This is a genomic window from Arthrobacter sp. Soil_C_60, assembly GCF_057656375.1.
In genome coordinates this window covers 112,482-169,476 of record NZ_JBDGKM010000005.1, presented here as the reverse complement: position 1 = coordinate 169,476, position 56,995 = coordinate 112,482, and the positions used below count along the sequence as shown (strand labels likewise).

At 65.3% G+C, this 56,995-nt stretch carries 50 protein-coding genes (2 of these 50 only partly in view); 28 read left to right on the top strand and 22 right to left on the bottom strand.

Going from position 1 to position 56,995, the window contains the following annotated elements:
• From allB to AC3A4M_RS12885, 5 genes are all read right to left on the bottom strand, one after another.
• A protein-coding gene (gene allB / locus AC3A4M_RS12905) for an allantoinase AllB (protein WP_498736113.1) crosses the window boundary here: on the bottom strand, positions 1-776 show its 5' portion. It extends 580 nt beyond the left edge of the window; 776 of the gene's 1,356 nt are visible here — the first part of the coding sequence; the start codon lies at positions 774-776; its stop codon lies beyond the left edge, outside the window.
• The gene (locus tag AC3A4M_RS12900) at positions 777-1,949 is read right to left on the bottom strand and encodes a glycerate kinase (RefSeq protein WP_498736112.1); all 1,173 of its coding nucleotides are present in this window, start codon (positions 1,947-1,949) and stop codon (positions 777-779) included.
• A gap of 7 nt (positions 1,950-1,956) precedes the next feature.
• The gene (gene gcl / locus AC3A4M_RS12895; protein ID WP_498736111.1) at positions 1,957-3,735 is read right to left on the bottom strand and encodes a glyoxylate carboligase; all 1,779 of its coding nucleotides are present in this window, start codon (positions 3,733-3,735) and stop codon (positions 1,957-1,959) included.
• A 135-nt stretch (positions 3,736-3,870) separates the two neighbouring features.
• Positions 3,871-4,749 (bottom strand): 2-hydroxy-3-oxopropionate reductase, encoded by an 879-nt coding sequence (locus tag AC3A4M_RS12890; protein ID WP_498736110.1) that lies wholly within the window; start codon positions 4,747-4,749, stop codon positions 3,871-3,873.
• A gap of 64 nt (positions 4,750-4,813) precedes the next feature.
• Positions 4,814-5,596 (bottom strand): hydroxypyruvate isomerase family protein, encoded by a 783-nt coding sequence (locus AC3A4M_RS12885; RefSeq protein ID WP_498736109.1) that lies wholly within the window; start codon positions 5,594-5,596, stop codon positions 4,814-4,816.
• A 197-nt stretch (positions 5,597-5,793) separates the two neighbouring features.
• On the opposite strand from AC3A4M_RS12885, the gene AC3A4M_RS12880 reads away from it, so the two are divergent.
• Entirely contained in the window at positions 5,794-6,285 is a 492-nt protein-coding gene (locus AC3A4M_RS12880) for a DUF2975 domain-containing protein (RefSeq protein WP_498729760.1), read from the top strand.
• Complete coding sequence (locus tag AC3A4M_RS12875; RefSeq protein WP_498729761.1) at positions 6,285-6,512, top strand: helix-turn-helix domain-containing protein; 228 nt, start codon at positions 6,285-6,287, stop codon at positions 6,510-6,512. Before AC3A4M_RS12880 ends, AC3A4M_RS12875 begins: the two co-directional genes overlap by 1 nt.
• 77 nt (positions 6,513-6,589) lie before the next feature.
• Here AC3A4M_RS12875 and AC3A4M_RS12870 read toward each other — a convergent pair whose 3' ends face one another.
• From AC3A4M_RS12870 to AC3A4M_RS12855, 4 genes are read right to left on the bottom strand one after another with little or no spacing between them, the layout of a single operon-like run.
• Positions 6,590-7,411 carry a bifunctional allantoicase/(S)-ureidoglycine aminohydrolase gene (locus AC3A4M_RS12870; protein ID WP_074700539.1) on the bottom strand — a complete coding sequence of 274 codons (822 nt, stop codon included), beginning with the start codon at positions 7,409-7,411 and terminating at the stop codon, positions 6,590-6,592.
• Positions 7,404-8,693, bottom strand: coding sequence for a DUF6986 family protein (locus tag AC3A4M_RS12865; RefSeq protein WP_498736108.1), 1,290 nt, complete (start codon positions 8,691-8,693; stop codon positions 7,404-7,406). Before AC3A4M_RS12865 ends, AC3A4M_RS12870 begins: the two co-directional genes overlap by 8 nt.
• Positions 8,693-10,297, bottom strand: coding sequence for a malate synthase A (aceB, locus tag AC3A4M_RS12860; protein WP_498736107.1), 1,605 nt, complete (start codon positions 10,295-10,297; stop codon positions 8,693-8,695). The genes AC3A4M_RS12865 and aceB overlap by 1 nt, the downstream gene beginning before the upstream one ends.
• 14 nt (positions 10,298-10,311) lie before the next feature.
• Entirely contained in the window at positions 10,312-11,697 is a 1,386-nt protein-coding gene (locus tag AC3A4M_RS12855) for an NAD-dependent malic enzyme (RefSeq protein ID WP_498736106.1), read from the bottom strand.
• 197 nt (positions 11,698-11,894) lie between these two features.
• Between AC3A4M_RS12855 and AC3A4M_RS12850 the strand changes: the two genes are divergently transcribed.
• From AC3A4M_RS12850 to AC3A4M_RS12825, 6 genes are all read left to right on the top strand, one after another.
• The gene (locus AC3A4M_RS12850) at positions 11,895-12,659 is read left to right on the top strand and encodes an IclR family transcriptional regulator (protein WP_498736105.1); all 765 of its coding nucleotides are present in this window, start codon (positions 11,895-11,897) and stop codon (positions 12,657-12,659) included.
• A 223-nt stretch (positions 12,660-12,882) separates the two neighbouring features.
• Positions 12,883-13,377, top strand: coding sequence for a nucleoside deaminase (locus tag AC3A4M_RS12845; RefSeq protein ID WP_498736104.1), 495 nt, complete (start codon positions 12,883-12,885; stop codon positions 13,375-13,377).
• A 12-nt stretch (positions 13,378-13,389) separates the two neighbouring features.
• A complete protein-coding gene (locus AC3A4M_RS12840) occupies positions 13,390-14,913 on the top strand; it encodes an NCS2 family permease (RefSeq protein ID WP_498736103.1) in 1,524 nt (507 codons plus the stop codon).
• A gap of 59 nt (positions 14,914-14,972) precedes the next feature.
• Positions 14,973-16,271: an XdhC family protein gene (locus AC3A4M_RS12835; protein ID WP_498736102.1), complete on the top strand. Its 1,299-nt coding sequence runs from the start codon at positions 14,973-14,975 to the stop codon at positions 16,269-16,271.
• A 25-nt stretch (positions 16,272-16,296) separates the two neighbouring features.
• Positions 16,297-17,169 carry an FAD binding domain-containing protein gene (locus tag AC3A4M_RS12830; RefSeq protein ID WP_498736101.1) on the top strand — a complete coding sequence of 291 codons (873 nt, stop codon included), beginning with the start codon at positions 16,297-16,299 and terminating at the stop codon, positions 17,167-17,169.
• A 1-nt stretch (position 17,170) separates the two neighbouring features.
• The gene (locus AC3A4M_RS12825; protein ID WP_498736100.1) at positions 17,171-20,059 is read left to right on the top strand and encodes a molybdopterin-dependent oxidoreductase; all 2,889 of its coding nucleotides are present in this window, start codon (positions 17,171-17,173) and stop codon (positions 20,057-20,059) included.
• 177 nt (positions 20,060-20,236) lie between these two features.
• On the opposite strand, the gene AC3A4M_RS12820 is transcribed toward AC3A4M_RS12825, so the two are convergent.
• Positions 20,237-21,361 (bottom strand): YkvI family membrane protein, encoded by a 1,125-nt coding sequence (locus AC3A4M_RS12820; protein ID WP_498736099.1) that lies wholly within the window; start codon positions 21,359-21,361, stop codon positions 20,237-20,239.
• Between the two features lie 240 nt (positions 21,362-21,601).
• Between AC3A4M_RS12820 and AC3A4M_RS12815 the strand changes: the two genes are divergently transcribed.
• From AC3A4M_RS12815 to AC3A4M_RS12790, 6 genes are all read left to right on the top strand, one after another.
• Positions 21,602-22,378, top strand: a complete 777-nt coding sequence (locus tag AC3A4M_RS12815; RefSeq protein WP_498736098.1) for a FadR/GntR family transcriptional regulator — start codon at positions 21,602-21,604, stop codon at positions 22,376-22,378.
• A gap of 1 nt (position 22,379) precedes the next feature.
• Positions 22,380-23,108: a PDC sensor domain-containing protein gene (locus AC3A4M_RS12810; RefSeq protein WP_498736097.1), complete on the top strand. Its 729-nt coding sequence runs from the start codon at positions 22,380-22,382 to the stop codon at positions 23,106-23,108.
• Between the two features lie 361 nt (positions 23,109-23,469).
• On the top strand, positions 23,470-24,855 hold the full coding sequence (locus AC3A4M_RS12805) for a protoporphyrinogen/coproporphyrinogen oxidase (protein WP_498736096.1): 1,386 nt from the start codon (positions 23,470-23,472) through the stop codon (positions 24,853-24,855).
• Between the two features lie 44 nt (positions 24,856-24,899).
• On the top strand, positions 24,900-25,793 hold the full coding sequence (gene dapA / locus AC3A4M_RS12800; RefSeq protein WP_498736095.1) for a 4-hydroxy-tetrahydrodipicolinate synthase: 894 nt from the start codon (positions 24,900-24,902) through the stop codon (positions 25,791-25,793).
• A gap of 3 nt (positions 25,794-25,796) precedes the next feature.
• Complete coding sequence (locus AC3A4M_RS12795; RefSeq protein ID WP_498736094.1) at positions 25,797-27,287, top strand: alanine/glycine:cation symporter family protein; 1,491 nt, start codon at positions 25,797-25,799, stop codon at positions 27,285-27,287.
• 120 nt (positions 27,288-27,407) lie between these two features.
• Positions 27,408-28,901, top strand: a complete 1,494-nt coding sequence (locus AC3A4M_RS12790; protein WP_498736093.1) for an aldehyde dehydrogenase family protein — start codon at positions 27,408-27,410, stop codon at positions 28,899-28,901.
• A gap of 229 nt (positions 28,902-29,130) precedes the next feature.
• On the opposite strand, the gene AC3A4M_RS12785 is transcribed toward AC3A4M_RS12790, so the two are convergent.
• Entirely contained in the window at positions 29,131-30,108 is a 978-nt protein-coding gene (locus AC3A4M_RS12785; RefSeq protein WP_498736092.1) for a LysR family transcriptional regulator, read from the bottom strand.
• A 74-nt stretch (positions 30,109-30,182) separates the two neighbouring features.
• Here AC3A4M_RS12785 and AC3A4M_RS12780 point away from each other — a divergent pair, with 74 nt between their 5' ends.
• Entirely contained in the window at positions 30,183-31,931 is a 1,749-nt protein-coding gene (locus tag AC3A4M_RS12780) for an FAD-binding protein (protein ID WP_498736091.1), read from the top strand.
• 187 nt (positions 31,932-32,118) lie between these two features.
• Positions 32,119-33,729 (top strand): benzoylformate decarboxylase, encoded by a 1,611-nt coding sequence (mdlC, locus tag AC3A4M_RS12775; protein WP_498736090.1) that lies wholly within the window; start codon positions 32,119-32,121, stop codon positions 33,727-33,729.
• A 530-nt stretch (positions 33,730-34,259) separates the two neighbouring features.
• Here the strand turns inward: mdlC and AC3A4M_RS12770 are convergent.
• Positions 34,260-35,498 (bottom strand): heparan-alpha-glucosaminide N-acetyltransferase domain-containing protein, encoded by a 1,239-nt coding sequence (locus tag AC3A4M_RS12770; RefSeq protein WP_498736089.1) that lies wholly within the window; start codon positions 35,496-35,498, stop codon positions 34,260-34,262.
• A 388-nt stretch (positions 35,499-35,886) separates the two neighbouring features.
• On the opposite strand from AC3A4M_RS12770, the gene ggt reads away from it, so the two are divergent.
• Complete coding sequence (gene ggt, locus AC3A4M_RS12765) at positions 35,887-37,713, top strand: gamma-glutamyltransferase (protein ID WP_498736088.1); 1,827 nt, start codon at positions 35,887-35,889, stop codon at positions 37,711-37,713.
• An 8-nt stretch (positions 37,714-37,721) separates the two neighbouring features.
• Here ggt and AC3A4M_RS12760 read toward each other — a convergent pair whose 3' ends face one another.
• Both AC3A4M_RS12760 and AC3A4M_RS12755 read right to left on the bottom strand, forming a co-directional pair.
• Positions 37,722-37,994, bottom strand: a complete 273-nt coding sequence (locus AC3A4M_RS12760) for a hypothetical protein (RefSeq protein ID WP_498736087.1) — start codon at positions 37,992-37,994, stop codon at positions 37,722-37,724.
• The gene (locus AC3A4M_RS12755) at positions 37,982-38,932 is read right to left on the bottom strand and encodes a LysR family transcriptional regulator (RefSeq protein ID WP_498736086.1); all 951 of its coding nucleotides are present in this window, start codon (positions 38,930-38,932) and stop codon (positions 37,982-37,984) included. The genes AC3A4M_RS12760 and AC3A4M_RS12755 overlap by 13 nt, the downstream gene beginning before the upstream one ends.
• Positions 38,933-39,043: 111 nt before the next feature.
• Here AC3A4M_RS12755 and AC3A4M_RS12750 point away from each other — a divergent pair, with 111 nt between their 5' ends.
• From AC3A4M_RS12750 to AC3A4M_RS12740, 3 genes are all read left to right on the top strand, one after another.
• Positions 39,044-40,321 carry an MFS transporter gene (locus tag AC3A4M_RS12750; protein WP_498736085.1) on the top strand — a complete coding sequence of 426 codons (1,278 nt, stop codon included), beginning with the start codon at positions 39,044-39,046 and terminating at the stop codon, positions 40,319-40,321.
• Between the two features lie 162 nt (positions 40,322-40,483).
• On the top strand, positions 40,484-41,074 hold the full coding sequence (locus AC3A4M_RS12745) for a CGNR zinc finger domain-containing protein (protein ID WP_498736084.1): 591 nt from the start codon (positions 40,484-40,486) through the stop codon (positions 41,072-41,074).
• A 183-nt stretch (positions 41,075-41,257) separates the two neighbouring features.
• On the top strand, positions 41,258-41,731 hold the full coding sequence (locus AC3A4M_RS12740; protein ID WP_498736083.1) for a hypothetical protein: 474 nt from the start codon (positions 41,258-41,260) through the stop codon (positions 41,729-41,731).
• Here AC3A4M_RS12740 and AC3A4M_RS12735 read toward each other — a convergent pair.
• A complete protein-coding gene (locus AC3A4M_RS12735) occupies positions 41,728-42,171 on the bottom strand; it encodes a QcrA and Rieske domain-containing protein (RefSeq protein WP_498736082.1) in 444 nt (147 codons plus the stop codon). The two genes, AC3A4M_RS12740 and AC3A4M_RS12735, sit on opposite strands and share 4 nt — an antisense overlap.
• A gap of 200 nt (positions 42,172-42,371) precedes the next feature.
• Here AC3A4M_RS12735 and AC3A4M_RS12730 point away from each other — a divergent pair, with 200 nt between their 5' ends.
• Positions 42,372-42,743: a VOC family protein gene (locus AC3A4M_RS12730; protein ID WP_498736081.1), complete on the top strand. Its 372-nt coding sequence runs from the start codon at positions 42,372-42,374 to the stop codon at positions 42,741-42,743.
• Positions 42,744-42,758: 15 nt separating this feature from the next.
• Here the strand turns inward: AC3A4M_RS12730 and AC3A4M_RS12725 are convergent, their stop codons facing one another.
• The 5 genes from AC3A4M_RS12725 to uraD form a co-directional block, all read right to left on the bottom strand.
• Complete coding sequence (locus tag AC3A4M_RS12725) at positions 42,759-44,111, bottom strand: 8-oxoguanine deaminase (protein ID WP_498736080.1); 1,353 nt, start codon at positions 44,109-44,111, stop codon at positions 42,759-42,761.
• A 159-nt stretch (positions 44,112-44,270) separates the two neighbouring features.
• Complete coding sequence (locus AC3A4M_RS12720; protein ID WP_498736079.1) at positions 44,271-45,842, bottom strand: nucleobase:cation symporter-2 family protein; 1,572 nt, start codon at positions 45,840-45,842, stop codon at positions 44,271-44,273.
• A gap of 66 nt (positions 45,843-45,908) precedes the next feature.
• Positions 45,909-46,817: a factor-independent urate hydroxylase gene (gene pucL, locus AC3A4M_RS12715; RefSeq protein ID WP_498736078.1), complete on the bottom strand. Its 909-nt coding sequence runs from the start codon at positions 46,815-46,817 to the stop codon at positions 45,909-45,911.
• A 2-nt stretch (positions 46,818-46,819) separates the two neighbouring features.
• Positions 46,820-47,161, bottom strand: coding sequence for a hydroxyisourate hydrolase (gene uraH, locus AC3A4M_RS12710; RefSeq protein ID WP_074700515.1), 342 nt, complete (start codon positions 47,159-47,161; stop codon positions 46,820-46,822).
• Positions 47,158-47,652, bottom strand: coding sequence for a 2-oxo-4-hydroxy-4-carboxy-5-ureidoimidazoline decarboxylase (gene uraD, locus AC3A4M_RS12705; protein WP_498736077.1), 495 nt, complete (start codon positions 47,650-47,652; stop codon positions 47,158-47,160). Before uraD ends, uraH begins: the two co-directional genes overlap by 4 nt.
• 578 nt (positions 47,653-48,230) lie before the next feature.
• On the opposite strand from uraD, the gene AC3A4M_RS12700 reads away from it, so the two are divergent.
• Positions 48,231-48,410 (top strand): hypothetical protein, encoded by a 180-nt coding sequence (locus tag AC3A4M_RS12700; protein ID WP_498736076.1) that lies wholly within the window; start codon positions 48,231-48,233, stop codon positions 48,408-48,410.
• A gap of 90 nt (positions 48,411-48,500) precedes the next feature.
• Here the strand turns inward: AC3A4M_RS12700 and aceE are convergent, their stop codons facing one another.
• On the bottom strand, positions 48,501-51,242 hold the full coding sequence (gene aceE, locus AC3A4M_RS12695; RefSeq protein ID WP_498736075.1) for a pyruvate dehydrogenase (acetyl-transferring), homodimeric type: 2,742 nt from the start codon (positions 51,240-51,242) through the stop codon (positions 48,501-48,503).
• Positions 51,243-51,393: 151 nt separating this feature from the next.
• Between aceE and AC3A4M_RS12690 the strand changes: the two genes are divergently transcribed.
• Together AC3A4M_RS12690 and pyk are read left to right on the top strand one after the other, a co-directional pair.
• Positions 51,394-52,161: an SDR family oxidoreductase gene (locus AC3A4M_RS12690; protein ID WP_498736074.1), complete on the top strand. Its 768-nt coding sequence runs from the start codon at positions 51,394-51,396 to the stop codon at positions 52,159-52,161.
• Positions 52,162-52,171: 10 nt separating this feature from the next.
• On the top strand, positions 52,172-53,623 hold the full coding sequence (pyk, locus tag AC3A4M_RS12685; RefSeq protein WP_498736073.1) for a pyruvate kinase: 1,452 nt from the start codon (positions 52,172-52,174) through the stop codon (positions 53,621-53,623).
• Positions 53,624-53,628: 5 nt separating this feature from the next.
• Here the strand turns inward: pyk and AC3A4M_RS12680 are convergent, their stop codons facing one another.
• Positions 53,629-54,840, bottom strand: coding sequence for an MFS transporter (locus AC3A4M_RS12680; protein WP_498736072.1), 1,212 nt, complete (start codon positions 54,838-54,840; stop codon positions 53,629-53,631).
• A gap of 94 nt (positions 54,841-54,934) precedes the next feature.
• Here AC3A4M_RS12680 and AC3A4M_RS12675 point away from each other — a divergent pair, with 94 nt between their 5' ends.
• From AC3A4M_RS12675 to AC3A4M_RS12660, 4 genes are all read left to right on the top strand, one after another.
• Positions 54,935-56,050 (top strand): WD40/YVTN/BNR-like repeat-containing protein, encoded by a 1,116-nt coding sequence (locus tag AC3A4M_RS12675; protein WP_498736191.1) that lies wholly within the window; start codon positions 54,935-54,937, stop codon positions 56,048-56,050.
• Positions 56,051-56,053: 3 nt separating this feature from the next.
• Positions 56,054-56,353 carry a MoaD/ThiS family protein gene (locus AC3A4M_RS12670; protein ID WP_498736071.1) on the top strand — a complete coding sequence of 100 codons (300 nt, stop codon included), beginning with the start codon at positions 56,054-56,056 and terminating at the stop codon, positions 56,351-56,353.
• Between the two features lie 65 nt (positions 56,354-56,418).
• Positions 56,419-56,634 (top strand): Rv3202a family protein, encoded by a 216-nt coding sequence (locus AC3A4M_RS12665; protein ID WP_498729822.1) that lies wholly within the window; start codon positions 56,419-56,421, stop codon positions 56,632-56,634.
• 18 nt (positions 56,635-56,652) lie between these two features.
• Positions 56,653-56,995: the 5' end (the start) of an IclR family transcriptional regulator gene (locus tag AC3A4M_RS12660; RefSeq protein WP_498736070.1), read on the top strand. The gene runs 452 nt beyond the window's last position; the window shows 343 of its 795 coding nt (coding positions 1-343); its start codon is at positions 56,653-56,655; the stop codon falls past the right edge of the window.

The following is a 56,995-nucleotide window of genomic DNA, read 5'->3' as shown; positions in this document are numbered from 1 at the left end:
CGCTTGGCACTGGCGATCATCGGCAGCGCGTCCGAGGAGGACAGGTGCAGGATGTGGGCGCGGGCACCGGTCCAGCGGGCCCGCTCGATCACCTCGGCAATGGCCACATTCTCCGCGCCGCGCGGGCGGGAGGCCAGGAAACGCTGGTACTGGTCGCCCTCGGCATGCGGCGCACGCTCAATGGCCCGCGAATCCTCGGCGTGGACGATCATCAGCGAGTCGAAGTTCTTCAGCTCCGCCATGTCCTTTTCCATCTCGTCCGCGTCCAGCGGCGGGAACTCGTCCACGCCGGAGTGCAGCAGGAAGCACTTGAAGCCGAAGACGCCCTCGTCGTGCAGCGGCCGCAGGTCCCCGGTGTTGCCGGGCACGGCCCCGCCCCAGAAGCCCACGTCCACAAAGGCCTGGTCCCGGGCGGCGTTGCGCTTTTCCTCCAGCGCGGCGGCGTTGACCGTGGGCGGGATGCTGTTCAGCGGCATGTCGATAATGGTGGTCACGCCGCCGGCGGCAGCGGCCCGGGTGGCGGAGGCGAAACCCTCCCACTCGGTGCGGCCCGGCTCGTTGACGTGCACATGCGTATCCACGAGCCCGGGGATCAGCGTCTCGTCGGCGGCGAGCTCAAGAATCTCGCGGCCGCGCAGCCCATGGCCCAGCGGTTCGATGGCCACAATCGAGCCATCCCGCACGCCGACCTCGCGTGCGGCGACCCCCGCCGTCGTCAGGATCCGCTCGCCCCGAATGACCAGGTCGTATTCCCGTGAAGTTCCTTCGCCGCCCACTTATGCTCCCCTCTGAGCTTCCAGTTCCCTGCCGCCCGCGGTATCACCCGCCAGCAGCCGCAGTCCGATCTCCGCGCCGATGCGTTCGAGCAGCCTGCCCGCCTCGGTCATGCAGATGGAGACGTCACTTTCAAGATCCGTCAGGGCGTACGTTTGCGCAAGCCCTGCCGATTCCAACTGAGTGTCCGACAAAAGTGTACGGCCGCAGACCGCGAAAACGGGCACGCCGGCCGCCGCGGCTTCGGTGGCCACACCTATAGGCGTCTTGCCCTCCAGGCTCTGGGTATCCAGGCTGCCCTCGCCCGTGATCACCAGGTCCGCCCCGGCGAGTTTGTCCCGCAGGCCGGTCAAATCAATAACGACGTCGATGCCGCGCCTCCGCTGCGCCTCCAGCACTGCCAGTGCCGCGAAACCAACGCCGCCGGCGGCACCGGAGCCGGGCAGGTGCGCCATGGCGGCCGTGCCCGCTCCCAGTTCGGGCCCGAGGACCCGCACAAACTGGGCCAGGGCGGCGTCCAGCGTTGCCACGTCCTCCGCCGAGGCGCCCTTCTGCGGGCCGAAGACCGCGGCGGCCCCGTTTTCGCCCAGCAGCGGGTTGTCCACGTCCGAGGCCAGCACGAAGGAAACCCCGGCCAGTCGCGGGTCCAGGCCGGACAGGTCCACCTCGGCGAGCCGCGCCAAAGCCGCGCCGCCGCGCGGAAGGAAGCGTCCGCCGTCGTCTTTCAGGATGGCACCCAGGCCTTGGAGCAGCCCGGCGCCGCCGTCGGTGCAGGCGCTGCCGCCCACCCCGAGGATGATGCTGGTGCAGCCCAGGTCAAGGGCCGCGCTGATCAGTTCCCCGGTGCCGCGGCTGGTGGCGGTGAGTGCCTGCAGCCGGCCGCCGGGCAGCACATCCAGCCCGGAGGCCGCGGCCATCTCGATCACGGCCTGTTGGCCCTTGACCGCGATGGCCGCCTCCAGCGGCATGCCGGTCGGTCCGGCAACGGTGGCGAGATGCCGCGTGTACCCGGCGCCGACGGCGGCCTGAAGGGTGCCTTCTCCGCCGTCGGCCACGGGAACGTTGGTGACCTGGATGTCCGGGGCGACCGCCCGCAGGCCCCGCTCCACCGCCGCGGCCACGTCCGGGGCGGTGAGCGAGCCCTTGAACTTATCCGGTGCAATCACCACTTTCATGGCAGGTTCAGCCCTGCAGGGCCATGATGGCGGTGGGAGCGTCGGCAGCGGTCTCGGCCACGCCTTCGAACTCGTTCACGTTGTCCAATTCGGTGCCCATGGAGATGTTGGTGACGCGTTCCAGGATGACCTCCACGATCACCGGCACCTTGTACTCGGCCATCAGCGCGCGGGCCTTGTCGAAAGCGGCGGAGAGGTCTTCCGGGTTCTCCACCCGCACGGCCTTGCAGCCCAGGCCCTCGGCCACCTTGACGTGGTCCACGCCGTAGCCGTTCAGCTCCGGGGAGTTCACGTTCTCGAAGGCCAGCGAGACGTGGTAATCCATTTCGAAGCCGCGCTGGGACTGGCGGATCAGGCCCAGGTAGGAGTTGTTAACCACCACGTGGATGTACGGCAGCTGGAACTGCGCGCCCACGGCCAGCTCTTCGATCATGAACTGGAAGTCGTAGTCGCCGGACAGGGCCACCACGGTCTCGTCCGGCTTGCCGCGCACCACGCCGAGGGCGGCCGGAGCGGTCCAGCCCAGCGGGCCGGCCTGGCCGGCGTTGATCCAGCGGCGCGGGCCGAACACGTGCAGCAGCTGTGCGCCGGCGATCTGCGACAGGCCGATCGTGGACACGTAGGTGGTGTCCTCGCCGAAGGCCTTGTTCATCTCTTCGTACACGCGCTGCGGCTTGATCGGCACGTTCTCGAAGTGGGTCTTGCGCTGCAGCTTGCCCTTGCGCTCGGCGCATTCGCCCGCCCAGCCGGAGTAGTCCGGCAGCTTGCCGGCGGCCTTGCGTTCCTTGGCAACCTCGAGCAGGATTTCCAGTGCGGCGCCGGCGTCCGAGGTGATGCCCAGGTCCGGCGCGAAGACGCGGCCGATCTGGGTGGGCTCGATGTCGATGTGCACAAACTTGCGGCCCTTGGTGTAGGTGTCCAGACCGCCGGTGTGGCGGTTGGCCCACCGGTTGCCGATGCCGATCACAAAGTCGGAAGCCAGCATGTTCTCGTTGCCGTAGCGGTGCGAGGTCTGCAGGCCCGCCATGCCGGCCATCAGGCGGTGGTTGTCCGGAATCGTGCCCCAGCCCATCAGGGTGGGGATGACCGGGATGTTGAGCAGTTCGGCCAGTTCCACCAGTTGCGCGGAGGCGCCGGCGTTGATGATGCCGCCGCCGGCCACGATCAGCGGGCGCTCCGCTGCGGTGAGCATGTCCAGCGCCTTTTCGGCCTGCTTGCGCGAGGCCTTCGGCTTCTCCACCGACAGCGGCTCGTACGTGTCGATGTCGAACTCGATCTCGGCCATCTGCACGTCGATGGGCAGGTCCAGCAGCACCGGTCCGGGACGGCCGGAGCGCATCAGTTGGAAGGCCTTCTGGAACGCACCGGGAACCTGCGCCGGCTCCAGGATGGTCATGGCCATCTTCGTCACGGGCTTCGCGATGGTCTCGATGTCCACCGCCTGGAAGTCTTCCTTGTGCAGCTTTGCCACCGGCGCCTGGCCGGTGATGCACAGGATCGGCACGGAGTCGGCCCAGGCCGCGTACAGCCCGGTGATCATGTCGGTGCCGGCGGGGCCGGAGGTGCCCACGCAGATGCCGATGTTGCCGTCCGCGGCGCGGGAGTAGCCGTCGGCCATGTGCGAGGCGCCCTCAACGTGGCGGGCCAGCGTGTGGCGGATGCCGCCGTGGGCGCGCATGGCGGAGTAGAACGGGTTGATGGCCGCCCCGGGCAGGCCGAACGCCTCGGTGGCGCCCTCCTTTTCCAGGATGGCGATGGCAGCGTCTACGGTGCGCATCTTGGTCATGGGAATCTCCTTGAAAGCCTGTGGTGGAGCCCTTGGGCGGGCTGTTTTTGGGTGTGTTCGGTGGAGCCGGCGTCGCCAAATTACGACGCCGGCTGCTTAGCTTGGGTGCGGTTCCGGCCTGCCGCCGGGGTGCTTTTACTTCCGGCCGGAGAGCTGCAGGACCTGCTTGAACAGGCCCGAGTGGTCCAGTCCGCCGTCGCCCTGGTTGACGGTGGCGGCGACCAGCTGTGCAACAGCGGCGCCAAGCGGGATGGCCACGTTGGCTTCGCGGGCGGCGGAGGTGACGATGCCCAGGTCCTTGTGGTGCAGGGCGAGCCGGAAGCCCGGGTCGAAGTTGCGGTCCAGCATCTTCTGGCCTTTCTGCTCCAGCACCTTCGAGCCGGCCAAACCGCCGCCGAGCACCTTGAGCGCGGCGTCGGTGTCCACCCCGTAGGCCTCGAGGAAGGCGATGGCCTCGCCGAGGACTTCAATGTTCACGGCGACAATCAGCTGGTTGGCAGCCTTGACCGTCTGGCCGGAACCGGAGGGACCCACGTGCACAATCGTCTTGCCCACGGCGTCGAAAACATCCTGCGCGGCTTCGAAGTCGGCCGCCTCGCCGCCGACCATGATGGAGAGCACGCCGTCGATGGCGCCCTGCTCGCCGCCGGAAACCGGGGCGTCCAGAGGACGGATGCCTGCGGCGCGGGCCTCTTCGGCGAGGCGGACGGCGACGTCGGGGCGGATGCTGCTGGCGTCGATCCAGAGTGCGCCCTGCTTGGCGTTGGCGAAGACGCCTTCCTCGCCGGTGACCACGGCTTCAACGTCCGGCGAATCCGGCACCATGGTGATAACGACGTCGGCGTCCTTCACTGCGTCGGAGATGCTGTTGGCACCTGTGCCGCCTTCGGCTGCGAGCTTGTCGATCTTGTCCTGGCTGCGGTTGAAGCCGGTAACGCTGTGGCCGGCCTTGACGAGGTTGATGGCCATGGGCAGGCCCATGATGCCGAGTCCGATAACTGCAACGTTGGTCATGATGAAAGTCCTTTGCTTCGTGCTGGTCGGTAAGAGTCTGTGGTGAGAGTCGGTCAGGCGGCGGTTAGCGGATGAGCCAGCCGAAGGCCTGCTCGGCCGGCGCCTTGTACTCGAGTCCGATGGGGCCCTGGTAGCCGAGCTGGCGGCTGCGGGAGATCCATTCGCCGAGCGGCAGTTCGCCGGTTCCGGGGGCGCCGCGGCCGGGGTTGTCCGCGATCTGGATGTGGCCAAAGTCCTTGGCATGGTTTTCGATGACTGCCGCCACGTCGTCGCCGTTGACGGCCAGGTGGTAGAAATCGGCGAGGAGCTTGATGTTCTGCGGGCCCTCTGCGTGGACCTTGCCGATCACATCGAGTGCGTCCTGCGCGGTCTTCAGCGGGTAGCGCTCCGCGCCGGAAACGGGCTCGAGCAGGACGGTCCCGCCGATCGCGGCGACGCCCTCGGCCGCGGCGACGAGGTTGGCCAGCGCCACCTCATCCTGCGCCTCCGGGGTGTGCTCGTCCAGGCGGTTGCCGTAGAGCGCGTTGAAGGCCTTGCAGCCCAGGCGCTCACCGATACCGGCGACGACGGCGATGTTGTCCCGGAATTCGGCGTCGCGCCCCTTCCAGGACACCAGGCCGCGGTCCCCGCCCGGCATGTCGCCGGCGTTGAAGTTGAGCCCGGTGAGCTGGACGCCGGCGTCGTTGATCGCGCGTTCGAACGCCGCGACGTCGGCGTCACCGGGAACGGACTCGGCGAACGGCCACCAGAACTCCACGCTGTCGAAGCCGGCGGCGACGGCGGCCGCGGGGCGTTCCAGCAGGGGCAGTTCGGTGAAGAGGATGGAGCAGTTCACGGTGTAAGACATTTGTATTCCTCGGGATTCGCTTATTCCAGATTGTGGAAGTTTACTTTTGCTCTATGAAAAGCGTAACGAGTGACCGCGAGCACTGTCAAGCTTCTTTTCCATAAAACGGAAACTCTTTTCCACCAAACAACTGCGCGCTTGCTTGTTCTACTGTTTATCGATAGATTTGCCTTGTTATTCGACATAAGGAGATTTCATTGGGAAAGCTAACGGTCCTGGCGTTGCGCCTGGTGCTCACCCTGCTGCTCGCCGGTTCGCTGTTCATCCAGGTGTGGATGGTGCCGCTGATTTCCACTGATCTGGCGGAGGCCGGCGCGCCCACCGCAATGCGCATCCTGTTCCTCGTGATCGTGGTGCTGGGCATCGTCACCGTGCAGGTCACCATGGTCTGCGTCTGGAAGCTGCTGACGATGGTGCGGCGGGGAACGGTCTTCTCCCACCGCGCCTTCCGGTACGTGGACACCATCTTCGGCGCGGTGGCGGCGGCGTCGGTCCTCATGTTCGGGCTTGCCGTGCTGCTGGCACCTGGCGGTATTGCTCCCGGCATCGTCCTGTTGATCTGCGGGGCGTCCCTGCTGATCGCCGGGATGGCGCTGATCGTCCTCGTGCTCCGGAAGCTCCTGGCGCAGGCTGTCGCCCGCGACGTTGAAGCCAAGCACCTGCGGACCGAGCTGGACGAGGTGATTTGATGGCCATCATCGTCGACATCGACGTGATGCTGGCCAAGCGCAAGATGCCCGTGGGCGTGCTCGCGGAACGCGTCGGCATCACCCCCGCCAACCTCGCTGTGCTCAAGAACGGCCGTGCCAAGGCGGTGCGCTTCACCACGCTCGCCGCCCTCTGCGAGGTACTGGAGTGCCAGCCCGGCGATCTGCTCCGCTGGGAACCCGGCGAGCCCGAGGAATCCCCGAATTAAAGCAAAATAGCTCCGCCCCCGGACTCTCAAACGGGGGCGGAGCAGTCTTGTCCGGCCGCAGCGGCCGGTTGTGATTGTCAGAGGACGATCTGGCGGTTCACGTCCTTGTACAGCAGGTAGCGGAAGTTGGACGGACCGCCGGCGTAGCAGGCCTGCGGGCAGAACGCGCGCAGCGACATGTAGTCACCCTCCTGCACCTCGACCCAGTCCTCGTTCAGCCGGTAGACCGCCTTGCCTTCGAGCACGTACAGGCCGTGCTCCATGACATGCGTTTCGGCGAACGGGATGGAGGCGCCCGGCTCGAACGTGACGATGTTGATGTGCATGTCGTACGCCAGGTCATCCACCGGCAGCATCCGGGTGGTGCGCCACTTGTTGTCCGTGCCCGGCATCGGGTTCGGCTCCAGGTCCTGCTCGTTGCCGAACACCGGCTTCGCGGTGTAGCCCTCCAGGGCCTGGTAGGCCTTGCGGATCCAGTGGAACTTGGCGGCAGCACCGCCGTCGTTCTTCACCTGCCACTGGGAACCGGCCGGCGCGTAGGCAAAGCCGCCGGGGGCCAGGACGCGGTTCTCGCCCTCGATGGTGACGCTGAGTTCGCCGTCGACCACGAAGATGAAGCCCTCCACCGTGCTCTGGGCCTCGGGCTTGGCCGAACCGCCGCCCGGGGCAACCTCCATCAGGTACTGGGCGAAGGTGGTGGCACCGCCGGCGACCGGGCGGTTGAGGATCCAGACGCGGGTGTCCTCCCAGTCGGGCAGCACGCTGGTGACGATGTCGCGCATGACGCCGCGCGGGATCACCGTGTAGGCCTCGGTGACGATGGCGCGGTCGGTCAGCAGGTCCGTCTGCGGCGGGTGGCCGGCCGGGTTGGCGAAGTACTGCGTGTTCTGCTTAGTCATGGGTTTCCTCGCTGGTGGAAGCGGATTGGGGATGGGCGATGGCTTCGAGCTGGGCGACGGACACCTCGGCCAGCCGCTCGAACTCGTTGCTTTCGACGGCGCCGCAGACCAGTCCACGGTGGAGGAAGCGGGCTAGGGCGCGTGCCGTTGCCGGTTCATCCATGATGGCGCTGTCGATGCCGTGGACATAGTTCTTCAGCCGCACCGCGGCGGCCTCGAAGCCGTCCCGGTAAAAAGCGTAGGTGGCCAGGAAGCGGGTGGGCAGCTGGGCCGAGTGTAAGTCCCAGCCTTGGTAGATGCCGCGTTCCAGGTGCCGGCGGACCAGGCGTGCGTGCAGCGCCCAGGCCTTGGCCACGTTCTCCGCGTCGCCGAGCGGCAGGATGTTGGTTGACCCGTCCGAGAGGTGCACGCCGGTGCCGGCCACGGCCACCTGCATGACGGCCTTGGCGTAGTCCGCGGCGGGGTGCTCCATGGACTGGTAGGCGGCCGCGATGCCCAGCGACGCGCTGTAGTCGTAGGTGCCGTAGTGCAGCGAGCTGACCCGGCCGGCGCCGGCGTGGATCAGCTGCGCCACCGGTACCGTGCCGTCCGCGGCGAGGATCAGCTGCGGGGTTTCCATTTGCACCTCGAAGCGCAGCCGTCCCGCGGGCAGGTTGTGCGCCTGCTCCAGCTGCTCGCAGGCGAAGACCATGGCCTGCACCTGGGCCACCGTGCTGACCTTGGGCAGCGTCAGCACCAGGCCCTCCGGCAGGCCGCTCTCCCCGGATTCCTCCACGAGGGCACCGATGAACCGGTCCAGCGTGCGCAGGCCGCGGGCGCGGGTGGGCTCTTCGAAGCACTTGAACCGGATGCCGATGAACGGCGGCGCGGTGCCGGCGGCGACGGCCTGCGCCACGAGTGCACCAGCCTTCAGCGCGTCGGCGTCCTCTTCCTCGTCCTGGCGGTTGCCGTAGCCGTCCTCGAAGTCCAGCCGCAGGTCCTCGATGGGCTCGCTTTCGAGCTTGCGGCGGACCAGTTCGGCCAGCTGGGCACTCTCCCCCAGGCCGAGGGAGGTGGCCAGCTGCTCCAGGCCGCCGTGTTCCTTCACCGCGGCGAGCGCGTCGCCGCCCCAGCGCGCGGCCAGGTCCAGGGCGAAGGAGTCGGCCGGGACGTAGACCGTGTGGACCGGCTGGCGGCCGCTGCCCTCGCCCGGGTAGGCGGCGGACAGCAACTCGTCGGTGGCGGCCAGGTCCGCGTCGATCCTGGCGGTAACGGCGCCGGAGAGGGCGAGCTTGGCCGCCATCAGGAAACCAGCTCGTAGGCCGGAAGCGTAAGGAACTCCACGAAATCGCCTTCGCCGATGGTCAGGTCCGCGATCAGCTTGCTGGCCGGCTCGTAGTACTTGGCGAACTTGTCAGCGTCGTTAATTTCACCGCGCAGTTTCTCGGTCTCCTCGGTGAGGATGCGCTCCACCAGTTCGCGCGTCACGGTGTTGCCGGTGTCGGCCAGCGTGACCTTGTTGTGCAGCTGCTGCCAGACCTGGGTGCGGGAAATCTCCGCAGTGGCGGCGTCCTCCATCAGGTTGTGGATGGCGACGGCGCCGTTGCCGGAGATCCAGACGGCGGTGTAGGCGACGGCCACGTAGAGGTTCAGGCGCAGGCCGGCCTCGGTGACCTCGCCCTGGGCGGAGGACACGTCCAGCAGCTGGGCCGCGGTGACCTCGACCTCGTCGCGGAGGCGGTCAACCTGGTTGGGCTTCTCTCCCAGCACCGAGTCGAAGATCTCGCGGCAGACCGGGACCAGGTCCGGGTGGGCCACCCAGGAACCGTCGAATCCGTCGTTCGCTTCGCGGGTCTTGTCGGCCCGGACCTTGGCGAAGGCCTGTTCGGTGACTTCGGGTTCCTTGCGGTTCGGGATGACAGCGGCCATGCCGCCCATGGCGAAGGCGCCGCGGCGGTGGCAGGTCTTGACCAGCAGCTCGGTGTAGGCGCGCATGAAGGGCGCGGTCATCGCCACGGAGGCGCGGTCCGGCATGACGAAGCTTTCGCCGGCCTCGCGGAAGTACTTGATGATGCTGAACAGGTAGTCCCAGCGTCCGGCGTTCAGGCCGGAGGCGTGCTCGCGCAGTTCGTACAGGATCTCGTCCATCTGGAACGCGGCCGGAATGGTTTCGATCAGCACCGTGGCACGGACCGAACCCTGCGGCAGGCCCAGCTCGGCCTCGGCGAAGGAGAAGATGTCGTTCCAGAGCCGGGCCTCGAGGTAGCTCTCGGTCTTCGGCAGGTAGTAGAAGGGACCGTCGCCGCGCTCAAGGAGGTACTGGGCGTTGTGGAAGAAGTGCAGGCCGAAATCCACCAGCGCGCCGACGGCAGGCTGGCCGTCGACCTGGATGTTCTTTTCCGGCAGGTGCCAGCCGCGCGGTCGCATGACCACGGTGGCCAGCGGAGCGTCGGTGCGCAGCCGGTACTCCTTGCCTTCAGGCGAGGTGAATGAGAGCTCACCGCGTGCGGCGGCGGTCAGGTTAGCCAGCGCGTCGATGACGTTGGGCCAGGTGGGGGTGGAGGCGTCTTCCAGGTCGGCCAGCCAGACCTTGGCGCCGGAGTTCAGCGCGTTGATGGCCATCTTCGCCGGGGATGCCGGTCCGGTCATTTCCACCCGGCGGTCCTGTAGCTTTTCCGGTGCCGGTGCAACCTTCCAGTCGCCCTCGCGGACGTGCTTGGTTTCGGGCAGGAAGTCCAGCCCGCCCGAGGCCGCGGCCTTCTGCCGGTTGGTCACGCGGTCCGCCAGCAGGCCGTCGCGCGTGGCGGCGAACTTCTGGTGCAGCTTTTCCACGAACCCCAGGGCTTCGGCCGTCAGGATCCTTTCGGCTCCGGGTACTGGCGCATTGTTGGTCACGGTGAGAGTCATGATGTTGCCTTCCTTTACTTGGCCGCTGCGGCGGACGCTACAGCTGCGGCGACGTCGGATGCCACGTGGGGGTCGAAAACACTGGGAATGATGAAGCTGGCGTTCAGCTCTTCGGCGGACACGCGGTCCGCAATGGCGTGGGCCGCGGCGACCAGCATCTCGGGCGTAATGTCCGCGACGCCGGCGTCGAGCAGCCCGCGGAAGAACCCGGGGAAAGCCAGCACGTTGTTGATCTGGTTGGGGAAATCACTGCGTCCGGTAGCGACGACGGCGGCGTACTTCGCGGCGATCGCCGGATCCACTTCGGGATCGGGATTGGCCATGGCGAAAATGATGGCGTCGTCGGCCATTGTGGCCACCTGTTCCTCGCCCAGCACGTTCGGTCCGCTGACGCCGATGAAGACGTCGGCGCCGGCCACGGCATCGTGCAAGGTTCCGGTGTAGTTGTCCGGGTTGGTGTTCTCGGCCAGCCAGGTCCGGTGCGCATCGGTGTAGGTCTCGGTGCGGCTGATGGCACCGTTGCGGCCGCAGGCAATGATGTTCAGGGCGCCCTGCGCCTTCAGGAGCTGGATGATCGCGTTGCCCGCGGCACCGACGCCGGCCACCACAATCTTCACGTCCTCGATCTTCTTGTGGACTACCTTCAGCGCGTTCTGCAGGGCAGCCAGCGTCACGATGGCGGTACCGTGCTGGTCGTCGTGGAAGACCGGAATGTCGAGTTCATCGCGCAGACGCTGTTCGATCTCGAAACAGCGCGGAGCGGCGATGTCTTCCAGGTTCACGCCGCCGTAGACGGGCGCCAGGGCCTTGACGATCTTGATGATCTCCTCGGTGTCCTGGGTGTCCAGGCAGACCGGCCAGGCGTCGACGTCGGCGAACTGCTTGAACAGTGCGGCCTTGCCCTCCATCACCGGCAGCGCGGCGGCGGGGCCGATGTTGCCCAGACCCAGTACGGCGGAACCGTCCGTGACCACGGCGATCGTATTGCGCTTCACTGTGAGGCGGCGGGCGTCGTCGGGGTTCTCGGCGATGGCCATACAGACACGTGCGACGCCGGGGGTATAGGCGCGGGACAGATCGTCGCGGTTGCGCAGGGGAACCTTGGGGACAACCTCCAGCTTGCCGCCGAGATGCATGAGGAAGGTGCGGTCGCTGACCTTGCGGACCTGCACGCCGTCGAGCTCGTCCAGCGCAGCGCTGACCCGCTCGCCGTGGGCGGCGTCAACGGTGTTGCAGCTGATGTCCACGACCATGCTGTCGTGGTGGCTCTCGGTCACGTCAAGCGCCGTGATGGCGGCACCGGCGGCTGCAACAGCGGCTGCGAGTTCGCTGGTAGCGGTGAAGCTTGCGGGGGTTTCCACACGCAGGGTTATCGAGTACCCGGGGCTGGGAGTCGCCATTGATTCTCCTCTGTTTCTGGGGCCGAACCGGCCTAAGTAGTTTCCGTATTATGGATATTATTATCTAAGAAGTGGAAATACAACCACCCCTGCAACATTTTCTTTCGACAGGCGGAAATTAATACGCGGTTTGCGGTATGTTTGAGAGAGCAGTTCCACGAAGTGGATATTTTCAAGCAAGGTGAGAGTGAGTTCCCATGGCAGAGAAAGCTGGCGGAGGCGTCCAGTCAGTCGAGAGGGCTTTCGAGCTGCTCGAGCTCATTACCAATGCCGGCGGAGAGGTCACCCTGAGTGAACTGTCGTCGTTCACCTCACTGCCCCTGCCCACCATCCACCGGCTGCTGCGCACCCTGGTTTCGCTGGGCTACGTCCGACAGCTCGCCAACCGGCGGTACTCACTGGGCCCGCGGCTGATCCGCTTGGGCGAAGTAGCCAACAAGCAGCTTGGTTCGCTGGCGCGTCCGCACCTCAAGAACCTGGTCGAGACTCTGGGCGAATCGGCGAACATGGCAGTACTGGACTCCGAGATGGTGGTCTACATCGCCCAGGTTCCGTCCCCGCACTCCATGCGCATGTTCACCGAAGTCGGCCGCCGCGCCCATACGCACGACACCGGCGTCGGTAAGGCCATTCTCGCCCAACTGGAAGACGACACCGTCCGCGACATTGTGACCCGCGCCGGGATGCCGACACCCACGGAGATGAGCATTGGCAATATCTCCGACCTCATGCTGGAGCTGAAGAACATCCGCGAGCGCGGTTACTCCATTGATGAGCAGGAGCAGGAAATCGGCGTGCGCTGCTTCGCGATGGCCGTACCGGATGCCCCCACCCCCATGGCCATCTCCGTTTCGGGACCTGTTTCGCGTGTTGATGAGGCCTTTGCCAAGCGGGCGGTGCCCCTCCTGCAGAGTGCCGCGGAGCAGATCTCGGCGCAGCTGAACGCAGCCGCAGCGAGCTAAGCCCCCAGCACTTTTTCACATCCCAAAAAAGAAATTCCACAAAAGGTGTGGCCTCAGTCACTTGCAGCTGTTAGAGTTTTGATTGCCAAAGGCGGGTTCCCATCCACGGGAGCTATCTACCGGGCGCTACTAACCTAAACAGCAATCGTCGAAGCTGAGGTCGCCGCCCGCGCCGTCTGGTGCCATGCCGTGGCCTGCTTCCCGATCACAGGGAGTCGCCACCATGAATACCACCACCATCTCCACCAGCCAATATCTGGCCAAGGCCGTCGAAATCGCCTCCAACAATGTCCGCAATGCCGGCGGGCCCTTCGGCGCCATCGTGGTTGCCGCGGACGGGCAGATTTTCGAGGGCGTCAACCGCGTCACCGCGAACAACGATCCCACCGCGCACGCCGAAGTCACGGCCATCCGCACCGCCTGCCAGGGCCTGGGCACGTTCGATCTGAGCGGAGCCGTGCTCTACTCCAGCTGCGAGCCCTGCCCGATGTGCCTGGCCTCCTCGCTCTGGGCGCGGATCGACCGCGTGGTGTTTGCCGCGGACCGCCACGATGCCGCCCGCGCCGGGTTTGATGACGCGGTCTTCTACGACTACTTCGACACCCCGGTTGAGCGCCGGCTGATGCCCGTGGTCCGCGAGACCGGCGAACCAGGGGACACAGGGCATCTCGCACCCTTCAATATATGGAACAGTCTGGCGACCCGGATCGATTACTGAGGCGGTGCCGTCATGGCCATAATCCAGCCCCGTACGCGAACCCGTACCGACAATGCCCAGCAGGGCGCTCCCGGCACACCGGGCACTCCCCCGGCCGGCCTGCAACCCCGCGGACTCATCGACCGCTACTTCCAGATCACCGCGCGCGGCTCCAGCCTGGGGCGCGAATTCCGCGGCGGACTGGTCACCTTCTTCACGATGGCCTACATCGTGATCCTCAACCCCCTGATCCTCGGCGGCTTCGGCGCCGATTCCGCTCCGGTGGACGTGGCCGGGAACTGGCTGCCGGCCGCGCAGGTCGGCGCCGTCACCGGCCTGACCGCCGGCGTGATGACCATCCTTTTCGGCCTGATCGCCAACTTGCCCTTCGGCCTCGCCGCCGGGCTCGGCATCAACTCCTTCCTCGCCGTCGCCGTCATCCAGGACGTGACCTGGCCCGAAGCTATGGGCTTGGTGGTGATCAACGGCGTCCTGATTGTCATCTTCGGCATGACCGGCGCCCGGACCGCGATCTTCCGGGCCATCCCGAAGGATCTGAAGGCCGCCATCACCGTGGGCATCGGCCTGTTCATCACCTTCATCGGCTTTGTGGACTCCGGCTTTGTCCGCGCTACGGAGGGCGGTCCGCCCGTCCAGCTGGGCAACAACGGCTCCATCACCTCGGTGCCCACACTGGTCTTCGTGGCCGGGCTGCTGATAATCGGCATCCTCGTGGCCCGCAAGGTCCAGGGCGGCATCCTGATCGGCATCGTCGCCACCACGGTTCTGGCCGCGGTCCTCGAAGCCACCCTGCAGCTGGGGCCGGCGTCCGACACTAACCCAGGCGGCTGGCATCTGAACACTCCGGTGCTCGCCGGCCAGATCTTCGCGGTACCGGACCTGACCCTGGTGGGAGAGTTCGATATCTTCGGCTCCTTCGCCCGGATCGGCGCGCTGGCAGCCACCATGCTGGTCTTCACACTGGTCTTCACCAACTTCTTCGACGCCATGGGCACCATGACCGGACTGGCCAAGAGCGCCGGGCTGGCGCACAAGGACGGCACCTTCCCGCGGCTGAAGTCGGCGTTCATCGTTGAGGGCATCGGTGCAGTCGCCGGCGGCGCCACCTCCGGTTCCTCCAACACGGTCTACGTCGATTCCGCCGCCGGCATCGGCGAGGGCGCCCGCACCGGGCTGGCCTCGGTGGTCACCGGCGTGCTCTTCCTCGGCGCCATGTTCCTGACGCCGCTCACCAGCGTGGTGCCGATCGAGGTGGCGGCCTCCGCCCTCGTCGTCGTCGGTACGTTGATGAGCGCGCAGATCCGCGAGATCAACTTCAAGAAGTTCTCCGTGGGCATGCCCGCCTTCCTGACCATGATCACCATGCCGCTGACCTACTCGATTGCGAACGGCATCGGCGTGGGCTTCATCGTCTGGGTCCTGGTCAACTCGGCCAGCGGGCGCGCAAAGAAGATCCATCCGCTGATGTGGCTGGTGGCGGCCGGATTCCTGGTGTATTTCGCCCGCGGCCCGATCAGCGACCTGCTCGGCGGATAACCGCTGCGGCCGGTGCCGGCAAGCTCCGGCACCGGCCGCGGGATGAAAGGACAACACCCATGCTGAATCTCGGTACGGAGCTCGGCGCCTGGCTGGAGGCAGCCGGGGGAAACTACGCCGTGGCCACCGTCATTGCCGCCAGCGGTTCCGTTCCCTGCCCGGTCGGCACCTCCATGCTGGTCTCCGGCAGCGGCAGCGTGCTCGGCTCGCTCTCGGGCGGCTGCGTGGAGGGCGCCGTTGTCGCTGCTGCGCTGGACGCCATCGCGGACCAGCGGCCGCGGACGGAGCACTTCGGCTACAGCCCCGAGGACGCGTTCGCCGTCGGATTGACCTGCGGCGGCGAGCTGGACGTCCACCTCCAGCCGGTAAAAGCAACAACTAACGACGACGGCGGGGCGCGGCTGGGTGCCGTGCTCCCCCGGCTGGCGGCGTTCGGGCCTCTGGAGCCGCTGGCCGTGGTGCGGCGGATCGATGCCGGCGGCAGCGGTGCGGTGCTCGTGACCGATCCGCAGCATTTCCTGCCCGGGGACCATGCGGACGGGCTGGAGTCCCTGACCGGCTCCGCCGCCGTGGCCCGGTCCGCGGGGGTGCAGCTCGCGGGATTGCTCCGGCAAGGGGTCAGCGGGTTGCTGCGGCTGTCGCCGTCGGAAGCGGACTGCGGAGACGAACCGCCGGCGTTGCTGGTGGAGACCCGGCTGCCGCCACCGCGGCTGCTGGTCTTCGGCGCCAACAATTTCAGCGAGGCCCTGTTGCCGGCCGCGAAACTGCTCGGCTACCGGGTGACGTTGTGCGATGCCCGGCCCGCTTTTACCCAGCAGCGGCGCTTCCGGGCGACGGCAGACGAAGTGGTCTGCGGCTGGCCGCACCGGTACCTTGCCGGCGAGGCCGATGCCGGCCGCATCGATGCCCGGACCGTGGTCTGCGTCCTCACGCACGATCCCAAGTTCGACATCCCGCTGCTGCGCACGGCACTGGAGCTGGACCTGGCCTACCTGGGCGCGATGGGCTCGCAGCGCAGCCATGCCCAGCGGGTGCGGGACCTGCTGGCCGAGGGCGTGGCACCGCAAGCACTGGCCCGGCTGCATTCGCCGATCGGCCTGGACCTGCAGGCCGTCACGCCCGCCGAGGTGGCGGTGTCCATCACGGCCCACATCATCGCCTCGCGCAACCCGGCCGCCACGGGACTCCCGCTGTCCCGGCGCAACGGGCCGATCCACAGCGACGTGCCGGTTCCCGGCAGCGGTCCTGTCCACACCAGCGCGCCCATCCACCCCCGCGGAACCGCGCACACACGCGTTCCCGAAACCATCAATTCTGCCGCGCACAGCGTCTCCCTGGCGCTCAGCGGCAGACCATAACGTTACGTCTATATAGGAGTCCTCCATGGACATGAACACAATCGAGGCCGTGGTCCCCACCACGGATCCCGGTGACTGGCGCGAAGGAGATGCCTGGCTCGCCGGCGGAACCGTTCTTTTTTCCTACGGCACCTCCACCTTGCGCCGCCTGCTGGACCTCGGCTCGGCCGGCTGGGAGCCGGTCACTGTCAACGACGACGGAATCGAACTGGCTGCCACCTGCCTCATCGCCACCCTCTACGAACTGCCGGACTCACGGGTCCACGCCGGCACAATCGGAACCGACGGCGCCGCCAGGCTGGCGGACAAGTGGCCGGCGCTGGAGCTGGTGCGGCCCTGCTGCGATTCCTTCGTGGCTTCCTTCAAGATCTGGAACATGTCCACCGTGGGCGGCAACATCTGCACCTCGCTGCCGGCCGGACCGATGACCTCGCTGTGCGCAGGACTGGACGGGACCGCCACGATCCTCGGCCCGCACGGCACCCACCGCCGGATGCCGGTCGCCGAACTGGTCACGGGCGATGCGGCCAACGCGCTGCTGCCCGGCGAACTGCTGCGCAGCATCCAGCTGCCGGCGAGCGCACTGTCCGCCAGAACCGCCTTCCGCCGGCTCTCGCTGAGCAATCTGGGCCGCTCCGGCGTTCTGCTGATCGGCCGGCTGGATCCCGACGAAACCCTGGTGCTGACCGTCACCGCGTCCACCAAGCGGCCGGTGCAACTGCGCTTCGACGCCGCCAGCCACCCGGATCCGGAGGACCTTGAGGCCGCTCTTGATGCGGCCATCGCTCCAGAGCTTTACCACGACGACATCCACGGCCTGCCCCAGTGGCGCCGGGATATGACCTACCGGCTGGCCGAAGAAATCCGCGCCGAGCTGCTCATGGGAAGGAGTGCCTGACATGGCAATGGACATCAATGGGGAAACGCATGCCAACAGCCCGCGGCCGGGCCAGTGCCTACGCACCTTCCTGCGCGAAGAAGGCATGCAGGGCGTGAAAAAGGGATGCGACGGCGGGGACTGCGGCGCCTGCACCGTGCACGTCGACGGCGTCCCGGTGCACAGCTGCATCTATCCCGCCGTGCGCGCCGAGGGACGCTCGATCATCACCATCGAAGGGCTGCCGGACGTGGCCGGGGCAGACCTGCACCCGATGCAGGAGCAGTTCCTCAAGGCCCAGGGCTTCCAGTGCGGCTTCTGTACTGCCGGCATGATCATGACCGCGGCAACGTTCAGCGACGAACAGAAGCAGAACCTGCCGCGCAATCTGAAGGGCAACCTCTGCCGCTGCACCGGCTACCGCGCCATCGAAGACGCCGTGCTGGGCAACGACGGCGGCGGCTGCTCCCATCCGCCGTCGGAAAGCTGCGCGTTGGACGCCCCGGAGGTTTCCCCACCCACGGGTACCTCGGTACAGACCCGCACCGCTTCCGCGCCCGCCGGCACGTCGTCCACACCTGCACCGGCAGCGGTCGGCGCGGACACCCCCGCCCCGGCAGCTCCCCTCGTCGTCACCGGCACCGCCCGCTACACACTCGACGTTCCCGCCGACGAGGTCCCCGGTCTGCTGCACCTGAAGCTGGCCCGTTCGCCGCATGCCCATGCCCGCATCCGGGCGGTCGATACCCGCGCCGCCCTGGCCGTTCCCGGCGTCGTCGCCGTCTTCACCCACGAGGACGCGCCTGCCCAGTTGTTCTCCACGGCGCAGCACGAGCTGTACACGGACGACCCGGACGACACGCGCGTGCTCGACGACGTCGTCCGCTTTAAGGGCCAGCGGGTGGCCGCGGTAGTGGCCGAAACTGTCGCCGCGGCCGAAGCCGGCGTGCGTGCCCTGGAAGTCGACTACTACGTGTTGCCAGCGGTCTTCGAACCCGAGGCTGCGATGGCGCCCGGCGCGCCGCTGCTGCACGCAGACAAGCTGGCGGATTCCCGCATTGCCGTCCCGGAGCGGAACATCGTCGCCGAGGTGCACACCGAAATCGGCGACGTTGCCGCGGCACTGGACAGCGCCGACGTCGTGCATGAAGAGACGTACGTGACGCAGCGCGTGCAGCATGTGGCGCTGGAGACGCACAGCGCCATCGCCTGGACCGAGGCCGACGGCAGCCTGGCCGTGCGCTCCTCCACACAGGTCCCGTTCCTGGTCAGGCGCACGCTCGCCCGGGTGTTCGCGCTGTCGCAGGAGAAGGTCCGCGTGGTGGCCGGCCGGGTGGGCGGCGGCTTCGGCGGCAAGCAGGAGGTGCTCACCGAGGACATCGTGGCCCTGGCCGCACTGAAGCTGGGCCGGCCGGTGCAGCTGGAACTGACCCGGATCGAGCAGTTCACCGCCACCACCACCCGGCACCCGTTCACCATCCGCGTCAGGGCCGGCGCGCGCCGGGACGGCACGCTTACCGCGCTGGCGCTGGACGCCACGGTCAACACCGGTGCCTACGGGAACCATGCCCCCGGCGTGATGTTCCACGGCTGCGGCGAGTCGATCGCCGTCTACCGCTGCGATGCGAAGAAGGTGGACGCACGCACCGTCTATACCAACACTCTGCCCTCGGGCGCGTTCCGTGGCTACGGGCTGAGCCAGATGATCTTCGCGGTGGAATCCGCGCTGGACGAGCTCGCCGTCCAGCTGGGCGTGGACCCGCTGGAATTCAAGCGGCGCAACATGATCCGCCACGGCGACGACATGCTCTCCCTGCACAGCGAACCGGAAGCGGACGTGCTCTACGGCAGCTACGGGCTGGACCAGTGCGTGGACCTGGTCCGCGGCGCGCTGGACCGGGGCCGCGAGCGCGGCGCCGGCGGCGAAGACCTGGGACCGGAGTGGCTCGTTGGCGAGGGCACTGCGCTGTCGATGATCGACACGGTGCCCCCGCGCGGACACTACGCGCACAGCATCATCGCCCTGACGGCGGACGGCTACCGGCTGGATGTGGGCACGGCGGAATTCGGCAACGGCACCACCACGGTGCACGCCCAGCTCGCCGCGCAGGCCCTCGGTGCCTCCCCGGCCGTGGTGCGGGTGCGCCAGTCGGACACACTGCTGACGGAGCACGATTCGGGTGCCTTCGGTTCCACGGGCACGGTGGTGGCGGGCAAGGCGACGCTGGCCGCGGCACAGGAACTCGCCGGACTGCTGCGTTCCTTCGCCGCCGAGCTGAGCGGTCTACCGGCCGAGGAGTGCGTGCCGGTTGCGGCCGGCGTGGACTGCGCCGGGCAGCTGCTGACGTTCGCGCAGCTGGCCGAAGCCGCCGCGGAACGTTCCATGTCGCTGCAGGCCGAGGGCCGCTGGGGCGGCACCCCGCGGTCGGTCGCGTTCAACGTGCAGGGTTTCCGCGTGGCCGTGAACTCCGCGACCGGCGAGCTGGCCATCCTGCAGAGCGTGCAGGCCGCGGACGCCGGCGTCGTCGTCAATCCCCGCCAATGCCGCGGTCAGATCGAAGGCGGAATCGCGCAGGCGCTGGGAGCCGCGCTCTACGAAGAGGTCCGGATTGACGACGGCGGCGCGGTCACCACCGATATCCTGCGCCAGTACCATATCCCCACCTTCGCGGACGTGCCGCGCAGCGAAGTGTACTTTGCCCGCACCTCCGACGAACTCGGCCCGCTCGGCGCCAAGTCCATGAGCGAAAGCCCCTTCAACCCGGTAGCGCCAGCCCTGGCCAACGCCCTCCGGGCGGCAACAGGAATCCGCTTCACCTCGCTGCCGTTGGCACGGGACCGCATTTACCTGGCACTGAAGGACGCAGGCCACGTACCCGCCGTCGGCGCGGATCTGATGCTGGCATGGTAAAAGATCCTTCGCTGGGCTTGCCAGGAAATTTCATGCCCTCGCAGTAAGGACAGCAGGAAGGCCCGGAACCATGGCTGTTCCGGGCCTTCCTCGGACCGCACATTGGCTGTGCACGTTTCGTCGAGTAGCTCAACCGGTCAGATCATCACCATGCTATGACTTCGTGCGGTGCCACTGTCAGAGCGGCTGGCGCTTGACCATCCGCGTACCGGTCTTGACCAGCATTAGAACAAGCAGCAGGATGCCGACGTAACCGTTGATCACGTACACGAGATTAACCATCTGGGAGAACGGCAGGAGGAGGCCGATCACGGTTCCGGCTGCCGCGAGAGCGATGGTCAGGTACTTGAAGCGGGGCGTCTTGTCGGCGAAGAAGCGTGACGAGACGGTCCACAGCAACGGGACCGCCGTCGTGTAGATGCCGGCAAGGATCATCACCGAGATCCCGGAGGCGAGCAGCGGGCCCACGTCGCTGGCCAGAACGAGCATGGGGATCTCGGTGCCGCCGACCCGCGTGATGTTTGCGAGCAGGCCCAGGCCGACGATGATGCAGGCCACCGAAAAGGCAATCGCCCCGACCAGACCGCCCGAGGCGGCTTCCCTGCGGCTGCGCGCCGTTTTGCCCAGCGCGGTGAGGAAGGCTGCCAGCCACAGCATGCAGAAGCCCACGTAGGACAGCCCGGACATGAACCAGTTCGTCGAAGCCTGGGTCAGCTCCAGCCCGGGCAGCAGTGTGTTGCCCTCGGCGATCCCGGCCGGATTCTGGACAATCCCTACGATGCCTAGTGCGATCGCGATAACGACGATCAGGGGGCCGATCTTGCCGATGACGTCAACCAGGCTCTTCAAACCGAACCACACGCTGATGCCGACCGCTACGGCCAACCCGATGCCGCCGATGTACTTCGACACGCCGTAGTGCTCTTCGAAGACGGCGCCGGAGCCGGCAACCATCACTGTGAAGCTCAGGAACACGAAGAGGATCGAGAAGAAATCGAAGAACGTTCCGAGATGCTTGCCGCAGTAGTAGTGGAAAATCAGCGACGGCCGCTCCAACTTCTTTGCCTGGCCGACAGTGAAGAACTCGATCGCCACATACGTCATCAGGATCAGGACCAGGATTCCTGTGCCGAAGACGCCCCAGTATCCGTAAGAGGTGAAGTACTGGAGGATTTCCTGGCCGGTAGCGAATCCGGAGCCGATGAGGAACGCGACGATTGCACCCGCGTACGTGAGGACGCGTGGAAGGCTTGTCTTCTCGACTGTGGCCAGATGCGCTTGTGTGGGGGATGTTTGTGCCATATCTACTTCCTGCGGAGTGGTGATATATCAGTGCCCACCGAACGATATGGCAGGAATTGTGACCCAGTCAACACTCTCCGGGAAGAGGCATTCACACAAACTGAGCGCTTCCCCCGGTTCCTCCGGGTTTTATGGCTCCAGAATGCGTCCTTAGCAATTGCGTAATATGCAAAGATTGAAGGTAATAGGAATGCATGGCTCCGGGCCGTGTTTGCTGGCCGGAGGGTTGGGAGGGCGCGAATGCAGAGCACGGTGATTTCCACCTCTGCCTTGGACCTGCTGCTCCTGCTGCGAGGCAGCGAACCCGAGGGCCTGGGCCGTGCGGATCAGGTCTCGTACCAGATCGAAACCGCGATCCTGATGGGCATCCTCGCTGAAGGAGACCGGCTCCCGACGGAGTCGGTACTGGCTGCCGAGCTCGGCATTTCACCCATTACGCTGCGGCAGGCTCTGACAGCCCTCCGCACCAAAGGGCTCATCGAGACCAGCCGTGGACGCAGCGGCGGCAGCGTCATCCGCCGCCAGATCGAACTGACGGACACGCAGCTGCAGCACAAGCTGCGCGAAACAAGCACCGAAGCCCTCCGGGACCTCGGTGACCTGGGCGCCGCCATCGCCTCGATGTCTGCCCGCCTCGCCGCCAGCCGCGCGGATCCCCAGAACGTCGAACATCTCGAGGACCTGGTGCGCCATCACCGTGACACCGTGGACGAGCGGGCCCGGCGCCGCATGGACAGCCGTTTTCACGTGGCGGTCAGCATCGCAGCCCAGTCGAGCCGACTGACCTCGGCCGCGCTCCAGCTGGAAGCCGAGCTGATGACCCTCTGGTGGGCCCATCCGGACCGGACCGGCAACCAAGACGCAATGGCGAAAGAGCATGAGGCCATCGTGGACGCCATCCGGGCCAAGGACGGCGACGCCGCGGCAGCCGCTGCCGAGCTCCACAGCCGAAGCCAGACGGAATATCTGATAGAGCGGCATATGGACCTGACCATGCTGCCCGAGCAAGGTACGTGACGTGGAACCCGTAAGAGAAACTCTTGAGCGGACGGCCGGGACCCTTGCCGCCGGCATCAACGCCGTCTTCGAGGACCTTGAAAAGATCGCCGCATCCGTTTCCGCCGCAGCTGCCAATGCTTCCGGCGTCCCCCGGCGCAGCGCGTTCGCGTTTTTGAAGCAGGACCTGGCCGATTTCATCAAGCGGCACTCCGGCCTGATTGTCGGTGGCGGCATTGCCTACGCTCCGCAGAGCCTCCCCGAGGCACCGCACTGGCTGGAATGGTGGCGGGCGCACCCTTCCGCCTCCTCAGGGGACATGCGGTTCGTTACGCACGACCTCAACCCCGACTCACTGAATTATTACGATTACATTCGCCGGGAATGGTTCACCCTCCCCTCTGCCAGCGGCAGACCGGTAGCCGTGGGACCCTACGTGGATCTTGGCGGTATCAACACCAACATCATCACGCTCTGTGTCCCCGCCGCGACACCGCAAGGCACGCATATCCTTGGCGGCGACCTCACCTTGGCGAACCTTGAACGCGTCTTCCTCCGGGCACTGCAGTTGCGTGAGCCTTCGGTGGTTCTACTCGGTCCCAAGGGCCGGGTCATCGCGTCCAATGACGCACGCATCGCCACCGGCATCCTGCTGCTGGAAGAAGACCTGAGTCGCGTGGAGGATTCCATAGACGTCTCCCCGGAGAATCCGACACGCCTGCCCTGGAAGCTCATCAGCCTCCGGAAGTAGTCCACCCCGCCCCGCGGCCCCTGCCTTCTACCGACCCGCCTCCATGACGGGGCAGGGTTCTTCCTGCCCCTGAGTTACAAAACACTCTGTCATGCCCTGACAAGGGATTCTCGGCTTACTCCGACATGGGCGAAAAAGCCTATTGCATTAATCATACAATGTAGTATCTTTTAACTGTGAGCGGGAGCACACCGCTTTCGGAGGTCAGTTCCCGCGGCTCGCAGGTCATGGACGCCTCTGCTAGCCAAGGGAGAAGTGTTGGGCGCATCTGTGCCATTTGCCTCTTCCGCCTCCCCCACCCGTTGCCTCGGCTCACGGTCCTGGCACCCCCACATCCCCCTGAAATGGAAAGTGCACACATATGAAAGATGTAGTCATCGTCGGCGCCGGACTCGCCGGTCTTTCGGCCGGGTGGCGCCTGCGTCACTGGGACACGCTCCTGCTGGAATCCGACGAGCGTGTCGGCGGGCGGATCCGCTCGGAGCGCCGGGGCGCCTATTGGTTGAACTGGGGCGGGCACGTCTTCGCAGGGCCCGGATCGTCGACCGATGCCCTTCTCAACGAAGTCGGCGTAACAGCCGTTCAGATCCCCGGATCCCTCCAGGCCTTGTCAATGAACGGCAAGTTCATTCGCGAAGGTCACATCGCCAGCTACCCGTTCCGCATCCCAATGTCCCTTTCATCCCGCTTCGACACGCTGCGGGCCGGCATGAAGGTCGTCAGCGGCGTCGCCAAGTACACCAGGGTCGTGAAGAAGCGCTCCGGTGAATCCGGTGCGACGCGCCAGCAGCGCATCTACGACTTTGAGAACGAGAATTCATTCCTCGACTTCATCGGCAACCTGTCCGAAGACGCAGCCGCACTGTTCAAGACCACCGTCACTCGCTCGGCCGGTGACATGAATGAGATCTCTGCCGGCGCCGGAATCGGCTACTTCAGCCTGGTACTGGGAATCGGCCAGGGCCTCAACCGGGGTATCGTCGGCGGCCCGTCGACCCTGACCGAATCGATCGCGGCCTCCCTGCACGACCGCATCCAGCTCGGAGCCACCGTGCAGGAGGTCGTACACAAGAAAGACTCCGTCCTCGTCCGGTACAGCCAGGGCGGCGTCGAGAAGGAAGTGGAGGCCCGCACCGTCGTCCTCGCGACCACCGCCGATGTCTCGCACAAGATTGGGGTGGACCTCCCGGAGGACCTGCGCGGTGCGCTCAGCCAGATCAAGTACGGTCCGCACGTCAGTACGGCCTTCCTGACCGACGAGACCTCCGCCCGGCCCTGGGACGACATTTACGCCATTGCGGCGCCGAAACGCTCGTTCGCGATCGCACTGAACCAGGCGAGCATCGTCCGCGGAACCGAGTCCGTACGCAAACCCGGCGGCAGCTTCATGACTTTCTCCCCGGCCAGCCTCGGGCGCGCCCTGCTGGAGAAGAGCGAAGAAGAAGTCATCCAGACCCACCTCACCGATCTCGACCAAGTGCTCGGCCACGGATTCGCCGACAGCGTCGTCGAGGCCAAGACCGAACGGTGGAAGGTCGCTTCCCCCTATTGCTTCCCAGGCCGCGCCAAGCTCCAGTCAACGCTCATGCAGGGAACGGACCGGGTCTTCCTGGCCGGCGACTTCCTCGGAACCCTCTACACCGAAAGCTCGATCACCTCCGGGTTCTCCGCAGCCCAGGAAGCCGCCAGCCTGCTGGCCACGCAGCGCCAGGCACAGCTGCCTTCCGGCGTGTCCATCGCCGCTTGAACCCCATCGTTACACCACGCCACACTTAGAAAGAGGAAACATTCATGTCCAAGGAACTCACCGGTGTCCTCACCGCCCTGTCCACCCCGTTCAACCAGGACGAAACCATCGACGTCGCGACCCTGCGCCAGATTGTCGACCGCTCCATCAATGCGGGAGTCGACGGCGTCGTCGCGGCAGGCTCGACCGGCGAAGTCGGTGCCTTGTCCTCCGAGGAGCGGCTGCTACTGATCGACACGGTCATCGAGCACACCAAGGGGCGGGTCCCCGTCATCGCCCAGACCGGGGCCGCCTCGACAGCCGAAGCCATCCGCCTCTCGAAAGCAGCGGAGAAATCCGGCGCCGACGTGCTGATGCTCATCACCCCGTACTACGAGCCGCTCTCCGTGGCCGAAACCGTCACCTACATCAAGGACGTCGCCGGGTCGGTTGAGCTTCCCGTCATGCTCTACAACATCCCGGACGTCACGGGTGTCAACCTCGACCCGGCCACGGTCCGTTCGCTGGCTGAAGACGTGGAGAACATCCGCTACATCAAGGACTCCAGCGCGAACTGGGAACAGGCACTGCAGCTGATCCACCACCATAGTGATGTTATCGGCACCTTCATCGGCTGGGACGCCTACATTTACAGCGCCCTCGCCGAAGGCGCGGCCGGAGTGATGGCCGGGGCAGCCAACGTCGTGCCGGAAGAAATCGTCACCGTCAGCCGCCGGATCGCCGAAGGCGACCTCACCGGTGCCCGTGAACTGTGGAATGCGGTGTACCCGGTCATCGACGCGCTCCTCTCCGTGCCGTTCATCCCGTCCGTCAAGGCCGGACTGGCCCTGCAGGGGCTGCCAGCCGGCTCGCCCCGGCGCCCCACCGCCGGCCTCAACACCGAGGACCTCGCACGAGTGGAGCATGCCCTGTCCGCCCTCAAGCAGCCGGTGGGCTAAGCGATGGGCAACGTCGACTTCGCAGAACTTCTGTCCGCCATTTCCGACGCGATCTGGGCCCCCATGGCCTACGTGGTGCTCGGCCTCGGCATCGCCTACTCGGTCGCCACCAAAGGTGTGCAGTTCAGAAGGATCCCCGACATGCTCCGGCAGCTCAGGGAGACTCAGCACGGCAGCGAAGGCGGCGGCCTGACATCGTTCCAAGCCCTGGTCTTGGCACTGGCTAGCCGGGTCGGTGTCGGCAGTATCGCCGGTGTTGCGACGGCCGTCGGCGCCGGCGGGCCCGGGGCTCTGGTCTGGATGGCCGTCACGGGTCTCGTGGGGTGCACCGTCGGCTACGCCGAGGCGACCCTGTCCCAGGCCTTCAAACGCCAGGTTCTCGACGAGGACCGCCGCAAGGCCAACGAGGACATCGGTGGCATGCCGTACTACATCAAGTACGGCCTGAAGCTGCCGAAAGTCGGAGCGCTAGTCGCCGTCCTGGGCGTGATCGGATACGGGTTCGTTTTCCCCGGATTCCAGGTAAGCACGATCGCGTCCAGTGCCGAACTTGCGTTCAACGTGCCGAAGTGGGTTCCGGCCATCATCGTTACTGTCCTGATCGCCCTGGTCATCTTCGGCGGCACCAAGCGCATCGTCAAGGTCACCCAGACCCTCGTTCCGGTCCTCGCCGTCGGTTACCTCCTCCTGGCACTGGCGGTCATCGCGATCAACATCTCCGCCGTTCCTGAGGCCGTGGTCCTGATCTTCCAGTCGGCTCTGGGTATCCACCCGATCCTGGGCGGCATCGCCGGCGCTGCTGTTGCCTGGGGCGTACGGCGGGCTGTTTTCGCTTCCTCGAACGGCCTTGGTGAAGCCACGTTCGCGGCGGCTGCTGCGCGCACCTCCCACCCCGGAAAGCAGGGTCTGGTCCAGACCTTCAGCATCTACATCGATGTGCTGCTGATCTGCATGGCTACCGGGCTCATGATGGTGGTCTCCGGCAAGTACAACGTCTCAGACGGTTCCGACGGCTATCTCGTCAACAATCTGCCGGGAGTCCCTGCAGGCGCCAACTGGGTCCAGGAAGCCATCGACACGATGGTTCCGGGGTGGGGAGCCGGGTTCGTTGCCATCGCCGTACTCCTCTTCGGTTTCACGTGCCTACTGGCCTACTTCTACGTGGCGAACTCAAACCTTCTTTACCTGCTGGACGGCAAACAGGGAAATGTGTGGAAAACGGTCCTAAAGATCGGGACCATGGCCATCGTGTTCGTCGGATCCGTGGTGAACGCCCAACTGATCTGGGCTGCAGGCGACATCGGCCTTGGCCTGATCGCGTGGGTCAATCTCATCTGCCTGGCCTTCCTGTTCCCGCTCGTGCGCAAGATTTACCGCGACTACGAGAATCAGCGGAAGCAGGGACTGGATCCCACCTTCGATCCCAAGGCCCTGGGCATCGAAGGAGCCGATTTCTGGGAACACAAGAACGCAAAGTCAACCACCCTCAAGTAGCAGACCCGACTAGTCACGCCCTGCTGCCGCGGTCCCGAAAAAACTTCCCTCCCCGCACGGGGCCAGGACCGCGGCGGCGGGGCACACCTCCACGACAATAAGACAGGACTAAGGAAAACCATGACACTCTCAGACACAGCCTTGTTCACCGTCCGCAGGACGGGAGAGCTTCCCGTCCCATCGCTTCCTCCTTTCGGCCAGTTCATCGGAGGCGCGTTCACCCCGCCGGCTTCGACTGCAACCGTTGCCGTGGAGAATCCGGCCACTGAAGAAATCCTCATGCAGGTTCCTGCCGGTTCCGTTGAAGACGTCGACGCCGCCGTCGCGGCTGCCGTGACGGCCAAGGCCGGCTGGGCAGCGAAGACTCCCAAGGATCGTTCCGCGGTCCTTCTGCGCATCGCGGACATCATTGAGGCCAACCGGGAACTTCTCGAAACCCTTGAAGCTGCCAACACCGGTAAACCGGCTGCCGTCACAGAAGACGATATCTCCAGCGCGATCGACACCTTCAGGTTTTCAGCCGGCGCTGCACGCGCCTTCACCACACCCGGTGCGGAGGACTATGCGGATAACCACACCTCGGTGATCTTCCGCGAGCCGGTGGGAGTCGTCGGCGTGATCACGCCCTGGAACTACCCGCTGTTGATGGCCGTATGGAAGATCGCTCCGGTCCTGGCCGCGGGCAACACCATGGTGCTCAAACCCTCGGAGCAGACGCCGTTGACCACGCTCAAACTCGCCGAGCTCATTGCCTCCGAGGTTCCGGCCGGCGTCCTGAACATTGTCACCGGACCGGGCCGAGTGGTGGGAAACCGCATGTCGGAGCACCCGGACATCGATCTTGTCGCCATCACCGGAAGCGTTGGCAGCGGCCAAAAGGTCGCCGCCAGCGCATCCTCAACAGTCAAACGCGTGCACCTGGAACTCGGCGGCAAAGCGCCCGTCGTCGTCTTCGACGATGCCGATCTGGCAGCCGCAGCCAAGGGCGTCCGCGAGGCCGGGTTCTGGAACGGCGGTCAGGAATGCGGCGCGGCGTGCCGGGTCCTCGTCCATGAATCGGTTGCAGAGAAGTTCACCGAACTGCTCATCCGCGAAGTCAGTGACATCTCTGTCGGCGCCCCCGGTGCCGGCGACGACGTCGAAATCGGTTCCATGATCTCCAAAGCCCACTACGAAAGGGTTCTGGCCGCACTGGAGGACATCCGCAAGGACGGCCTGACAGTCGCTGTCGGCGGCAACGCCATGGAGGGCCCGGGCTACTTCATCGAACCCACCGTCGTCACCGGTGTGCCCGCCGGCGCGGCGATCGCCAGCACGGAGATCTTCGGCCCGGTCGTGTCCGTGGAAACCTTCAGCACCGACGAAGAAGCCATCGAACGGGCCAACGAGACCGTCTACGGACTGGCCGCCTCCGTCTGGACCACGAACGCCGCCCGCTCGCTCTCGGCTCCCCGCCGGCTCGACTTCGGCACTGTCTGGGTCAACTCGCACCTCGTCCTGGCCACCGAAATGCCCTGGGGCGGCTTCAAGGGCTCAGGCTACGGCCGCGACCTCTCCACCTACGCCCTGGAGGACTTCTCCCGCACCAAACACGTCATGTATAACCGCGGCTGAAGGTAGCCTAGCTTGGATTCCAGACTTAGGGGGCCGGCCACGCGTAGCGTGCCCGGCCCCCTTTCAACGCCACTGGGTTGTTGCCGGCTGGCTATCGCCGTCGGCGCGGAGCTGATGCTGGCCCGGTAAAAGATCCCCTTGCTTGCGGAGAGAATTTACTGCCTACCCGCACCCGAACAGTACTTCGTTCAGAACACCGGGCGAGCTGCCCGCTCACGGCTCGGGGCCCTTACCGGTTTCGCGGTACGGCCGTCACCAGGCGCGCGAGATCCGTGCCGGGAGCGGTGAGCCGGTCCACGGTATCGAAGACGAACCGCTGCATGGCGGCAGCCGCAGCTGAGGGTTCGACGTCGATCCGCCGGGCCAGGTTGACGGTTCGGGTCAGTTGGGGGCTAATCAGGCGCGTGCTGTGCAGCCCGGGGCGGTCGATGACCACCATTGCCGGGACGACGGCCACTCCCAGCCCCCGTTCTGCGAATCGGAGCACGGCGTCCATCTCGGCGCCCTCGACGGCGATCGTCGGGATAAGTCCGCTGGCGGAGAATGCGGCGTCTGTGGCCAGGCGCAGGTCGTAGCTGCGGTTGAACGCGACCTGCGGGATCTGCGCCAGTTCCGCCAGTGTGATCTCGGTCGGCGTCGAACTTTCGCCGTCTTGCTGCCGCGTGTGTCCTGGCAGGGGTGAGCCTGCGGCTGAGATCACCACCAGTTCCTCGGAAAGCAGGGGGATCAGTTCGGTGCCCGGTACGGATGGTTCCATGCCACGGGTGACCATCAGGGCCAGGTCCAGTGCGTTCTCGTTCAGGGCGTCCACCAGTGAGCGCGAGCCTGCCTCGGTGATGTGCAGGTCCACTCCAGGGTGCGCGGCGCGGAAGGCTGCGAGTACGTCGGAGACCAGTGAGACGCAGAGAGTCGGCGGGGCACCGAGCCGGACATGACCGCGGCGCAGCCCGGCCAGCTCGTCCATCTGCTCGCGGGCAAACCGCGCGTCAGCGAGCATCCGCCGGGCGATGGGCAACAGCACTTCCCCTGCGTCGGTTAGTGTCACCCCCGCCGGTCCACGACGGAAGAGCTTGGTGCCTAGGTCGGCCTCCAGAGCAGCGATTTGCCGGCTCAGTGAGGGTTGGGCGAGGAAGAGCTCCTCGGCAGCTCGGGTGAAGTGGCCCATCCGCGCCACGGCCTCGAAGGAAGATAACTGCTCAAGTTTCATTATAGCCTTTGTGCATCACAATGAGTAGAACAATGCATTGGACTCATCATACGCGGCTTTCTAGCATGGTCGATATGAGCACACAGCATTCAACAGAACGACTGATGTCCACCTCCGTACTCGTCATCGGTACCGGTGGTGCCGGACTACGGGCTTCGATCGAACTAGCCCAACGCGGGGTCCAGGTATTGGCTGTGGGCAAGCGGCGCAAGCACGATGCTCACACCACCTTGGCAGCCGGCGGCATCAACGCCGCCTTGGGCACGATGGACCCCGAGGACAGCTGGCAGCAGCACGCCGCCGACACTTTGCGCGAGTCCTATTTCCTGGCTGACCCGGCCATCGTCGAAACCGTGGCGCGTAACGCCGCCGACGGAATCGGGGATCTGGAGAAATGGGGCATGCCCTTTGCCCGGGAAAAGGACGGGCGGATTTCACAGCGCTTCTTCGGCGCCCACAAGTACCGCCGCACCGCCTACGCCGGTGACTACACCGGTTTGGAAATCCAACGCACCCTGATGCGCCGCGCGGCCGAGCTGGATGTGCAGATCATCGACAGCATCTACATCACCCGCCTCCTGGTGGCCGACGGAACAATCTTCGGCGCCTACGGATTCGACATTGTGGACGGCACACCCGTGCAAATCCATGCCGATGCGGTGATCCTGGCAGCCGGCGGGCACACCCGCATCTGGCGCCATACCTCCTCCCGACGAGACGAGAACACCGGGGACTCCTTCCGCCTGGCCGCTCTGGCCGGTGCCCGGATCCGGGACGCCGAGCTGGTCCAGTTCCATCCATCCGGACTGCTGGAACCCGACGACGCCGCCGGCACCCTCGTCTCCGAGGCAGCGCGCGGAGAAGGTGGCATCCTCACCAATGCACTGGGTGAGCGATACATGGAGCGCTACGACCCCGAGCGCATGGAGCTCTCCACCCGTGACCGGGTTGCCCTGGCCGGATACACCGAGATCGCCGCGGGCCGGGGGACCGAGAAAGGTGGCGTTTACCTGGACGTCTCCCACCTGCCCCGGGAAGTCATCCTGCAGAAGCTGCCGCGCGTCTACCGCACCCTGATCGACCTGCAAATGCTCGACATCACCACTACGAAGATGGAAATCGCTCCGACCGCCCACTACTCCATGGGCGGAGTATGGGTAGCCCCGACAGACCACAGCACGGGAGTGGACGGGCTGTACGCGATCGGTGAAGCTTCCTCAGGCCTGCATGGTGCGAACCGCCTGGGCGGGAACTCGCTGATAGAGCTGCTCGTCTACGGACGCATCACTGGAGAGCACGCCGCCGAGTACGTCACCTCCCGCACCTCTGTCCACCGTGACCCCTCCGCCGTCGGACTGGCCCGCACAGAAATGCAGTCACTGCTCAGTGAACGCGGAACCGAGTCAGCCCGGCGACTGCAGCGCGAAGTGCGCAACCTCATGACCGAGCACGCCGGCGTCGTGCGCATCGAACAGGGCCTGCAGGAAGGTCTACGCAAGCTTGCCGCCCTCGAAGAGCGCGCCCAACATATCACCGCACGCCCCGACATCGCCGGGTTCGACGACCTCGCCCACGCCTACGATCTGCTGGGTTCGCTCCTCGCGACCCGCGCAACGCTCGAATGCGCACTGGAACGCCGTGAGACGCGCGGCTGCCACAACCGCGCGGACTTCCCCCAGCAGGATCCGGCGCTGCAAGGCAACTTCGTCTGGTCTCCAGCTGACGGAGTCAGCTTCGAGGCCCTGGCCGCCGCCCCGGACTCCTTCCGCTCGCTAGCCGAGGCCGACGCTGACGACTCTGTAGCCGGCAAGCTCGTGGAGTAGCACTGCACGGTCATCAAGTCCGCACCGTGGACAGCCAAGACTTATTGCCGGGCTCGGGGCATTCCTTAGCCCGAGCCCGACGGGCGATAAATTGGAGGGGCTTGCCCTGTATGCGGCACCACTGCCAGTGCCCAAGCCGGTCCCGAAGCTACCATCGGAGTAACGAAAATCTGAGGAAGGGTGACGAGTGGCTACCACCAAGAAGACGATTCTGGAGACGAGCCTGGACATGTTCCGCGCGCAGGGGTTGACCACCATCTTCGGCAACCCCGGATCCAACGAGATTCCATTCCTCGCCGGCCTCGATGAGAGTTTCAACTTCGTTCTCGGACTGCACGAGCAGGTCGTCGTGGGCATGGCCGAGGGCTATGCCCGTGCAACGGGCAAGCCTGCCCTGGTGAACATCCATGCCGCCTCCGGGTCGGGCAATGCCATGGGCGCCCTGACCAACGCCTGCTACGGACACATCCCGATGGTCATCCTCGCCGGACAGCAGGTCCGGCGCACCGTCGGCCAAGAGGTGATGCTAGCCAGCGTGGACGCTTCGGTCCTGCCGACCCCGCTGGTCAAGTACTCGCATGAGCCGCTGGCCGCCGCGGACGTGCCGCGTGCCCTCGCCCAAGCTGTCTTCGAAACCTCTACCCAGCCATGCGGTCCGGTCTATATCTCCGTCCCGCTCGATGACTGGGCGGAGCCTGCCCTTGCCGACGACGCCCTGCTCACCGAGCGCTCGGTGGTCGTCGCCGGCAGCCTCACCGACGACATGGCGCAGGAGCTCATCGCCACCGTCGACGGCGCCAAGAAGCTGGCACTCGTCGTGGGCCCCCAAGTGGACGCCGCCGCCGTCGAGGATCCGACGGTCTTCAACGCCGTCGTATCGCTTGCGGAGAAGGCCGAAGCTTCCGTTTACGTAGCGCCATCGCCCTCGCGGGGCCCCTTCCCGACCACCCACCCGAACTTCGAGGGTGTCATCGTCCCGGGCATCAAATCTGTGCGTGACCGCCTCGCCGGACACGACGTCGTCCTCGTCCTCGGCGCTGCCGTCTTCCGGTACCACCGCTGGGAGCCGAGCAACTATCTAGAAGCGGGGAGCCGCGTTGTACAGATCACGCAGGATCCACGCCAGGCGACCCGCGCACCCTTCGGGCGGTCCTTCGTCGCCGATGTGGCCGGCGTCGCGAAGGCCCTCGCCGAGGGCGTACAGGACCGTGGAAAGCGGCGCGGTGAGCCCGGATCCCGCGAACTGCCCCCAGCCAGGACCTCCCCGGACGGTATGACCGGCACCGAAATCCTCGAGGTGCTCAATGCCTACGTGAATGACACGGTCGCCTACGTCAACGAGACCACCACCCTGGATCTGGACTACCTCGAGCGCATCGCCATCGACCGGCCGGGCATGTATAACTTCCCGGCCTCGGGCGGCTTGGGATTCGGCCTCCCGGTGGCGGTCGGAATGTCCCTCGGCGACCCGGAGAAAACGATCGTGGCGACCGTGGGCGACGGCTCCGCGAATTACGGCATCACCGCGCTTTACACCGCGGCAAAGCAGAACACACGGACCGTGTTCGTCATCATTAACAACTCCAGCTACGGCGCCCTCGCCGGCTTCGCCCAGCGGATGGGAACGCCGGACATACCGGGCCTGGAACTTGGCGGCATCGACTTTGTCTCCATCGCCGAGGGCTACGGCGTGCCCGCACAGCGGACGAGCACTCGCGAGGAGTTCGAGGAGGCGTACCAAAAAGCGCTGAAGGCCAGCGGCCCGATCCTCATCGACGCGCAGGTGGTCACGGACTGATCCACCTTGAGGAATTTGTTTCGCCCGACGCAGTTCTCGGATCACGCTCGCCGCCTGCAATCCAGGCCGGGCACTCGATGTCGGCACCCGGGCGGCCACACGCCGATTTCGGTCTGCCGGACCGAAGTCGGCAACGCCTCTGCATACCCAGAGATGGTCAACAATCCGCTTGATCCCGCCGCGGCCGGTGATCCATGCCACGCGCAAAAGACACCTGACGGGCCTAGGGTAGCCACGGCCGCAACAACACTAACCGGGGCTGCGTCCCGGTTGACCCGCATTCTCGATGACAGCTAACGCCGATAACGGCGCCTATGACACCTGAGAACCCGACGAATCACAGTGGATGCGAATTCGACGGATTCTGATAAGTGACGTCATGGCTTGTCCGCCTCCGCTCCGTTTTCCCACAGTTTTGCGGTCGCGGCATCTATCTCGGATAGGGTCGAATGAAGAGGTGAATGCGCAAACGCGCGGTGTGACCGCCCTTTACTGGTTTATCGGCGGTGCCAGGCCGTTCAAGGTCCGGGCTAGCCGGCTTCACGGTTCGATGACTGGCGGGTGGGGCGCCCCCGGTTGAGGACCAAAGTCCGGAGCCAGGCGGTCGAAACGGCTACGACGCTTTCGAGCGGGCCCTTCCCGATGGCGTTGCGCCACAGCACTGCGGCGAGCAGGAACACGATGCATTGGATGGTGATGGACATAACGGGACGGCCCTCGTCCAGGATCTCGGTGGCCAGGACGATCACGTGGGCCGAATAGAGGGTCAGCGTCATCGAGCCCATTGCAGCCAGGGGGTCAGCGGCCCGGCCCAGCAGCGGCACGAGCAGCAGCACGGCGCCCAGGGCGGCCAGTGCGATTCCGAGGGTGTGCAGGATAGTGACAGGCGTGGACGTGTAAGGAGAGAGGATGGCCAGCCACCATCCGGTCGTGGCCGGCAGGGTCTCGGCGGAGGTATCTACATTGCCTCCGAAGATCAAAATGGAATTGATCTCCTCCCTGTTGAGCATGGGCGTGGCGGCCACGATCCGGTTGAGGCCCCCGCCCGGGCCCAGCAGCACCATCGACAGCAGCCACATGGACGCGGCCAGCGCTGATCCGGCTGCCACGAGGGCGGCCGCGATCTTCCGGGAGGTGAGGTCCATGCGTCCGACCGCGATGCCCGCACAGATGTACGCCATCCAAGGCAGGGCGGGATAAAACCCGGTGAGCAGCATGTCGGTGAGGAAGACGCCGGGCTGGGCGGCGGCTAGAGAGAACGAGTATTCGTCCTGGATTTGCGGCATATCCGGCCAGGTGGCGCGCACCAGTTGCATCGCCACGGGCCCGAGGACCGCGAAGACAACGGACAGGCCCAGCAGTGTCCGCCGGCCCAGGCCCAGCAGCGGGACAGCCAGCAGGAAGAGGATCCCGTAGTAGGGCAGGATGATCGCGACGGTGGTATCCGTGGGACCGAGCAGCAGGCCGATCGAGGTGATCAACAGCGCCCGCAGTGCCAGACCGGCCCGGTTCGCAGTCATCTCACGGCCTGCCGGTGTCCGCCTGCCGCCGGTAAGCAGCGCGATGGAGATCCCCGCAATCAACGCGAAGAGAGCTGCGGGGCGGCCCGCGAGGATATTCCACTCCGCCGTGGCTACGCCCCCGGCCGACTGAGGAAAAACATTGACGATGATTATCCCGATCAAGGCCAGGCCCCTGGCGACGTCCACACCGGTTACCCGCCGGGAACCGCCTTGGTCCGTCTTGTCCGGCTCCACTGCTGCGGGCACCGGGTTTCCATCTGGGGGCCGCGTTGGATCCGGGCCAGTCAGCATAATGGCATTCCTTCCTTCATCGTCGCCCCGGGCCGGGCGGAGCCCGCCACTTACCTGTTAGACGGCGCCCCGCATAGCAAATCGTTGTAGGCGTTACCAGCGCGTTACTGGTGCCGATGAGCAGCTGTTCTTTTCGTCGCGCTCCACAACAACAATGCCCTCAGGAGTAGAACGTGGAACATAGCACCCCGGGGCCAAGGCAGCCGGCTCCAGCGCTTCGCCTCTCCCCCAATAAATCCGACGTCTCTCCCTTCGAGACGCCCTGCAGTATTGAGTGGCCGGAGCCCTGAGAGTAGCGTGGGCCCCATCGACAACTCCTATCACCTTGATTTTCGGAGTGACCATGGCACATCTGAGACGTCGGTTCGCTGCCTTTACAGCCGCCCTGGTTATGAGCCTAACCAGCGGCACCGTTGCCAGCCCCGCCTTCGCCCACCCGACCGAGCCCGTTAAGACCGCAACTGCCAGGGGTTACGGCGGTGCAGTAAGCACCGTCGACCCGGAGGCATCCGCGGCAGCACTTAGAGTCCTTCGCAAGGGCGGCAATGCCGTGGACGCCGCCGTAGCCGCAGCGGCAACCCTCGGTGTGACTGAACCGTATAGTGCAGGGATCGGCGGTGGCGGTTACTTCATGTTCTACGACGCGGAAACCGGCGAGGTCAGCTCAATCGACGGCCGCGAGACCGCACCCGCGGCGATGCCGCGCGACGCCTTCATCGACCCGGAGACCGGCGAGCCCTACCCCTTCACACCAGAGCTCGTCACCAGCGGCGTCTCCGTGGGCGTACCCGGCACGCCGGCGACCTGGGAGCGTGCCCTCGATCGCTGGGGAACGGTGAGCCTCCGCGAAGCGCTCAAGCCAGCCATCCAGGTCGCCAGCCGCGGCTTCGAAGTCGATGAAACATTCCGCCAGCAGACCCTTGACAACAAGGTCCGCTTCAAGGCATTCACCTCGACGAGAAGCCTCTTCCTTCCGGACGGCGACGCACCCGCCGTCGGTAGGACCTTCAAGAACCACGACCTGGCCAAAACGTACCGGCTCCTCGCCAAACATGGCACGGACGCCTTTTACGATGGGCCGCTTGCGGAGGAAATTGCGGCCACAGTTCAGGATCCGCCGAAGACTGACACCACAAAGCTGCCCGTCCCGGTTGGCCACATGACGACGGATGACCTGGCCGCATACGAGGCCCTGGACCAGGATCCAGCGCACGTGGAATACCGCGGCCTGGACGTCTACGGCATGGCACCCTCGAGCAGCGGAGGCACCACCGTCGGCGAAGCGCTGAACATCCTGGACACGGTCAACCTCTCCGAGATGACCGTTGCTGGCGCCCTGCACCACTACCTCGAGGCAAGCGCCCTTGCCTTCGCCGACCGCGGCAAGTACGTCGGCGACCCGGCCTTTGTCGACGTCCCCACCGCCGCCCTCACGGATCCTCTGTTCGGCAAGGAACGCGCCTGCCGGATCGACCCGCTGCAGGCAGCCGAGAAACCCGTCGCACCCGGCAACGTATCCGAGTACGACGGCGTGTGCCCGGCTGCCGCCGCGGCCCCGGCAGACGAGAAGGACACCGAGAACATCTCGACGACCAATCTGACGGTCGCTGACAGGTGGGGAAACGTGGTCGAGTACACGCTCACGATCGAGCAGACCGGCGGATCCGGCATCGTGGTGCCCGGCCGCGGGTTCCTGCTCAACAACGAGCTTACCGACTTCTCCACCGTGTACGACCCGGCCGACCCGAACCGCATCGAGCCGGGGAAGCGGCCCCGCTCCTCGATGTCGCCGACCATCCTTCTCGAGGACGGTGAACCTTTCCTCGCGCTCGGTTCGCCGGGCGGCTCCACCATCATCACGACCGTCCTGCAGACGATCCTGAACCGCGTGGATCTGGGCATGGACATACCGGAAGCGATCGCGGCACCGCGGGCGTCGCAGAGAAACACGGCCAGCGTTACCGCCGAACCGGAGTTCATCGACACCTATGAAAGCCAGCTGAAACCCTACGGCCATGTGCTGGAGCCGGCTGGGGACTCGTTCACCTCAGCCGCAGAGATCGGCGCGGCGACCGCAATCGAGTTCATGCCAGACGGAAGCATGGTCGCCGCGGCAGAGCCGGCAAGGCGTGGAGGCGGCTCTGCCTTGGTACTCAAACCGTCGAGGTAGGCTGCGCCTTACCGTTGCTTCTTCCCCAGTTTGAACCAAGGAACGGTGGCTATTGCGGTGGCAAGATCCGGCGCTGATTTGCCCGCTGCACTCCTGTTCGCCAAGGCTACAGAACGAGCGAAAACCGAGTATCGATGAGGATGCCCGACACCACGATCACTGATCGTGATTTCTATCGTTCCAGCAGTCTCATGCTGCCCCTCAAAGGTTGTCACCTGGGCTACTTCCTTGAGACCGCTGGCTTCTTCGAGCTCCGCGATAACAGCCTCTAAATTTTCCATACTGTATTCCTTTGGCCGGCGGTAGTGGAAGGGCCGGGGCCCGTCCGGCTCGTCCGGCTCGTGATGATGGAGACGAACTTTTGGGCGGCCGAGGTCCGAGCGGGTTGTCCGGTCCAGACCATGGTGAAAGGTCGGTGGAGCTGTATGCCCTCGATTTCGACTTCGATCAGAGCGCCACTTTCGAGATGGGGGCGGACCAGTGAGCGGCTCACGACGGCGGGAGCAATACCGCTCGCGACGGCACCGGCGATCGCGCCAGTTCCTGTCATGATAGCGGCCGGGGACGCCAAGCTATCTTCGACTTCAGCGGCCTGCAGTGCCAGTTCGAGAGTGCAGCGACCGGAACCCTTGTCGTCACAGATCAAAGGCGTGCGGGCCAGTTCTGCTGGTAAGATGAGGCGGCCCTGTCCAGCCCATGGGTGATCGGGAGAGACTACGACGGCGAGGGGATCGCTCCGGATCCGCTGGGAGGCGAGGTCAGTTGGCACTTCGGGCGTTTCGATAAATCCCAGGGTCGCCACGTGTCCACGTACTCGCTTGATGACATCTGCGCTGCTGCCGGAAATGAGACGAACTGTGGGAGCATCCGGGGCCTGTCTGAGTGCATCCATCCACCCGGGAAGCAGTTGCTCTGAAATTGATTGGCTGGCAGCCAAGCAAATATCGGCTTTGCTACGGAGCGTCCGCACCGACGATGCAAAGATGTCAGCGGCCTCCAGAAGAGGCATGGCCCACTCGGTCACGAGCTTACCGTCGTCCGTCAGTTCTGAACCGTTGCGCGAACGACGCACAAGTGCCCGCCCAAGCCGTCTTTCTGCAAGCTGGATGCGTGCCGAGACCGCTCGCTGGGTAACCCCGGCATTTTCTGCTGCGCGGCGGAGGCTTCCCGTCCGATTGATACTCTCCAAGAGCCTCAATGTTTCTAAGTCAAGTTCCATCGTCGCCCTCCCTCCATGTGGCCACCGTACCAAGCAGTTACAAGCCTGCGTTGTCACCTGGTAACCAGAACTTCGTAGCCGTTTCGCATACATAACGGAAGCATTGCCGCTATGAGTGGCGAAGCTACCGCGAACCCCGGCGAAGCGGACAAAGTGACGGGTCAGCTCGGTAAAAGGGCACCCAGACAACGGGCGCTGATCGCCGGGGTCCAGGTAATGGCCCTAGCCGTATGGTTCTCGGCTTCGGCCGTGGTTCCCTCACTCCAGTTCGAATGGCAGATCAGCCCTGCAGCCGCAGTATGGGTAACTGCGTCGACTCAGGTGGGCTTTGTACTGGGTGCAACCGCTTCTGCACTGACCAACCTTGCCGACCGACTGCGCCCAGACTGGTTACTCGCATGGTCAGCTTGCGGTGCCGCCGCCGCCACAGTTGCCTTTGCGCTATGGGCCGAGGGACTTGCCATCGCAGTCCTCTTGCGGTTTGCCACCGGGGTTTTTCTGGCAGGGGTGTACCCGGTAGGGATGAAGTTAATGGCATCCTGGTCAACTCCGGCTCAACGGGGGCGGGCCTTCGGGCTGTTGATCGGCGCACTCACGCTGGGATCTACGTTGCCGCACCTGATCGGTGCTTTTGAACTTTCTTGGAAGGCAGTCCTGCTGGTAGCTGCTGGTGCAACCTTGGCCGGAGGAATACTGTGCGCTGCGGCTGTTCGCCCTGGACCTCTTTTTGAAAGCCGTTCAGTGAGCCTCGATCCCGGGTTCCTGCGGCGAATGCTTCGCAATCGTGCCCAGCGGCTGGTCAACATAAGTTATTACGGGCACATGTGGGAACTCTACGCACTGTGGACCTGGCTGCCTTCTTTCATGCTGGCCTCGCAGGATCAGACTTCCCACTCGGGTTGGTCGATTAGTGGCACCGTGTTTTTCTGCGTCGGCGTCGCCGGTGTAGTCGGCTGCGTGATTGGAGGTTGGGCCGCTGATCGCCACGGTCGCGCCGTGACTGCGGGGCTTTCTCTTGCGATCAGCGGTGGTTGTTGCATCCTATCTGCAGCCTTCTTTGATGCCTCTTGGCCGGTGCTCATCACCTTCTGTTCCCTCTGGGGTGCTGCAGTGATCGCTGATTCCGGAGTGTTCTCCACGCTCTTGAGCGAAGTGGCCGAACCAGAGCATGTCGGTACCGCCCTGACAATACAGACCGCCCTCGGATTCCTCGTCACGATCGCTTCCATCCAGATCGTTCCGATCACCGCCGTGTTCGTGGGGTGGCAGTACGCATTCCTCATCCTCTTGATTGGTCCTCTGGCTGGTGTTGCTGCACTGTATCGATTCCGACTCCTGGATATCGTGTCGCCGCATCGCCCGAAGTTGGGGACAATCACGCGCGCCTAACGGAGTAATTCATGCTCGCCACCGCGATCATCACCGTCGTCACCAAAAAGTGGCGCCTGGATTACAGGGGTTTCTCCAAATCCCCAGGAAAGCAACGACAATTCAGCGTGATACTCAACTGCCGGAACGTCACGGAAAATCCCAGCTGATAGCATGAGATGCATGTCAAAGATCCCTCTTCCAGCCGCCCCAGGAGCCGAGCAGCATACGAGTCTCGCCCTGGCTGACAGCACCGTCACGCTTCCTGGCGGGCACAGTGTGGACGAAATAGGCAGCCCGGAGGAAGCCACCGAATGGCTCATCAGCCACCAGCTCGTTCCCGATGAAACGGCTCTGCTGGCGTATTGTCAGACGCAGCTGGCAGCCTTGCGGAGCAACCTGCGTGCGGTCTTCACCACCCAGGTAGACGGCAGCGCTCCTGATCCCCAGGCTCTGGATGGCCTTAATCGAGCCCTCACGACGGTGGCCAGCGCACCGCTGCTGCGGTATGAGCCGCAGAAGGGCCTCCACCGGGCTCCACAGCATCCGGTCACACAGCTCGTCGAACACGCGATGGCCCAAATCGCCGAGGACGCCGCATCATTGCTTACCGGGAATCAAGCAGGACTGCTTGCCCGCTGCGAAGCAAGCCCCTGCGACCGCTTCATATTGCGCACCCACGCGCGCCGATACTGGTGCTCCACCCGATGTGGCGACCGGGTCCGGGCAGCTAGGGCCTACGCCCGGAAGCAGAGCCAAGTTCCGGCCGGCTGATCACGATCGATCCTTCCCCTGCCGGACCGCCACCGCCAGGGATAACCCGTGCACGAAGATCATCCTCTCGACGCATCATCCGCCGGACGGTCTTAACTAGGCTCGTCATTGGTCTTGAGCACCCGTTCCAGACCGACGCCCAGGGACATCGCTCCGCGGTCCACACCATGAGAGGAAAGATTCATGATCGACGCGCTGCAGGACTTCACGGCCTCGCTTCCCACAGTGCTTCAGTGGGTGGGTGTGATACTCGCAGCCGCCATTCCGTTCATTGAGTCCTACTTCGGCTCCGTCATCGGCATACTCGCCGGCATCAATCCGGTTATCGCGATCGCAGCCGCTATCGTCGGCAACGTGATCTCCATGCTGCTGTTCGTGCTCAGCGCCCATGGCGTGCGCTCGAAGGTAGTCAGCGGTAAGGCACCCAAAGAGCCCTCGGCCCGCCGACTGAAGCTGCGGGCACAGTTCGACAAATATGGCGTCGCGGGCGTGAGCCTGCTGGGCCAGACCATCCTGCCGAGTCAGATCACCTCGGCCGCTATGGTCTCATTCGGAGCGTCGAAGAATGCGGTTATTTTGTGGCAGATCGTCTCGATCATCCTGTGGGGCGTCGCCTTCGGCGTCTTCGCCAGCCTTGGGGTCTCACTTATCGGCTAAACGACGACGGTGATCCAATCGCCGTCGATCGCTGCAGCAAATCGGGGCAGCGGCGCGGGAGCCGGCCCACCCGTAACTGCGCCATCTGTCAGCGCGAAGGTCGAGTTGTGGCATGGACAAGCGATCTCACTTTCCGTCGCCGCCACCTTGCAGCCCTGGTGGGTGCATTCGGCGCTGTAGGCGAGGACCGTTTCCTCGTCGGGGCGGTGGATCAGGATCGGTTTTCCTTCAACCTCCATATTGGCGGAGCCGCCGACCGGAACCTCGCTGAGCTTGCCCGCCCGAACCGGCGTTCCCTCGGCGCCGACGGCCGCCGGTTCGCCGCTCTTATCTCCGACAAGATTCTGGAAGGGCGAGCAGCCGGCAAGGACGCCAGCCGTTCCTGCGGCGGCACTTACGGTCAGGAGCGAACGGCGTGAAGGGACACGGGAAGATTCCATAAGTGCCATTCTTGCCGTAAAAACTTGGAAATTTCCAGCGGTGCGCACCGACCAGCTATCGTTTGAGCCAATTTTTGTCTGCTCCGAAGGTTCTGGCGCCGCAGCGCCGATCGCCCAGGTCTGGATCATCCAGGTGTTGGTTTAGGGTCAGCTGTGACTATGATCCGCAGAATTCATCTTTCCGGAAAAGGGAGTAACACATGCAACTCGGCGCCTTCTCGATCAGCCTGGCCGTCAAGGACATCGAGGCTTCTGCAGCGTTCTACGAAAAGCTCGGCTTCAGCAAACACGGTGGCGATCTCACGCAGAACTGGCTGATTCTGAAGAATGGCGAGGCCGTCGTCGGGCTCTTCCAAGGGATGTTTGAGCAGAATGCGCTGACGTTCAACCCCGGCTGGAATCAGGACGCGCAGGAGCTGGACTCCTACACCGACGTGCGCGAACTCCAGCGTCAGCTGAAAGCCCAAGGCACACTATTCGTTGCAGAGGCAGACGAGGAGACGACCGGGCCGGCGAGCTTCATTGTGCTGGACCCGGATGGCAACCCGATCATCGTGGACCAGCACGTCTGACCACCGCTGAGTTGCTCAGCCGGCGACTAGCTCCCGGGCGGCTTTGGAGTGGTCTGTGATCAGTTCCTGGAGATCCAGCCCCTCGATCTGCCCGTCCACCACGCGCCATTGGCCGCCGACCATGACTCGGTCAGCCCGGTCCGCGCCGCACAACAGCAACGCGGAGAGCGGGTCATGGCTGCCCGAAAAGCGCAGTTCGTCCAGCTTGAAGAACGCCAGATCGGCCTGCTTTCCGACGGCGATCTCGCCGATATCGGTACGTCCCAGCGCACGGGCGGACCCTTTGGTGGCCCAGCCGAGTGCGCGCTCCGGCGTCGCAAGCTCGGCGCCGTAGCGCAGCCGCTGCAGATACAAGGCCTGCTTGGCCTCGAGAATCATGTTGGAGCCGTCGTTCGATGCCGATCCGTCCACGCCCAGCCCCACGTTGACGCCGGCGTCCTCCAGTTCGATGGCACGGCAGATGCCGGAAGCCAGCCGCATGTTGGAGCTGGGGCAATGCGCTACGCCGACCCCGGCGGTCCCGAGCTGCGCGACCTCGGCATCGCTGAAGTGGATGCCATGGCCCAGCCAGGTCCGCGGTGCCAGCCAGTCCACGCTTTCGAGATAGTCGAGTGGCCGCAGGCCGAACCGTTCGAGGCAGAAGTCCTCTTCGTCGATGGTTTCCGCCAGATGCGTGTGCAGCCGGACGTCATGCTGCACGGCGAGGGCGGCACTGTCTTTCATGATCTCCGGAGTGACGGAGAACGGCGAACAAGGGGCCAGCGCGATCTGGATCTGCGCGCCGGGCCCGCGTTCGTGGTAGCGCCCGATCAGCCTTTCGCTGTCGGCGAGGATCACGTCGGGAGCCTGGACTGTGCGCTGGGGCGGCAGGCCGCCGTCGTCCTCGCCGAGGGTCATGGAGCCGCGGGTGAGCATGGCACGCATCCCCAGCTCGCGCACCACCTGCACCTGGACGTCGATGGAGTCCTCCATGCCGGCGGGAAAGAGGTAGTGATGGTCCGCCGCCGTGGTGCAGCCGGAGAGCAGCAGTTCGGCCAGCGCCGCCTTGGTGGCGAGCTCCAGGTAGCGCGGAGTCAGGCGGGCCCAGACCGGATACAGGTTGATCAGCCACGGGAACAGCGGCACGTTGACCACCGGCGCCCACGCCCGGGTGAGCGTTTGGTAGAAATGGTGGTGCGTGTTGACCAGGCCCGGCAGCACCACGTGCTGCCGGGCGTCGAACACGGTTGTCCAAGGTCCGCGCGGTGTCTGGCCGGCGGCCACGAGCTCGACGATTTCGCCGCCTTCGACCACCAAACCGCCCGCGGCGTCGTCGTTGTTGGCGGTGAAAATGGCCAGCGGGTTCTTCACCCAGGTACGTGCAGTCATGATGCTCCTTGTCAGGTACAGGTCTTGGCGCCGAGCGTTGGCAAATAACGACGGCGATGCCGCCAGCTCAGTGTTGTCCTGTCTGCTGATCCAGGAGATCGTTTCGAGCCGGTCCCGGTCCGCGGGATGCGGAGCGGGACCGGCCCAGAGGTATGTTGGCTAGTGTTCCTTTGCGGCTTCGCCGTCGCAGATCCTGCGGATGTCCTCGGGGCAGCTGATCTCGCCCTTATCCAGCTTTTCCTTGACGATCTGGTACTGCTGGGCGGTGACCACCGGGATCTCGGTGCCGTCCGCGGCCATAAGCTTGCCGCCCTGGTAGTAGTCGCCGTCCTGCAGCGCCTGCAGCTCGTCCTCGCGGACCATGCGCGGCGGGCTGGCCACCAGCGAGGACTGCTGATCCGAGTTTCCGGCCTTCAGATGGTTGAAGAGCAGGTTCAGCAGCACGGCCATGATGGCGGCGGAGCTGATGCCGGAGTGGAAGATGATGCCGAACCAGGTGGGGAACTCATCGTAGAAGGTCGGCGACACCACGGGGATCATGCCGAAGGCCAGCGACACGGCCACGATGATCATGTTCATGTTGTCTTTGTAGTCCACCTTGGACAGCGTGCGGATGCCGCTGGCGGCCACCGTGCCGAAGAGGACGATGCCGGCGCCGCCGAGGACGGGCGTCGGTACGGCTGCGACAACGCGGCCGAGGATCGGCAGCAGCCCCAGGACCAGCATGATCACGCCGCCGGCGGTCACCACGAAGCGGCTCTTGACGCCGGTGATGGCCACCAGCCCGACGTTCTGGGCGAAAGCGGTCTGCGTGAAGGAGTTGAACACGGGTGCCAGGGCGCTGGAGAGCATGTCGGCCCGCAGACCGTCCGCGATGCGCCGCGAGTTGACCTTGGTCTTGGCGATTTCGCCGACCGCCAGGATGTCCGCCGTCGTTTCCGTCATCGTGACGAGGATGACGATGGTCATCGAGATGATGGCTGCGAGGTCGAACACCGGCCAGCCGAAGGCGAAGGGCTGCGGGAAAGCGAAGATGGCGCCGTTGCCCACGTTGGAGAAGTCCGCGATGCCCAGGAGTGCCGCGACGACCGTGCCGGCGACAATGGCCAGCAGGATGGACAGGCGGGAGATGGCCGCGTTGCCGAGCTTGCTCAGCAGCAGCACCGCGGCAAGCGTTCCGGCGGCGAGCCCGATGTTGGCCAGGCTGCCGTAGTCGTCCGCCTTGGAGTTGCCGCCCATGGCCCAGTTGGCTGCAACCGGCATGAGCGTGAGGCCGATGGTGGTGATGATGACGCCGGTGACTACCGGCGGGAAGAACTTGATGACCTTCGCGAAGAACGGCGCGATGGCCAGACCGATCACAGACGCGACCAGCACGGAGCCGAACACCATCTCGATGCCGCCGCCGCCGCTCAGAATGGCTGTCATGGTCGCAACGCCGGCGAAGGAAACACCCTGCACCAGCGGCAGCTGCGATCCGAAGAACTTGACGCCGTAGCTTTGCAGGATGGTTGCCGCACCGCCAACGAAGAGGCAGGAGGCGATGAGCAGGGCGATTTCGTCCTGGCTCATGCCGGCCGCTGTACCCACAATCAGGGGCACCGCAATGATGCCGCCGTACATGGTCAAAACGTGCTGGAGACCGTAGGCAAAGGACTTGCCGATCGGCAGCCTTTCGTCCTCGGGCCGCTGTCCGGTTATAGTCTTACGTGTAGTTTTTGCTGCATTCACAGCTGACCTCCTTGTCGGCTGCAGAGGCCGGGACGCGCGCGTGCGTCCCGGCCTCTGGCATGTGGACTAGCAGAATCCGGGGATATTGGCCCAGACTTCATGCGTGGCGGGGGAACCCTCACGCTGGATGGTGGCTTCGATCAGTCCGTACGGCCGGTCCGCGGCGTAGAACACTTCGTTGGGGTTGTCCTGGCCGAACGGGCTCAGGTCCACCAGGAAGTGGTGCTTGTTCGGCAGCGACATCTTGATCTCGTCGATTTCCGGGTGCGCCTCGAGGACGAGACGGCCCATTTCGTACATGCTCTGCTGCAGCGCCAGGGAGTGCGTCTCCGCGAATCCCTTGAGCAGCAGAGCGCGGACGCTGGCGTAGACGGCGTCGAAATCGACGTCGAGGGTGTTGTAGCGCCAGCGCGCGGTCACATCGGTGGCGAGGATCCGGTCATTGGTTTCCTGCAGCGTGGTGTACCGATCCCGCGGGAAACCGTGGAATTCCGAACCAGTGGACTTGAGGACGGTCAGGTCCTCGATGCCGGCCACGATGGTCGTCTTGTTGCCGGAAATCTCAAGCACCGCGGTGCGGACTTCGCTCTTGTTCCGGGAGAAGGCGTGGTCGTGGTCGTTGATGCGGTCCCAGAAGAACTGCTCTGCGGACCAGCGTCCGCCGGTGACCCAGTCAAAGCTCTCCGTGAAGTGCTTGCCAAGACGGAGCAGGAACTCCTCCGTGGTGGTGACGCCGTCGCGGGCAAGTGCGTAGACGGTGTTCTTCTGGGTATCGGTGGCGACTACGTGGGCGTTGTCGCCGGCGGTGTGCGCCGCTTCGAAGTCGCCGCGCAGCTGCGAGGTGACGTTGAGGTCCTGGATCTGGTGGCGGTCGGTGTCCCGGGTGATTTTGACCAGGCGGACTTCGGCCTTGCCGTACTGGTTCTGGCCCAGGACGATGCGGGTGCCGGTGGCGGATTCCACGGTGGCGGTCATGATTAGCTCCCTCGGTATGTTGAGTATGCAAACGGGCTGATGAGAAGTGGTACGTGGTAGTGCTCTGCTGTGTCCTTCACTTCGAAGGTCAGCTCCACGAACGGGAAGAAGGTTTCCGTACCCTTCTGCCCAAAGTAGGGGCCGGTTTCAAACGTGATCCGGTAGATCCCTGCTTCGATCGCCTCGGGGCCAAGATTCTTGATACGGCCGTCGTTGTCCGTGTGCTCCGTGGCGATTTCTTGCCAGCCGGTTGCCGTTTTGGCTTCCAGTGTGGCCTTGACACCGGAGGCAGGCCTCCCGGTCCCGGTGTCGAGAATGTGGGTGGTGACATGGCTGACGCTCATGCTTCGATGACTCCTTCAAGTCGGAGGATGGCAATTTCGCGCAACTGGCCGGCGACGACGGCGATTTCCTCGTCGGGCGAATTGCGCAGCCGCTTTTCAAGCTGGCTAAGAATTTCCTCGGCGCTGCGGCCGGCGGCACGGATCAGGAAGACCCTGTCGAACTTTTCCTCGTACGCCTGGTTGCCTGAGCGGAGCCTGTCCCGGACTTCGGCGGACTGTGCGACGCCGGATTGTTCCTTGCGGGACATATCCGCCTCGGTGCTGGTGCCGGCGGCCTTTTCGCCAATGCGCGGATGGTGCGCCAGGGCGGCGTCGATCTCTTCTTCCGTCCAGGGCTGGGCCGCCTGCTGGGCGAACGACAGAAGCTCTTCGCGGCTGCTGAAAGGACGGGCACGGATGATTTCGGTGGCCCAGCGCGTTATGTCCACGCAGGGGCGCAGCACGTCGAGGGCTGCGCTATCCGAGGCAGAATTAAAAGAGGCGAGATTCATTGCGGGTGTCAGCTTTCTAGAGATCTAATCCACCTCAGACGCTGAACACCCTTGACCATCGATAGAAATCGACTTGATTCGATGTTTCTGTATGGTGGAATCTTTATTTCATAAACAGTGTAAGCGGTGTCACAGGGTATGTGTCAAGGGTACCGGATATTTATTTTTGCCGGCCACAGCCGGAGAATAACGAGGGCAAGCCCCCGGTCGAAACGGTGATAGTCCCGGCGGCTTACCCCTGGGCCCGCAAGCATTACGACGGCGACGCCCAATCCAACCTCGCCGCCCGGTCCGATTTACCTCGGAAGCCGCAGCGAAAACCATTGCCCATAGGATTCTGTCGGCCAATCTGGCATCCTTGTCAGAATCAGGAACGGCCGGAGTGACCCCGGAGCCTTCCTGGAAGCGGCGGCAACATTAGCGGGCACCAAAGCGCCTGCATGAGGATTCTTGCCCCAAACTTCTGCGCTCAACCTCTTGACCACCCCTCCGGCTCCCCTTAGCATTTTCATATAGCAATATTATTTTTCCGCTATTCGGAATCAGAGCTTAGGAAGCTAAGGAATTGGAGAACCAGTATGAATACACCCAGCCCCGAAACCCAGACCGGACAGTCAGCCACGGCCCATATCTACGAGGCCGGCGGCTCGGACCCGGATTTCTATATTCCGCCGACGCGCGTCCGGCACGGACAGGGCGGTCTGCTCAATACGCTGCGGAGCCTGCCGAGCCGGTTGGCTCGCGCCACCCGCGGCTAGCAACACCTAAAGCAAGGGCTCGCAGAGCCAAAAGAGTGAGGGCGGATCCTACGGGATCCGCCCTCACTCTTTTAATCGCTCTTCACAGCCTTAGGCGTCGCCTCCGGCACTGCCCGAGGTTCCCGCGTTGACGTCGTCCAGACGGTACCGGCGGAAGGCTTCGGCCGGGGCGTCGGCGGGCACCTTGCCCTGCGCAGCGAGGAGCTGCAGGGCACGGACCACCACGGAGTGGGCGTCGATGCTGAAGAAACGGCGTGCCGCGGCCCGCGTATCCGAGAACCCGAAGCCGTCAGCGCCAAGGGTGGCAAAGTCGTTCGGCACGTACTGGCGGATCTGGTCGGGCACCTGCGACATGTAGTCGGAGACCGCAACGACCGGCCCCTCGGCGCCTTCGAGCTGTTGCGCGACGAACGGTTTGCGCGCTTCGGAACCGGGGTTCAGGAACATCTCCCGTTCCGCAGCCAGGCCATCGCGGCGCAGTTCATTCCAGCTGGTCACGGACCACACGTCGGCGCTGACACCCCAGTCCTCGGCCAGGATGCGCTGTGCCTCCAGAGCCCACGGAACCGCGACGCCGGATGCCAGCAGCTGGGTCTTCGGCCCCTGGGCTTCCGCGGCCTTCAGCTTGTAGATGCCGCCAAGGACGCCGTCGATGTCCAAACCTTCCGGCTCAGCCGGCTGGACGATCGGCTCGTTGTACACGGTGAGGTAGTACATGACGTTCGGATCGGGATGGTTGCCGCCGTACATGCGCTCCAGCCCTGCCCGCATGATGTGGCCGATCTCGTAGCCGAAGGCCGGGTCATAGGTAACGACGGCGGGATTGGTCGCCGCGAGCACCGGCGAATGGCCGTCGGCGTGCTGCAGCCCCTCCCCCGTCAGGGTGGTCCGGCCGGCCGTGGCGCCGATGATGAAGCCGCGGGTCATCTGGTCGGCGGCAGCCCAGAAGGAATCGCCCGTGCGCTGGAAACCGAACATCGAGTAGAACACGTAGATCGGCACCAGCGGTTCGCCATGCGTGGCATAGGCAGTGCCGGCGGCGGTGAAGGCCGCGACCGCGCCGGCCTCGTTGATGCCCGGATGGATCAGCTGCCCGGCCGGTGACTCCTTGTAGGCCAGCACCAGGTCACGGTCCACCGAGAGGTAGTTCTGGCCGCCGGGGTTGTAGATCTTCGCCGTCGGGAAGAACGCGTCCATACCGAAGGTCCGCGACTCATCCGGGACCACCGGAACCACACGGTTGCCGAATTCCTTGTCCCGCATCAGATCCTTCAGCAGCCTCACGAACGCCATGGTAGTGGCCGCCTGCTGCTTGCCGGAACCGCGCTTGGCGACCTCGTACGCCTTCGCCTCCGGGAGCTTGATCTCCGCGTGCTTGCTACGGCGCTCCGGCACGGAACCGCCGAGGGCTGCACGCCGGTCCATCAGGTACTGGATCTCCGGTGCGTCCGCACCCGGGTGGTAGTACGGCGGGCGGTAGGGATCGGCCTCGAGCTGCTCGTCACTGATGGGGATCCGCAGGTAATCGCGGAAGTCCTTCAGGTCCTGCAGGGTCAGCTTCTTCATCTGGTGGGTTGCATTGCGGCCCTCGAAGTGCGGGCCGAGCCCGTAGCCCTTGACCGTCTTGACCAGGACCACCGTGGGCTTGCCCTTGAACTCGGTTGCCTCCTTATAGGCAGCGTAGACCTTGTGGTAGTCGTGGCCGCCGCGCTTGAGGTTCCAGATCTCGCCATCGCTCAGGTCCGCGACCATGGCCTTGGTCTGCGGGGTCTTGCCGAAGAATTGGTCGCGGACGAAGCCGCCCGATTCCGCCTTGTAGGTCTGGTAGTCGCCGTCGGGGGTCTCGTTCATGATGTCCACGAGCGCGCCGTCGGTGTCCTTGGCCAGCAGGTCGTCCCATTCGCGGCCCCAGACCACCTTCACCACGTTCCAGCCGGCACCACGGAAGAAGGCCTCGAGTTCCTGCATGATCTTGCCGTTGCCGCGCACCGGCCCGTCCAGGCGCTGCAGGTTGCAGTTGACCACGAACGTGAGGTTGTCCAGCTTTTCGTTGGCGGCGAGCTGCAGCAGCCCGCGGCTTTCCGGCTCGTCCATTTCGCCGTCGCCAAGGAAGGCCCAGACGTGCTGGTCGGAGGTGTCCTTGATGCCGCGGTTGTGCAGGTAGCGGTTGGACTGCGCCTGGTAGATGGCGTTCATCGGCCCGATGCCCATGGAAACGGTGGGGAACTCCCAGAAATGGGGCATCAGCCGCGGGTGCGGATAAGAGGAGAGCGCATGGCCGGCCTTCGACTTCTCCTGCCGGAAACCGTCCAGGTCCTCCTCGGTGAGCCGGCCTTCCATGAAGGCGCGTGCATACATGCCGGGCGAGGCATGTCCCTGGAAGAAGACCTGGTCGCCGCCACCGGGGTGGTCCTTGCCGCGGAAGAAGTGGTTAAAACCAACCTCGTAGAGCGTGGCCGCGCCGGCATAAGTAGAGATATGTCCGCCGACGCCTATTTCCGGACGCTGTGCACGGTGGACCATGACCGCGGCATTCCAGCGCATCCAGGCCCGGTACTTCCGCTCGATTTCTTCATTGCCAGGGTAGTGCGGCTCCTGGTCTGCGGGGATAGTGTTGACGTAGTCCGTGGTGGTCACCATAGGCACGCCGACGCTCTGGGCTCCTGCCCGCTGCAGGAGCGAGCGCATGATGAACTGGGCCCGGGCGGTACCCTGCGTGCTGATCAGTTGGTCCAGCGATTCGGACCACTCCGCGGTCTCTTCCGGATCGCGGTCCGGGAACTGGTCGGCGAGCGCGCTCAGGATAGCCGGCGTCTCATCAATAACAGTCATGTGCTACCTCTCCATTGAGGACAGAGTTCTCCTGCCGTCTCATTTCTTATTTCCACAAAGCGGAATGTTTATTCCGTTATGTAAGATACAGTGAACGATGTTGTGCGTTCCCTGTCAACGTTATGACGAACACGCCCTGTAAGGAGAGCAGATGACATCCCAAGCTTCGGCACCCCTGGTGGGCACCGCCGTCGTTACCGGCGCCGGATCCGGCATTGGCCGCGCCGTGGCGCGTCAGCTGCTCGCGGCCGGCTGTTCCGTTGCGCTGGCCGGTCGGCGCCCGGAACTGCTCGCGGAGACCGCCGAGGACAACCCGGCGGCACTGGTGGTTCCGACCGACATCACTGATCCAGAAGCCGTGGACCGACTCTTCAATACAGTGCGTGAGCGCTGGGGCCGCCTCGACCTGCTCTTCAACAATGCCGGCACCTTCGGCCCGGCGGCCGGCATCGACGAGATCAGCCTGGCGGACTGGAACGACACGGTGGAGGTGAACCTTACCGGTGCCATGCTATGTGCCGCGGCGGCGTTCCGGCAGATGAAGGCGCAGCAGCCGCAAGGTGGCAGGATCATCAACAATGGCTCCATTTCCGCGCACACGCCGCGGCCGCGCTCGGTGGCGTACGCGGCGACCAAACACGCCTTGACCGGGCTGACGAAGTCCATCGAACTCGACGGCAGGCCGTACGGCATCAGCTGCGGCCAGATCGATATCGGCAACACCTCGACCGGCCTCCTGCACGGCGCGGGCATCAGCGACGGCGCCCTGCAGCCGGACGGCAGCAGACGCGTCGAGCCGACATTCGACGTCGAAGAAGCCGCCCGCGCGGTGGTCCTCATGGCCACGCTGCCGGCCCAGGCGAACATCAACCAGCTCACCATTACCGCTTCCGGAATGCCGTACATCGGCCGGGGCTAGAGGAGACACCATGAGACAGGCAAAGATCATTGCCACGTTCGGCCCTTCCGTTGCCACCTACGAAAGTACGGTGGCGCTCCTGAGGGCGGGAGTCGACGTCGCACGTTTGAACATGAGCCACGGCGAGCACGCGGTGCATGAGGAGACGTACAACAATATCCGCAAGGCCGCGGCCGAGCTGGACCAGCCGATCGCCATCTTCGCCGATCTGCAGGGGCCGAAGATCCGGCTGGGCAGGTTCGCCGCCGGCCCGCACGATCTCCGCGTCGGGGACACGTTCACCATCACTACCGACGACGTGGCCGGCACCGCGGAAATCTGCTCGACGACGCACAAAGGCCTGCCGCAGGACGTCACCGTGGGCGATACGCTGCTGATCGACGACGGGAAGGTTGCCCTGCGCGCCGTCGCCGTTGATGACGCCCGCGTGGTCACGGAGGTCACGGTGCCCGGCGCCGTCTCCAACAACAAGGGCATCAACCTCCCGGGGGTCGCGGTCAACGTCCCGGCCCTGAGCGACAAGGACGAGGCCGACCTGCGCTGGGCGCTGCGGACCGGCGTCGACATGGTTGCGCTGTCCTTTGTACGCAACGCCGCCGACATCCGGCGCGTGCACGAGATCATGGCCGAAGAGGGGCGCCGCACTCCCGTCATCGCGAAGATCGAGAAGCCGCAGGCCGTGGAGGCGCTGGCCGAAATCGTGGCCGCGTTCGACGCGATCATGGTGGCCCGCGGGGACCTGGGCGTGGAGCTGCCGCTCGAAGACGTGCCCGTGGTGCAGAAGAACGCCATCGAGCTGGCGCGCCGTTCGGCGAAACCGGTGATTGTGGCGACGCAGGTGCTGGAATCCATGATCGAAAATCCGCGGCCTACCCGGGCCGAGGCGTCGGACTGCGCGAATGCCGTGCTCGACGGCGCGGATGCAGTGATGCTCTCCGGCGAGACCAGCGTGGGGAAGTATCCGGTGGAGACCGTGCAGACCATGGCGCGCATCATCGAGTCCACCGAGCAGCACGGGCTGGAGCGCGTTCCGCCGCTGGGCAGCAAACCGAAAACCCGTGGCGGTGCCATCACCCGTGCGGCGGTGGAGATTGCGGACCAGCTCGATGCCAGGTGCATCTGTGTTTTCACCCAGTCCGGCGATTCGGCCCGCCGGTTGTCCCGGCTCCGTCCGAACAAGCCCCTGTTTGCCTTCACGCCGGTGCAGTCGACCCTGAACGTGATGGCGCTGATGTGGGGCATCCAGCCGCGGCTGGTCGACTTCGCCGAGCACACCGACCACATGACGGCCCAGGTGGACCGGGTGCTCTACGAGCAGAACCTGGCGGACATCGACGACCTGGTGGTCATCGCCGCCGGCTCGCCCCCGGGGCAGGCCGGGTCCACCAACTCCCTGCGCGTACACCGGGTGGGCGACATTGCCGACGCCGGAGAGCAGTTAGCCGCGCGGCAGCAGGTGTAGGCGCGTCAGCTCTTGCTCGTTGATTTGGCCACGGCCGCCAGCCCCAGCAGCCCGCAGACCAGCCAGATGGCAGCGGCGGGCCCCAGCGGGGCGGCGACCAGGCCGCCGGCCAGCGGGATGACCACCTGGCCGATGCGGTTGCCGAGCAGCCTGATGGCCAGGGCGGCGCCGCGGGACTGCGGGGAAACGGCTTGGGTAATCAGGCTCATGGTCAGCGGCTGGCCCAGGCCCAGCAGGAAGCCGCCGACAAACAGGGCGATTCCCGCTACCCAGAGCGCATCGAGGAAGAACGGCGCGACGGCGATGGCCGCGCCGGAGCCCACCAGGCTGGCGATCAGCAGCTGGTAGCGGGTCCACCTCTGGATGAGCTGGGCCAGGATGACGCGGGAAATGATCGAGGCGCCGGCGCGCACGGCCAGCAGGATGCCCACCCAGACCGGGGCCACGCCATGCTCCTCCGCCACCAGCGGCAGGAAGGCCACCAGAATGTCGATGGCGGAGAGCAGGGCCAGCGAAGCCGCCATGTTCCAGGCGACGCCGGGGGTGCGCAGAATGACCAGGGCGCCTTCCCTCGGCAGCGCCTTTGCCCCCGTTTGCTGTCCCGCCCGGCCGCCGGTGCGTGATTTCACCAGCATGGCCGGGGCGCCTGCCAGCGCGATGCCGGCGGCCAGCAGCAGGGCGGTGTTCACCGAGGCCATCCGGGCATCGCCGGTAGTTTCCAGCCCGCTGCCCAACAGCAGGCCCGCCAGCAGCGGCCCGATCAACTGGCCCAGGGAAAAGGCCGCGGTAAACCAACCGAACCCGCTGTCCAACTGGCTCAACGGGGCATACCGCGCAATGGCCGATTGGCCGGCGATGGTGAAGACCAGATGGCCCATGCCCAGCAGCGCGCTGGCCACGCCGATCCAGAGGAAGTCTCCTGCCGCGGCCAGCAGCAACGCCGCCACGGAAAGCAGGACGGCCCCGAGCACCACCATGCCGCGCAGCGACTGCACCCTATCGCTCACGCGGCCCAGCCAGAGTGCGGCGACCACGGGCAGGATGGCGTAGACGGCGGTAACCACGCCGATCACGGCGGCATCGCCGCCAAGCGCCAGCAGTTTGTAGGAGATCACCGGCCGGGCCAGGTTCAGCGCCGTCTGCGTCAGTATGGCCGCGCCGATCAGGACCCATAACCACAGCCGCGAGCTGGGCTGTTCTGCTGCTGGTTCGCTCATTTCTCCTGGTTCCCTCGAGTATCCGCCCCTATTCTGCCCTGCCGCGCAACCGTTCACCGCAAAAGCATTGCGGCGTTACGCCCGCGGTGGTCGAATAGTGTGCATGGCTACCGCCGGTACAACAGTTCTCGCGATCGGTACGAAAAAAGGCCTGTGGCTGGCAACCAGCACAGACCGGGTCAACTGGTCGCTGTCCGAACCGCACTTTTTGATGAATGAGATACCGAGCATCGGGATCGACCAGCGCGGCGGGCGCACCCGGCTGCTCGTCGGCGCCCGCTCCGAGCACTGGGGTCCCACGGTCTTCCACTCGGACGATCTGGGCGGAACCTGGACCGAGCCCCAAAACGGCGCCATCCGCTTCGCCGAAGAGGACGGCGCCGCGCTGGAGCGGATCTGGCAGCTTTATCCGGACGCCGAGGACCGCCCCGGCGTTGTCTGGGCCGGCTGCGAACCGATCTCGGTCTGGAAATCCATCGACGGCGGCGAGCACTTCGAGCTCAACCGCAGCCTCTGGGCGCATCCGGACAAGGACCAGTGGGGCGCCGGCTACGGCGGGGCCGCTGCGCACTCCGTCCTGCCCAGTCCCGCGGACGAAAACACCGTCCATGTCGCCATGAGCACCGGCGGCGTCTACCGGACCACGGACGGCGGGACCAGCTGGACCGCGCGCAACCACGGCATCAGCGCCTACTTCATGCCCGACCCCAATCCGGAAGTCGGCCAGTGCGTGCACAAAATCGCGCGGGATCCCGAGGTGCCCACCACGCTGTTCGCGCAGAACCACCACGGCGTCTACCGCTCGGACGACAACGCGGACACCTGGGTTTCCATTGCCGACGGCCTGCCCACGGACTTCGGTTTTGCCATGCTCACACACCCGCGGAAGTCCGGCACCGCCTGGGTCATTCCGATCAAGGCCGACGGCGAACGCATTCCGCCGGACGGCCAGCTCGCGGTCCATCGGACCAGCGACGGCGGCAACTCCTGGACCCGGCTGCACACCGGCTTGCCGGACAACGAGTTCAACGTGGTGCTGCGCGACGCAGCCGCCGTGGACGGTTCAGATCCGGCCGGCGTCTACTTCGGTACCCGCGGCGGCTCCGTCTACGCGAGCGCCGATGAGGGCGAGGTCTTCGTCGAAGTGGCCTCGCACCTGCCGGACGTGCTTTGCGTCCGCGCCGCCACAACCAACGACGGCGGCCGGTAGCCAATGAAGGAGACCACCCTGGCGGTCACCGTCGTCGTCCCCAGTCTCCTGGCCAAGGTAGCCGGCGACCAGCGCGAACTGCGCGTGCCCGTGGAGGACGGGGTAACCGTAGCCCAGGTGCTGGACCGGCTCGCCGCGGACTATCCGGTGTTCGACCGGCGGGTGCGGAACGAGCTGGGCGCCGTCCGCCGGTATGTGAACCTCTATGTGGACGGGGAAGACATCCGCGGGCTGGACGGCCCCGCCACCCGCATCGGGCCCGGGCAGGAGCTGCTGATCATCCAGTCCGTCGCCGGCGGGTAGATCGGGCACCGCCCGTCCCTGCCCTCGGCGACCAAGCCGTACGCAACTCAACCAGGAGGTTCAAGATGACTACCGACAATGGCGGCTTGCACGACCCGAAGGAAGCGGACGCAGCCGACGTGCAGTGGCAGAACGAGCCCCTGCAGGATGACTCGGATACCGATGCCGCTCCGCTGGAACGCCCCGCATCCTGGGAAGCCAATGATGCCGACGTGCAGGAGCAGGCACTGTCCATCAACCCGGACGAAGACGACGACTACCCCCACGGCGAGGTGCCCTAACCACAATAGAATTCCGGTATGCAGAATTCGAAGGCGCAGCGGAAGAAGCCGACCTACTCCATCGACGCCGTCGATAATGCCCTGCAGCTGCTCCAGTTGCTGCGCGACCTGGGCAGCGTGCGGCTCAAGGATGCGGCCATCGAACTCAACGTCGCGCCGTCCACCGCGCACCGGCTGCTGGCCATGCTGGTCTACCGCGGTTTTGCCACCCAGGACGAGTCGAAGCGGTACCTGCCCGGGCCCTCGCTGGGAGTGGGACCCGCCGGCATCGGCTGGACGACGCAGCTGCGCAGCATCGCCCAGCCTCATCTGGAACTGCTGGCAGCCCGGCTGAACGAGACCGTCAACCTGATGATCCGCG

Excerpts from the sequence above, each read along its gene's own strand:
- AC3A4M_RS12725 (WP_498736080.1), bottom strand. The coding sequence starts at position 44,111 with ATGACTGCACGTACCTGGGTGAAGAACCCGCTGGCCATTTTCACCGCC.
- AC3A4M_RS12840 (WP_498736103.1), top strand. The coding sequence starts at position 13,390 with ATGGCCATAATCCAGCCCCGTACGCGAACCCGTACCGACAATGCCCAG.
- AC3A4M_RS12805 (WP_498736096.1), top strand. The coding sequence starts at position 23,470 with ATGAAAGATGTAGTCATCGTCGGCGCCGGACTCGCCGGTCTTTCGGCC.
- AC3A4M_RS12875 (WP_498729761.1), top strand. The coding sequence starts at position 6,285 with ATGGCCATCATCGTCGACATCGACGTGATGCTGGCCAAGCGCAAGATG.
- AC3A4M_RS12665 (WP_498729822.1), top strand. The coding sequence starts at position 56,419 with ATGACTACCGACAATGGCGGCTTGCACGACCCGAAGGAAGCGGACGCA.
- AC3A4M_RS12780 (WP_498736091.1), top strand. The coding sequence starts at position 30,183 with ATGAGCACACAGCATTCAACAGAACGACTGATGTCCACCTCCGTACTC.
- AC3A4M_RS12855 (WP_498736106.1), bottom strand. The coding sequence starts at position 11,697 with ATGGCGACTCCCAGCCCCGGGTACTCGATAACCCTGCGTGTGGAAACC.
- gcl (WP_498736111.1), bottom strand. The coding sequence starts at position 3,735 with ATGACCAAGATGCGCACCGTAGACGCTGCCATCGCCATCCTGGAAAAG.
- AC3A4M_RS12785 (WP_498736092.1), bottom strand. The coding sequence starts at position 30,108 with ATGAAACTTGAGCAGTTATCTTCCTTCGAGGCCGTGGCGCGGATGGGC.
- pyk (WP_498736073.1), top strand. The coding sequence starts at position 52,172 with ATGAGACAGGCAAAGATCATTGCCACGTTCGGCCCTTCCGTTGCCACC.
- AC3A4M_RS12745 (WP_498736084.1), top strand. The coding sequence starts at position 40,484 with ATGTCAAAGATCCCTCTTCCAGCCGCCCCAGGAGCCGAGCAGCATACG.
- uraH (WP_074700515.1), bottom strand. The coding sequence starts at position 47,161 with ATGAGCGTCAGCCATGTCACCACCCACATTCTCGACACCGGGACCGGG.
- AC3A4M_RS12815 (WP_498736098.1), top strand. The coding sequence starts at position 21,602 with ATGCAGAGCACGGTGATTTCCACCTCTGCCTTGGACCTGCTGCTCCTG.
- AC3A4M_RS12865 (WP_498736108.1), bottom strand. The coding sequence starts at position 8,693 with ATGGCGGCCAAGCTCGCCCTCTCCGGCGCCGTTACCGCCAGGATCGAC.
- AC3A4M_RS12835 (WP_498736102.1), top strand. The coding sequence starts at position 14,973 with ATGCTGAATCTCGGTACGGAGCTCGGCGCCTGGCTGGAGGCAGCCGGG.
- AC3A4M_RS12900 (WP_498736112.1), bottom strand. The coding sequence starts at position 1,949 with ATGAAAGTGGTGATTGCACCGGATAAGTTCAAGGGCTCGCTCACCGCC.
- AC3A4M_RS12680 (WP_498736072.1), bottom strand. The coding sequence starts at position 54,840 with ATGAGCGAACCAGCAGCAGAACAGCCCAGCTCGCGGCTGTGGTTATGG.
- AC3A4M_RS12850 (WP_498736105.1), top strand. The coding sequence starts at position 11,895 with ATGGCAGAGAAAGCTGGCGGAGGCGTCCAGTCAGTCGAGAGGGCTTTC.
- AC3A4M_RS12795 (WP_498736094.1), top strand. The coding sequence starts at position 25,797 with ATGGGCAACGTCGACTTCGCAGAACTTCTGTCCGCCATTTCCGACGCG.
- AC3A4M_RS12825 (WP_498736100.1), top strand. The coding sequence starts at position 17,171 with ATGGCAATGGACATCAATGGGGAAACGCATGCCAACAGCCCGCGGCCG.
- AC3A4M_RS12820 (WP_498736099.1), bottom strand. The coding sequence starts at position 21,361 with ATGGCACAAACATCCCCCACACAAGCGCATCTGGCCACAGTCGAGAAG.
- AC3A4M_RS12755 (WP_498736086.1), bottom strand. The coding sequence starts at position 38,932 with ATGGAACTTGACTTAGAAACATTGAGGCTCTTGGAGAGTATCAATCGG.
- dapA (WP_498736095.1), top strand. The coding sequence starts at position 24,900 with ATGTCCAAGGAACTCACCGGTGTCCTCACCGCCCTGTCCACCCCGTTC.
- AC3A4M_RS12890 (WP_498736110.1), bottom strand. The coding sequence starts at position 4,749 with ATGACCAACGTTGCAGTTATCGGACTCGGCATCATGGGCCTGCCCATG.
- aceE (WP_498736075.1), bottom strand. The coding sequence starts at position 51,242 with ATGACTGTTATTGATGAGACGCCGGCTATCCTGAGCGCGCTCGCCGAC.
- ggt (WP_498736088.1), top strand. The coding sequence starts at position 35,887 with ATGGCACATCTGAGACGTCGGTTCGCTGCCTTTACAGCCGCCCTGGTT.
- aceB (WP_498736107.1), bottom strand. The coding sequence starts at position 10,297 with ATGACTCTCACCGTGACCAACAATGCGCCAGTACCCGGAGCCGAAAGG.
- AC3A4M_RS12690 (WP_498736074.1), top strand. The coding sequence starts at position 51,394 with ATGACATCCCAAGCTTCGGCACCCCTGGTGGGCACCGCCGTCGTTACC.
- AC3A4M_RS12845 (WP_498736104.1), top strand. The coding sequence starts at position 12,883 with ATGAATACCACCACCATCTCCACCAGCCAATATCTGGCCAAGGCCGTC.
- AC3A4M_RS12700 (WP_498736076.1), top strand. The coding sequence starts at position 48,231 with ATGAATACACCCAGCCCCGAAACCCAGACCGGACAGTCAGCCACGGCC.
- AC3A4M_RS12885 (WP_498736109.1), bottom strand. The coding sequence starts at position 5,596 with ATGTCTTACACCGTGAACTGCTCCATCCTCTTCACCGAACTGCCCCTG.
- pucL (WP_498736078.1), bottom strand. The coding sequence starts at position 46,817 with ATGACCGCCACCGTGGAATCCGCCACCGGCACCCGCATCGTCCTGGGC.
- AC3A4M_RS12870 (WP_074700539.1), bottom strand. The coding sequence starts at position 7,411 with ATGACTAAGCAGAACACGCAGTACTTCGCCAACCCGGCCGGCCACCCG.
- AC3A4M_RS12740 (WP_498736083.1), top strand. The coding sequence starts at position 41,258 with ATGATCGACGCGCTGCAGGACTTCACGGCCTCGCTTCCCACAGTGCTT.
- AC3A4M_RS12735 (WP_498736082.1), bottom strand. The coding sequence starts at position 42,171 with ATGGAATCTTCCCGTGTCCCTTCACGCCGTTCGCTCCTGACCGTAAGT.
- AC3A4M_RS12790 (WP_498736093.1), top strand. The coding sequence starts at position 27,408 with ATGACACTCTCAGACACAGCCTTGTTCACCGTCCGCAGGACGGGAGAG.
- AC3A4M_RS12670 (WP_498736071.1), top strand. The coding sequence starts at position 56,054 with ATGAAGGAGACCACCCTGGCGGTCACCGTCGTCGTCCCCAGTCTCCTG.
- AC3A4M_RS12760 (WP_498736087.1), bottom strand. The coding sequence starts at position 37,994 with ATGGAAAATTTAGAGGCTGTTATCGCGGAGCTCGAAGAAGCCAGCGGT.
- uraD (WP_498736077.1), bottom strand. The coding sequence starts at position 47,652 with ATGAATCTCGCCTCTTTTAATTCTGCCTCGGATAGCGCAGCCCTCGAC.
- AC3A4M_RS12750 (WP_498736085.1), top strand. The coding sequence starts at position 39,044 with ATGAGTGGCGAAGCTACCGCGAACCCCGGCGAAGCGGACAAAGTGACG.
- AC3A4M_RS12830 (WP_498736101.1), top strand. The coding sequence starts at position 16,297 with ATGGACATGAACACAATCGAGGCCGTGGTCCCCACCACGGATCCCGGT.
- AC3A4M_RS12730 (WP_498736081.1), top strand. The coding sequence starts at position 42,372 with ATGCAACTCGGCGCCTTCTCGATCAGCCTGGCCGTCAAGGACATCGAG.